51 protein-coding genes (2 of these 51 only partly in view) are annotated in these 57,671 nt (G+C 44.3%); 27 read left to right on the forward strand and 24 right to left on the reverse strand.

Translation table 11 applies throughout. The annotated features are described in order from the left end of the window. Positions 1-355, forward strand: partial view of an ATP-binding protein gene (locus N5E84_RS06210; RefSeq protein WP_017046153.1) — the end only. It extends 944 nt beyond the left edge of the window; the window shows 355 of its 1,299 coding nt (coding positions 945-1,299); the start codon falls outside the window, past its left edge; the stop codon is at positions 353-355. A gap of 144 nt (positions 356-499) precedes the next feature. Then, a complete protein-coding gene (locus N5E84_RS06215; RefSeq protein ID WP_019282825.1) occupies positions 500-868 on the forward strand; it encodes a diacylglycerol kinase in 369 nt (122 codons plus the stop codon). A gap of 104 nt (positions 869-972) precedes the next feature. Here N5E84_RS06215 and N5E84_RS06220 read toward each other — a convergent pair whose 3' ends face one another. Further along, a complete protein-coding gene (locus N5E84_RS06220) occupies positions 973-2,064 on the reverse strand; it encodes an alkene reductase (RefSeq protein WP_029388359.1) in 1,092 nt (363 codons plus the stop codon). Positions 2,065-2,187: 123 nt separating this feature from the next. Here N5E84_RS06220 and N5E84_RS06225 point away from each other — a divergent pair, with 123 nt between their 5' ends. Both N5E84_RS06225 and N5E84_RS06230 read left to right on the forward strand, forming a co-directional pair. After that, on the forward strand, positions 2,188-3,219 hold the full coding sequence (locus N5E84_RS06225; RefSeq protein WP_026027704.1) for an IS630-like element ISVa15 family transposase: 1,032 nt from the start codon (positions 2,188-2,190) through the stop codon (positions 3,217-3,219). 67 nt (positions 3,220-3,286) lie between these two features. Further along, a complete protein-coding gene (locus N5E84_RS06230) occupies positions 3,287-4,219 on the forward strand; it encodes a LysR family transcriptional regulator (RefSeq protein WP_019282870.1) in 933 nt (310 codons plus the stop codon). Positions 4,220-4,312: 93 nt separating this feature from the next. Here N5E84_RS06230 and mglC read toward each other — a convergent pair whose 3' ends face one another. The 3 genes from mglC to mglB form a co-directional block, all read right to left on the reverse strand. Next, positions 4,313-5,320 carry a galactose/methyl galactoside ABC transporter permease MglC gene (gene mglC, locus N5E84_RS06235; RefSeq protein ID WP_013856962.1) on the reverse strand — a complete coding sequence of 336 codons (1,008 nt, stop codon included), beginning with the start codon at positions 5,318-5,320 and terminating at the stop codon, positions 4,313-4,315. Between the two features lie 10 nt (positions 5,321-5,330). Beyond that, positions 5,331-6,839 carry a galactose/methyl galactoside ABC transporter ATP-binding protein MglA gene (gene mglA, locus N5E84_RS06240; protein ID WP_069212212.1) on the reverse strand — a complete coding sequence of 503 codons (1,509 nt, stop codon included), beginning with the start codon at positions 6,837-6,839 and terminating at the stop codon, positions 5,331-5,333. Positions 6,840-6,976: 137 nt separating this feature from the next. Continuing rightward, positions 6,977-7,951 (reverse strand): galactose/glucose ABC transporter substrate-binding protein MglB, encoded by a 975-nt coding sequence (gene mglB / locus N5E84_RS06245; RefSeq protein WP_026027227.1) that lies wholly within the window; start codon positions 7,949-7,951, stop codon positions 6,977-6,979. A gap of 552 nt (positions 7,952-8,503) precedes the next feature. Here mglB and N5E84_RS06250 point away from each other — a divergent pair. Beyond that, entirely contained in the window at positions 8,504-8,989 is a 486-nt protein-coding gene (locus tag N5E84_RS06250; protein ID WP_231494626.1) for a NifB/NifX family molybdenum-iron cluster-binding protein, read from the forward strand. After that, complete coding sequence (gene nqrM, locus N5E84_RS06255; RefSeq protein WP_013856966.1) at positions 8,989-9,192, forward strand: (Na+)-NQR maturation NqrM; 204 nt, start codon at positions 8,989-8,991, stop codon at positions 9,190-9,192. The genes N5E84_RS06250 and nqrM overlap by 1 nt, the downstream gene beginning before the upstream one ends. Here the strand turns inward: nqrM and N5E84_RS06260 are convergent. After that, the gene (locus N5E84_RS06260; RefSeq protein WP_026027228.1) at positions 9,189-9,467 is read right to left on the reverse strand and encodes a DUF134 domain-containing protein; all 279 of its coding nucleotides are present in this window, start codon (positions 9,465-9,467) and stop codon (positions 9,189-9,191) included. The two genes, nqrM and N5E84_RS06260, sit on opposite strands and share 4 nt — an antisense overlap. Positions 9,468-9,506: 39 nt before the next feature. Here N5E84_RS06260 and N5E84_RS06265 point away from each other — a divergent pair, with 39 nt between their 5' ends. The 3 genes from N5E84_RS06265 (at position 9,507) to N5E84_RS06275 (ending at position 11,116) form a co-directional block, all read left to right on the forward strand. Beyond that, on the forward strand, positions 9,507-9,914 hold the full coding sequence (locus N5E84_RS06265; RefSeq protein ID WP_019282873.1) for a PaaI family thioesterase: 408 nt from the start codon (positions 9,507-9,509) through the stop codon (positions 9,912-9,914). 104 nt (positions 9,915-10,018) lie between these two features. Beyond that, positions 10,019-10,315, forward strand: coding sequence for a PTS fructose transporter subunit IIB (locus N5E84_RS06270; RefSeq protein WP_017042461.1), 297 nt, complete (start codon positions 10,019-10,021; stop codon positions 10,313-10,315). Between the two features lie 6 nt (positions 10,316-10,321). Beyond that, positions 10,322-11,116, forward strand: coding sequence for a PTS sugar transporter subunit IIA (locus N5E84_RS06275; RefSeq protein WP_019282874.1), 795 nt, complete (start codon positions 10,322-10,324; stop codon positions 11,114-11,116). A gap of 2 nt (positions 11,117-11,118) precedes the next feature. Here N5E84_RS06275 and N5E84_RS06280 read toward each other — a convergent pair whose 3' ends face one another. Further along, positions 11,119-12,021, reverse strand: a complete 903-nt coding sequence (locus N5E84_RS06280) for a helix-turn-helix transcriptional regulator (RefSeq protein WP_017049831.1) — start codon at positions 12,019-12,021, stop codon at positions 11,119-11,121. Positions 12,022-12,348: 327 nt separating this feature from the next. On the opposite strand from N5E84_RS06280, the gene N5E84_RS06285 reads away from it, so the two are divergent. Continuing rightward, positions 12,349-14,247 carry a fructose-specific PTS transporter subunit EIIC gene (locus tag N5E84_RS06285; protein WP_019282875.1) on the forward strand — a complete coding sequence of 633 codons (1,899 nt, stop codon included), beginning with the start codon at positions 12,349-12,351 and terminating at the stop codon, positions 14,245-14,247. Between the two features lie 153 nt (positions 14,248-14,400). Next, positions 14,401-15,597, forward strand: a complete 1,197-nt coding sequence (gene manA, locus N5E84_RS06290; RefSeq protein ID WP_043004729.1) for a mannose-6-phosphate isomerase, class I — start codon at positions 14,401-14,403, stop codon at positions 15,595-15,597. A 94-nt stretch (positions 15,598-15,691) separates the two neighbouring features. Here the strand turns inward: manA and N5E84_RS06295 are convergent, their stop codons facing one another. From N5E84_RS06295 to gyrA, 3 genes are all read right to left on the reverse strand, one after another. Then, entirely contained in the window at positions 15,692-15,868 is a 177-nt protein-coding gene (locus N5E84_RS06295) for a hypothetical protein (protein WP_017042466.1), read from the reverse strand. A gap of 125 nt (positions 15,869-15,993) precedes the next feature. Further along, on the reverse strand, positions 15,994-17,640 hold the full coding sequence (locus tag N5E84_RS06300) for a methyl-accepting chemotaxis protein (RefSeq protein ID WP_017046166.1): 1,647 nt from the start codon (positions 17,638-17,640) through the stop codon (positions 15,994-15,996). Between the two features lie 349 nt (positions 17,641-17,989). Next, positions 17,990-20,713 carry a DNA topoisomerase (ATP-hydrolyzing) subunit A gene (gene gyrA, locus N5E84_RS06305; protein WP_019282877.1) on the reverse strand — a complete coding sequence of 908 codons (2,724 nt, stop codon included), beginning with the start codon at positions 20,711-20,713 and terminating at the stop codon, positions 17,990-17,992. Positions 20,714-21,007: 294 nt separating this feature from the next. Between gyrA and ubiG the strand changes: the two genes are divergently transcribed. The 4 genes from ubiG (at position 21,008) to yfaE (ending at position 25,958) form a co-directional block, all read left to right on the forward strand. Beyond that, on the forward strand, positions 21,008-21,715 hold the full coding sequence (gene ubiG / locus N5E84_RS06310) for a bifunctional 2-polyprenyl-6-hydroxyphenol methylase/3-demethylubiquinol 3-O-methyltransferase UbiG (protein ID WP_017044298.1): 708 nt from the start codon (positions 21,008-21,010) through the stop codon (positions 21,713-21,715). 480 nt (positions 21,716-22,195) lie between these two features. Further along, complete coding sequence (gene nrdA / locus N5E84_RS06315) at positions 22,196-24,478, forward strand: class 1a ribonucleoside-diphosphate reductase subunit alpha (RefSeq protein ID WP_017046168.1); 2,283 nt, start codon at positions 22,196-22,198, stop codon at positions 24,476-24,478. Positions 24,479-24,546: 68 nt separating this feature from the next. Beyond that, a complete protein-coding gene (gene nrdB / locus N5E84_RS06320) occupies positions 24,547-25,680 on the forward strand; it encodes a class Ia ribonucleoside-diphosphate reductase subunit beta (protein ID WP_010318364.1) in 1,134 nt (377 codons plus the stop codon). Further along, positions 25,680-25,958, forward strand: a complete 279-nt coding sequence (gene yfaE, locus N5E84_RS06325) for a class I ribonucleotide reductase maintenance protein YfaE (protein WP_013857000.1) — start codon at positions 25,680-25,682, stop codon at positions 25,956-25,958. The genes nrdB and yfaE overlap by 1 nt, the downstream gene beginning before the upstream one ends. Before the next feature lie 67 nt (positions 25,959-26,025). Here yfaE and N5E84_RS06330 read toward each other — a convergent pair whose 3' ends face one another. Beyond that, positions 26,026-26,280 carry a hypothetical protein gene (locus N5E84_RS06330; protein WP_019282878.1) on the reverse strand — a complete coding sequence of 85 codons (255 nt, stop codon included), beginning with the start codon at positions 26,278-26,280 and terminating at the stop codon, positions 26,026-26,028. Positions 26,281-26,543: 263 nt separating this feature from the next. Next, positions 26,544-27,782 (reverse strand): CinA family nicotinamide mononucleotide deamidase-related protein, encoded by a 1,239-nt coding sequence (locus N5E84_RS06335; RefSeq protein ID WP_017047686.1) that lies wholly within the window; start codon positions 27,780-27,782, stop codon positions 26,544-26,546. A gap of 156 nt (positions 27,783-27,938) precedes the next feature. Here N5E84_RS06335 and N5E84_RS06340 point away from each other — a divergent pair, with 156 nt between their 5' ends. From N5E84_RS06340 to N5E84_RS06350, 3 genes are all read left to right on the forward strand, one after another. Further along, a complete protein-coding gene (locus N5E84_RS06340) occupies positions 27,939-28,877 on the forward strand; it encodes a DUF3943 domain-containing protein (RefSeq protein ID WP_017044301.1) in 939 nt (312 codons plus the stop codon). Between the two features lie 202 nt (positions 28,878-29,079). After that, the gene (locus N5E84_RS06345; RefSeq protein WP_013857004.1) at positions 29,080-29,592 is read left to right on the forward strand and encodes a glycine cleavage system protein R; all 513 of its coding nucleotides are present in this window, start codon (positions 29,080-29,082) and stop codon (positions 29,590-29,592) included. Between the two features lie 359 nt (positions 29,593-29,951). Next, the gene (locus N5E84_RS06350; protein WP_026027718.1) at positions 29,952-31,562 is read left to right on the forward strand and encodes a methyl-accepting chemotaxis protein; all 1,611 of its coding nucleotides are present in this window, start codon (positions 29,952-29,954) and stop codon (positions 31,560-31,562) included. Between the two features lie 54 nt (positions 31,563-31,616). On the opposite strand, the gene nspC is transcribed toward N5E84_RS06350, so the two are convergent. The 8 genes from nspC to N5E84_RS06390 form a co-directional block, all read right to left on the reverse strand. Then, positions 31,617-32,750: a carboxynorspermidine decarboxylase gene (gene nspC / locus N5E84_RS06355; RefSeq protein ID WP_017046172.1), complete on the reverse strand. Its 1,134-nt coding sequence runs from the start codon at positions 32,748-32,750 to the stop codon at positions 31,617-31,619. Positions 32,751-32,814: 64 nt separating this feature from the next. Further along, complete coding sequence (locus tag N5E84_RS06360) at positions 32,815-34,059, reverse strand: carboxynorspermidine synthase (RefSeq protein WP_017044304.1); 1,245 nt, start codon at positions 34,057-34,059, stop codon at positions 32,815-32,817. Between the two features lie 16 nt (positions 34,060-34,075). Further along, a complete protein-coding gene (locus N5E84_RS06365; RefSeq protein ID WP_029388371.1) occupies positions 34,076-36,964 on the reverse strand; it encodes a pyridoxal phosphate-dependent class III aminotransferase in 2,889 nt (962 codons plus the stop codon). Positions 36,965-37,509: 545 nt separating this feature from the next. Next, a complete protein-coding gene (gene nhaA / locus N5E84_RS06370) occupies positions 37,510-38,655 on the reverse strand; it encodes a Na+/H+ antiporter NhaA (protein WP_026027720.1) in 1,146 nt (381 codons plus the stop codon). A gap of 280 nt (positions 38,656-38,935) precedes the next feature. Next, positions 38,936-40,069 carry a lipocalin-like domain-containing protein gene (locus N5E84_RS06375; protein ID WP_069211976.1) on the reverse strand — a complete coding sequence of 378 codons (1,134 nt, stop codon included), beginning with the start codon at positions 40,067-40,069 and terminating at the stop codon, positions 38,936-38,938. Beyond that, positions 40,070-42,523 carry an FtsX-like permease family protein gene (locus N5E84_RS06380; protein WP_013857012.1) on the reverse strand — a complete coding sequence of 818 codons (2,454 nt, stop codon included), beginning with the start codon at positions 42,521-42,523 and terminating at the stop codon, positions 40,070-40,072. Then, positions 42,504-43,175 (reverse strand): ABC transporter ATP-binding protein, encoded by a 672-nt coding sequence (locus N5E84_RS06385; protein WP_013857013.1) that lies wholly within the window; start codon positions 43,173-43,175, stop codon positions 42,504-42,506. The genes N5E84_RS06380 and N5E84_RS06385 overlap by 20 nt, the downstream gene beginning before the upstream one ends. A gap of 123 nt (positions 43,176-43,298) precedes the next feature. Then, entirely contained in the window at positions 43,299-44,675 is a 1,377-nt protein-coding gene (locus N5E84_RS06390; protein ID WP_047689207.1) for an MATE family efflux transporter, read from the reverse strand. A gap of 40 nt (positions 44,676-44,715) precedes the next feature. Here N5E84_RS06390 and N5E84_RS06395 point away from each other — a divergent pair, with 40 nt between their 5' ends. Further along, positions 44,716-46,209, forward strand: a complete 1,494-nt coding sequence (locus N5E84_RS06395; RefSeq protein ID WP_019282881.1) for a DUF2867 domain-containing protein — start codon at positions 44,716-44,718, stop codon at positions 46,207-46,209. Positions 46,210-46,251: 42 nt separating this feature from the next. On the opposite strand, the gene N5E84_RS06400 is transcribed toward N5E84_RS06395, so the two are convergent. Genes N5E84_RS06400 through rsuA form a run of 3 tightly spaced genes read right to left on the reverse strand, consistent with a single transcriptional unit; the run spans position 46,252 to position 48,862 of the window. Next, positions 46,252-46,911, reverse strand: a complete 660-nt coding sequence (locus N5E84_RS06400; RefSeq protein ID WP_017044311.1) for a DUF2913 family protein — start codon at positions 46,909-46,911, stop codon at positions 46,252-46,254. After that, entirely contained in the window at positions 46,911-48,119 is a 1,209-nt protein-coding gene (locus N5E84_RS06405) for a Bcr/CflA family multidrug efflux MFS transporter (protein ID WP_013857017.1), read from the reverse strand. Before N5E84_RS06405 ends, N5E84_RS06400 begins: the two co-directional genes overlap by 1 nt. Positions 48,120-48,166: 47 nt before the next feature. Further along, entirely contained in the window at positions 48,167-48,862 is a 696-nt protein-coding gene (gene rsuA / locus N5E84_RS06410) for a 16S rRNA pseudouridine(516) synthase RsuA (RefSeq protein ID WP_017044313.1), read from the reverse strand. Positions 48,863-48,966: 104 nt separating this feature from the next. On the opposite strand from rsuA, the gene N5E84_RS06415 reads away from it, so the two are divergent. The 6 genes from N5E84_RS06415 to N5E84_RS06440 all read left to right on the forward strand — a co-directional run bounded on the left by N5E84_RS06415 (position 48,967) and on the right by N5E84_RS06440 (position 54,233). Next, positions 48,967-50,709, forward strand: a complete 1,743-nt coding sequence (locus tag N5E84_RS06415; RefSeq protein ID WP_019282882.1) for a DEAD/DEAH box helicase — start codon at positions 48,967-48,969, stop codon at positions 50,707-50,709. 62 nt (positions 50,710-50,771) lie between these two features. Next, positions 50,772-51,161 (forward strand): PepSY domain-containing protein, encoded by a 390-nt coding sequence (locus tag N5E84_RS06420; protein ID WP_026028016.1) that lies wholly within the window; start codon positions 50,772-50,774, stop codon positions 51,159-51,161. Positions 51,162-51,170: 9 nt separating this feature from the next. Further along, a complete protein-coding gene (locus N5E84_RS06425; protein WP_069211977.1) occupies positions 51,171-51,830 on the forward strand; it encodes a response regulator transcription factor in 660 nt (219 codons plus the stop codon). Next, complete coding sequence (locus N5E84_RS06430) at positions 51,820-53,160, forward strand: ATP-binding protein (RefSeq protein ID WP_019282883.1); 1,341 nt, start codon at positions 51,820-51,822, stop codon at positions 53,158-53,160. Before N5E84_RS06425 ends, N5E84_RS06430 begins: the two co-directional genes overlap by 11 nt. A 227-nt stretch (positions 53,161-53,387) precedes the next feature. After that, entirely contained in the window at positions 53,388-53,666 is a 279-nt protein-coding gene (gene rplY / locus N5E84_RS06435; RefSeq protein ID WP_010318386.1) for a 50S ribosomal protein L25, read from the forward strand. A 174-nt stretch (positions 53,667-53,840) separates the two neighbouring features. Next, positions 53,841-54,233 carry a ribosome recycling factor family protein gene (locus N5E84_RS06440; RefSeq protein ID WP_017046183.1) on the forward strand — a complete coding sequence of 131 codons (393 nt, stop codon included), beginning with the start codon at positions 53,841-53,843 and terminating at the stop codon, positions 54,231-54,233. Between the two features lies 1 nt (position 54,234). On the opposite strand, the gene N5E84_RS06445 is transcribed toward N5E84_RS06440, so the two are convergent. Further along, positions 54,235-54,591, reverse strand: a complete 357-nt coding sequence (locus N5E84_RS06445; protein WP_017046184.1) for a PilZ domain-containing protein — start codon at positions 54,589-54,591, stop codon at positions 54,235-54,237. Between the two features lie 290 nt (positions 54,592-54,881). Here N5E84_RS06445 and N5E84_RS06450 point away from each other — a divergent pair, with 290 nt between their 5' ends. Both N5E84_RS06450 and N5E84_RS06455 read left to right on the forward strand, forming a co-directional pair. Beyond that, entirely contained in the window at positions 54,882-56,168 is a 1,287-nt protein-coding gene (locus tag N5E84_RS06450; protein WP_029388373.1) for a DEAD/DEAH box helicase, read from the forward strand. 200 nt (positions 56,169-56,368) lie between these two features. Beyond that, positions 56,369-56,989 (forward strand): LysE family translocator, encoded by a 621-nt coding sequence (locus N5E84_RS06455; RefSeq protein WP_013857026.1) that lies wholly within the window; start codon positions 56,369-56,371, stop codon positions 56,987-56,989. 61 nt (positions 56,990-57,050) lie between these two features. Here N5E84_RS06455 and N5E84_RS06460 read toward each other — a convergent pair whose 3' ends face one another. Next, on the reverse strand, positions 57,051-57,671 hold the final stretch of the coding sequence (locus tag N5E84_RS06460; protein WP_019282605.1) for a bifunctional metallophosphatase/5'-nucleotidase. The gene runs 1,296 nt beyond the window's last position; only the last 621 of its 1,917 coding nucleotides appear in the window; the start codon falls outside the window, past its right edge — the gene reads right to left on this strand; the stop codon is at positions 57,051-57,053.

Below are 57,671 nucleotides of genomic sequence, written 5' to 3' on the forward strand. Positions count from 1 at the left end.
CACTTTACAAGTCGATCCATACCTTCTCAAAAGAGCTCTGGATAATTTATTGGGTAATGCTCAGAAATACGCCAAAAGCAAAATAGCCGTTGAAACCTCCGTGATCAACGCAGGTCAAGCAGTGCAAATTGATATCCATGATGATGGCGAAGGGATTGACCCGCAGCACTGGCCATTCATTTTTGATGCTTTTTACAGCGCGGATCTCTCACGTGGAGAGCGACAATCAGGCTTCGGATTAGGCTTGGCCATCGTCAAACAGATCGTTTTACGTCACAACGGCCAAGTATCGGTGGCTAAAAGTGTGTTCGGAGGTGCTTGCTTTACTCTTGTACTACCCGTGGTGGGCGTTTAATATCGGGCCACTTAAGAGAATCCGTGAACCGACGTCATTGATTCTCTTTTTTAACATGAGGGGCGGGGCGAAGGCTATTTTACGTCTACACGTAATTCACTCATGCCCATTGTCATAGTTATTCATTATTAGGTTGTTCATTTTATGAAACCAGGTCGTACGGGTATAAAGCGTCTATTTTATGCCACAGGTTATTCAATACAAGGGCTGAAAGCCGCGTGGCTAAACGAAGCCGCTATTCGACAAGAAACTGTCACTTCAATTTTGTTGATTACCATTACTTTCGTTTTGCCTGTCACTAAAATTGAGCAAATCATGATGATTGGTTGCTTAGTCTTAGTTGTGATTGTGGAGTTGATGAATTCCGCCGTGGAAGCCGTGGTTGACCGCGTCGGTAGCGAATGGCACGAACTCAGTGGCCGCGCCAAAGACATCGCTTCAGCTGCCGTACTGATCGCGTTGATATTTTCAGCATTCACATGGATGTTTATTCTGTGGCCTTATTACTTTTAGCGTATCATTTTGGCGCGCGTTAATGGCTCATTGTTTTATAACGGCCAACCAGTTGTAAAAAAGCCAGCAGAATCATAAAACAAACGACTGCTGGCTATGTCGATTTAGGAATGGTTTGGATAATCTGTATATCCCTTAGTACCTCCACCAAATAAGCAACTTGGATCAAATGCCGATAATGTACGGTTCATTTTCAAACGCTCGACTAAGTCTGGATTCGCAATAAAGGGACGCCCAAATGCGACTAAGTCAGCGTAGCCGTTTTCCAAGATTTGGTTTGCTCGCTCAACGTCATATCGGCCTGCAACAATAATGGTATTGGTGAACAGCTCACGTAAATGTCGGCGAAAATCTTCAGGGATTTGTGGAGCATCATCCCAATCAGCTTCTGACAAATGCAGATACGCAATACCGAGTTTCTGTAATTGCTCCGCGGCTTGTAAAATCGTTGGGACGATATCTGGGCAGTTCATATCTTTAAATGTGATGTAAGGCGCCAAGCGAACTCCAACTTTGTCAGCGCCAACCTTATCAATGATTGCACTCACAACTTCCATAAGAAAACGTAAGCGGTTTTCTCTGCTACCACCATATTGATCAGTGCGATGATTCGAATTGGTTCGCAAAAACTGATCGATCAAATAGCCATTACCACCATGAATTTCGACGCCATCAAAGCCAGCCGCAATCGCATTGTGTGCAGCATTAGCAAAATCGCGTACCACTTGGTTAATCTCTTGCAATGTCATTGCTCTTGGTTCAACGCATTCCATCATCTCACCGGCACTCCCCGGCTGTGCAATCCAGACTTTGGTATCGACTGGAGCAATAGCTGAGGGAGCCATCGGCTTTTGACCTTGTTGAAAAACAGGATGCGATACTCGCCCTACATGCCATAGCTGATTCACTATTTTTCCTCCGCGGTCATGCACGGCTTGAGTGACCTGCTGCCAAGCCACAATTTGTTCTGGCGTGTATATGCCAGGAGTAAATGAGTATCCTTGGCTATCGTCTGATATTTGTGTTGCTTCAGTAATAATCAGACCAGCACTCGCTCGCTGAGCATAATATTGCGCCATGATGTCGTTGGGAACATTACCCGGTTGACTTGTCCGAGCCCGCGTCATCGGAGCCATTACCAGCCGGTTATTCAAAGAAAGTGGACCGATTTGTGTCGGGGAAAATAAGCTACTCATCATTCAATCGCTCTGTATTGGGTTGTTATCCATAGGCTATAACAAAAGAATCACTAAATAATCTATACCCGTGATCATTGAAGATGCTTGATTTTCAATAGAATCAGGATCATGCTACAAACCATGAAAATCACACTGACTCCTCAACAGAAACTGCAACTCGAACAGATGCACGACATTGAGCGTGATAGTCGAGTTTGCGACCGTATTAAGGCTGTTTTGCTGGCTTCTGAAGGCTGGAGTCAGACTATGATTTCACAAGCTCTTCGTATTCATGAATCGACCGTTGCACGTCACCTCAGTGACTACGTACTTTCTGAAAAACTTAAGCCTGAGAATGGAGGAAGCCAAAGCAAGCTTTCTGCTATTCAAACCATGCACCTAATCGAGCATTTGACTGAGAAAACCTATTCTCATACTCATCAAATTGTCGCCTATGTTAAAGAGACGTTTGGGCTTGATTATACTGTTTCTGGTATGAACAAATGGCTTCACCATAATGGTTTTAGCTACAAGCAACCGAAAGGCATACCACACAAGTTTGATGAAGCAAAACAGCAAGCATTCATAGAGGCGTATGAAGCGCTAAAGGCAAGCTGTGGCGAGGATGAATCGATAGTCTTTATCGATGCAGTTCACCCAACACTATCAACAAAGATATCGCATGGCTGGATACGTACTGGTCAGGATAAAGTGATTGAAACAACGGGTAATCGTAGCCGATTGAACATTATTGGCGCACTGAACCTGTCGGATATTGGTGCAACCATTGTTCACGACTATGAGAGCATTAACAGTGAATCGATTGTTCGTTTTTTCTGTAAGTTAAGAGAGAGTTATTCGTTAGCCCATAAGCTTCATATCATATTAGATGGTGCGGGATATCACCGCAGTGACTTAGTCAAAGATGCGGCGTTTGTCCTGAATATTAAACTGCATTATCTTCCACCTTACAGTCCAAACCTCAACCCAATAGAGCGGCTATGGAAAGTAATGAATGAGAAGTCGAGGAACAACGTTTACTTCAAAAGAAAACGGGACTTCAAGGCGGCAATAGACCAATTTTTTTCTGTGACTCTTCCAGAGATCGCAGGCTCTTTGACATCTCGAATTAATGATCATTTTCAGGTTCTCAAGCCTGCATCTTCAAGTTGATTCGGTATAGCTATAATTAAAAAGAGTATTTAGGATTACTTAACAATAACTGCGATATAGAATCTTAATGAACAAATTATTGAACATGGAGGTCTTTGTTGCCATTGTTGAGCAACAAGGGTTGGCGGAAGCCGCAAAAGCCATCAATATGTCCGCCGCTTCAGTCACACTAAAACTGCAAGAGCTTGAACGCCACTATGGCGTGAAATTGCTGCAAAGAACCACACGTAAAATTGCATTGACGGAAGCCGGCGAACGTTTCTATCCATTATGTTTACAAACCTTAGCCAACATCACTGAAGTCGAGTCTTCGCTATTTGCCGAGAAAACACACTTGGAAGGCAATATAAAAATTTCAGCACCCAAAGATCTCGGGCGACAACATTTGCTGCCACTGCTCGACTCCCTCTTAGCAAGACATCCTAAAATTGTGCCTCAGATTACCTTTAGTGACAGTGTGTTAGGGATATATGAAACAAAACTTGATTTGGTATTGCGTTACGGCACACTCAAAGATAGTCAATTGGTTTCCAGAAAATTAGCAACAAGTCGCCGCGTTCTTTGTGCCTCACCCGCATATTTAGCGTGTCATGGTCAACCGACGCACCCAGAGGATCTCAAACAGCATGCTTGCTTGGGTATGCTACGCAAAAGTGAATCATTAACGCGTTGGTCTTTTCTTAAAGGAGATGCCGTTCAAGATATTCTGATCAAACCATCACGTTTGTCTAATGATGGCGAAGTGATTCGCCAGTGGGCACTCGAAGGCGCAGGTATTGCACTCAAATCACAACTCGATATTCAACCCGACCTCAATGCTGGGAAACTCGTTCTTCTCTTGGAAGATTATCGGCAAAGTTTTAGTTCACACGATTTGGCCACAGGATCGGACTTGCATCTGCTCTATCCTAATCGTGATCACCAACCGTCACGTATCAAAATATTGATCGAGGAGATTGTGCGCTATTTTGAAAAACGTACGCTTCCTACTGGGCAATAGCAAAAGAGCGCCGATAAAGGCGCTCTTTGTTTATTTTATTTCGACAATTTTCGGCGATTAAATGTCGAAAATTGTATTTTTGCTCTTAGGCGGCTATTTCTTATTCGCGTACTTCATTGAGTCCAACGCGACAGCGAAAATAATAATGCCGCCTTTAATGATGTACTGCCAGTAAGGGCTCACGCCAATGTAGGTCATACCATAGTTGATCACAGTGAAGATAAGCACACCCGTGACCACACCCGCAATGCTTCCGACACCGCCAGCAAATGACACGCCACCCACAACACAGGCTGCAATCGCATCCAACTCGTACAAGAAGCCAAGATTATTGGTCGCACTGCCGATACGGCCAGCTTCCAACATACCGCCAAACGCATAGAACACACCCGATAAAGCATACACTTTCAGTAGCGTCAATGGCACATTAACACCAGAAACTTTTGCGGCTTCTGGGTTACCACCGACCGCGAAAATGTTCTTACCAAAAACGGTCTTATTCCACAAAATCCATGTAAAGATAATCGCGATAATGGCGTAGAAGGTTATGTACGAAAACCTAAAATCTCCAAATCGAATAAAACCTTGAGTGAATGAAGAGAAACGCTCATCAAAACCTGCAATTGGAGATGCACCCACCGAATCGTAGTAGAGAGAGTTAATCCCGTAGACGATGATCATGGTGCCTAATGTGGCGATAAACGGCGTTACTTTTAAATAAGCAACAATCACACCGTTCACTAAGCCGATGATCGCGCCGATCGCGCACACACAAAGAATCACAGCCACAATCGGCACGTCACCAATGCTGGGGAATACTTTGTTGACGTTATCAATTGATTGTAAAAGTGTTGCCGAAATTACAGCGGCTAAACCCACTTGACGTCCAGCAGAAAGGTCGGTTCCTTGCGTTACAATCAGCCCCGCCACACCCAATGCAATAATAACGCGCACTGAAGATTGCGTTAATATATTACTAAAGTTGCGTAAACTTAAAAATGATGGCTCCTGAATAATAATAATTGCCAGAAGAATAAATAGAACCGCATAGATCGCACCTTCCTTTAGGTGCTTCATTGCAAATGTTTTAACTGAATCCATAATAATTTCCCTAGAGGTAACGAGAGGCCAGCTCTAATATTTCATTCTGTGAAGTGTCTTTAGTATTAACGATTCCCGCAGCTCGGCCATTACTCATCACCAATATTCTATCGGTAATGCCTAACAACTCTGGCATTTCGGAAGAGATAATAATAATCCCTTTATTCTTTTTCGCTAATTCCAATATCAATTGATAAATTTCAAACTTTGCTCCGACATCAATACCCCGAGTCGGCTCATCAAGCATTAATATTTCTGGCTGAGTTAACAACCAACGGCCAATAATGACTTTCTGCTGATTACCACCAGACAAAGAACCGATTGATGTTTCATGAGAAGGTGTTTTTACACTCATGGAGTCAATTATCCACTGTGTATCACTCCTCATTTTTTTATTACTCAGTAAACCTAATTTGGTTTTGTATTCATCCACATTGGCAACCAAAGAGTTAAAGGTAATATCTAAATTACTGTAAATGCCAGTTGAACGACGTTCTTCTGTCACCAACGCAAAACCACTATTGATCGCTTCATGTGCATCACGGTTTTTCATCTCTCGGCCATGTAAGATAATGTGGCCGTTACTACGCTCACGAACCCCAAAAATGGTTTCCACAATATCAGTGCGTCTTGAACCGACGAGCCCAGCCACACCTAAGATTTCACCTTCTCTGAGATCAAACGAAATATCCTGAATAGAGGGTTGGTTCAGTGCTGTTAAATTTTTGATTTCGAGGATAATTTCTTTTGGCACATTGGTCTTTGTGGGAAAGCGCTGTGTTAATTCACGGCCAACCATCATCGAAATGATTTTGTCCATATCGAGCCCTTTCAACGGCCTCGTATCAACCCATTGCCCATCACGCAAGATGGTTATCTCATCACAAATAGTAAATATTTCTTCCATTTTGTGAGAGATGTACACCACGCCACAGCCTTTTTCTTTCAACTTGTTAATGATAGTAAAAAGATGCGATACCTCTTTTTCAGTCAAAGAGGACGTGGGTTCATCCATGATCACAATGCGCGCGTTATAAGAAAACGCTTTCGCTATTTCGACCATCTGCCTTTGTGATACCGATAATTTAGCCACTTTAATTTTCGGGTCTATATCAATATCGAGTTCATCAAAGATCTCTTTGGTATCGCGATACATTTTATCGTGATCGACAAAGAGTCCTTTCTTTGGGTAACGCCCTAGCCAAATATTATCCATTACAGAACATTGTAATACTTGGTTAAGCTCTTGGTGGACCATGGAAACACCCGCCTCCAAAGCTTGCTTAGACGATTGAAAATTCACATGTTCGCCTAAAAATATAATATCACCTTCGTTTTTATCATAAATTCCAAAAAGGCATTTTAATAGCGTCGACTTACCTGCACCATTCTCTCCCATTAATGCATGAATAGAGTGTGGTCGAACTTTCAAATTAACTTTATCTAATGCCTTAACCCCGGGAAACTCTTTACTCACTCCTGTCATTTCTAACAGAAATTCATGCTCTTGATTTACCATGGCATCACTTATTTATTCTTTGATTAATACCATTCAATATTAAATAAAATTTAATCAGCAATTATTTATTATTGATTGTATAAACACCCTATAAGTTAGGGAGTAAAGGGGGAATGACTTCCCCCTTGAACTTTAGGTTACTCGAGTGTCGATTTGTCCACACCAACATAAGGAACACGAACAATCTTATTGGCCATTTCCCATTGAGTGCCTTCGGTTGCAGCTTTGCCGTTGGCTAAATTACGTGCAAGTTCAAATGTCGCTTTGGCTTGTGAATCTGCATCATTAAGCACAGTGCCTGCCATGTCGCCAGATTTAACTAATGCTAATGCTTCTGCTAACGCATCAACACCGAATACTGGTACTTTCGCACCCGCACCACGTAACGCTTCAATCGCACCCATCGCCATACCATCATTATTGGCAATCACGACTTCGATTTTGCTGCCGTTGGGGCCAGATAACCAAGCATCCATTTTATCTTTTGCCATGGCGGTATCCCACATACCAGTATCCATGTGTAGCTCTTCTGTTTTGATGCCATTTTCGTTAATGGTTTTCACAGAATAAGAAGTACGAGCTTCCGCATCTGGGTGACCTGGTTCGCCTTTCAGCATTACATACTGCAGTACACCGTCACCGTTTTTATCCCAAGCAGGATTGGCTTTCCAGTGTTGCGCAATGAGATCGCCTTGGATGATGCCCGACTCTTTTGAATCTGTACCCACATAATAGGCTTTGTCATATGAAGCGAGCGCTTTAGCACTCGGTTCTTTATTGTAAAAAACGATAGGAACATCATCCATTTTCGCTTTTTGAATAATACTTGGTGCAGCTGCAGGGTCGACAAGGTTGATCGCCAGTGCTTTCACGCCACGAGCCAACATGACATCCACTTGGTCATTTTGCATTGATTGGCTGTTTTGTGAGTCATTCATCAAAACCTTGGTGTTGCCGTCATTATTTGCCTGTTTTTCAATCGCTTGGCGAACAACTGACATAAAGTTATCATCGTACTTATAAACGGTCACACCGATCGTTGTGTCAGCCATGACTTGAGTGCCGAAACTCATACCAGCCGCAAGCATGGCTAAAGTAGTTAACTTTCTCATTGAACAAGTCCTATTTGTTAGTGTTGTTATTACGTTGTGTAGGGGGAGAAACGTTAACTCTGAGAAACAGCAGTGAAAACGTTTACCTTTCAAAGGTATAGTAGTAAAACAAACAATTAATGTGAACCAGTTAAAATTTCAGTTTTGAAATCGCATTTTCATGCAGTTTCTTGTGAATAGTTTGATAACTATTGCAAAACTAAGTAATCATACGTAACGCAATGTAACATCGAGACCTATTTCTCTTTTTAAAAGTGCGATCCACCACGAAAGAGATCATACCTCTCAAAACACCAAATGTTAACGTTTACACTTGCGAGTTTCCAATATGCAATAGATTTAACTTTCATTTGACTGCTCACAAAGTGTAGATGAGGCTTGTTACATACGCCTGCAATTTATTCGCGTATTTTTACGCCATATCGGGTCTCAATTTACCAAACAGCACCACGACTTTTAATTAATGAACTCTTACATTGTCATTTTTATTATTGGCATATGCCAATAATAAGGTGTATTTTAAATACAAGAACCCGATAAACTTTAGGAGCCATGATGATTTATGCCATCCCTTGTGATCAAAACTCGCCTTTTAATCACTTTGCCAAAGCGCCTCAATTGATGATTGTGGACGATACCACCGCCACTAGCCAACGTATTGACGTTACTAAAACCGAGGGCAGTTGTGGCCACAAAAAACAGCTACTTGCACTGCTAAGAGAGAATAGAGTGGACGCTGTTATCGTCCGCAATATCGGACAAAATATGTTAGCCGCGATTTTAGAAAAGAAGATTGCGGTATATTACGCACCAAGAGGCAGCCAATTAACATCACTTCATCCAAACCATCTTCTGCCCGTCACCGACGTCTCTTTTGGCAAGCCTTCAGCCAATAAATCGAAGAAACGTTGTGCTAGTCAATGTGGATCGAAGAAAGTGGGTAAACATAACAAACTGGCACCCAGAATGCTGTCACCAACTACCATAGAAGCGTTGAAGAAAGTGCTGAAAGTAAAAGCGATTGTCGAGGGGAAATAATGACTTATGTTATAACCTTTGCGTTTTTTATTGGCATTATTGTCTTGATGGCGATCGGTGTTTTGTTTCGCCGCCGCTCGCTGCAAGGCAGTTGTGGTGGATTAGCAAATATCGATATTGAAAGAGAATGTAACTGCGTAGACGTTTGTGATGAGCATCAGAAGGTGTTGTATCAAATTCAAGAACCTGATCACGAGCGTTAGCGTTCAACCAACATCAACGCATGACCTTCCACCAAGCAAGTCGCGACTTTCGCTCTTGCTTGGTTAACAATATTACCAAAGGTTTGTCGCGATATGCCCATCTGCGTGGCCGCTTGCAATTGGCTAAGCCCCTCTTTATCAGCCAAACGCAGCGCTTCAAGTTCTTCTGGCAGTAAATCTACTGTGTTCAATTCAGATAATTTGACACCGTTGGGTTTGAAGCATGCATACGCCGCTTGACCACAAACACGACGAATTTTTTTGGGTCTTGCCATTTTCTTCTCCTAATCATTTAAAAACAGTTTGGTGAACTTATGAACATTCAACCTCCCATACAACATTGCCACTGCGCGGTGTGTTGTGCCCCGTTCTTTTCTGAAACGCACACACTGCAATTTAACCAAACAGAAACGGGGAGCGTATGCGCACAGATTGTAGCAACAGAAAAGATGCAAGGCTATCAAGGGGTCATGCAGGGTGGACTTATCAGCACTTTACATGACGCTGCCATGACGCATTGTCTGTTTGCACAGTGCATTTATGCGATGACGGCAGAGCTAAACGTACGTTATGTGCACCCTATTCCACTGAATGTACCGTTGCAAGTCGAAGCGCATCTTATCAAACAAAAACGTCACATTTACTATCTGTGCAGCACCATTTTTTATGATGGGCTTCCCTATTCTACGGCCAGTGCAAAGTTTATGTGCAAAGCCGAGTAGCCTGAGTGCTACAGTCATTAGGGTACTGGCTTAGCGTAAACTTCGGTTGAGTCACGCTTTCATCCTCCTTATACTCACTCATCATTTCTTTATTATCTTTCGTTATGAAAATTATCGCAGTAACCGCTTGTCCAACAGGCATCGCGCACACCTATATGGCCGCAGACGCACTCAAAAAAGAAGCGAATAAGCGTAATATCTCAATTAAAGTCGAAACCCAAGGAGCAATGGGTGTCGAGAACCCACTGACAGTGGCAGATATTGTCAACGCGGATCTGATCCTCATCGCTTCAGATATCGACATTGAACAGCGTGAACGTTTTGTTGGTTGCAAAACGGTTCAGGTGTCCATTGAAGAAGTGTTGACGAACGTGCAATCTGTTTTAGATCGTTATTTGTAACCGCCGATGATCACAACGCGCATCACCTTTGTTTTAAAAGCAGGCGGTCTGGTCAGCTGGCAATTAAATGAATTGAAAGATCTCAACCGCCATTTTCGCTCGGTGGTGGTGCTGTTTAACATCACGCGTGGCAACAAGGCAATGCTCAACCATACACTGCAAGTGTTAAGCCTTGGTTCAAACCCGGGAGATGTATGCCAAATTGCCATTGAAGGGCTCGACGCCGAGTTGGCCTGCATGGTGATGACAGAGTATTTACGCGAGCACACACTGCTTATTTCAACATCACACAAACAAAATGCCAAAGCGGAATTGGCGTTTGCCACCCACTCTGCTTTTCAACTGCCCTTTTCGCTACAGTGGCATTACGCCACATTAGGCCCTGAGCTTAGCAAATCAGAGGCACTCGACACGATTGCTAAGCAGATCATGCCCACGTATTGTCATGATATTTTGCATGCGCTGGAAAAAAGAGAAGCCATCTCCCCGACCATTATTGGCCGTGGAATAGCGCTCCCCCATGTCATTCACGCACGAGTTGCCCAGCCAACACTGGCGGTTCACTGGTTAGCAAACCCGCTATCATGGTCAGAAAAATCCGGCGATGTGTCGCTGATCATCACCTTATTACTGCCGACATCAGCGCCGCGAACCGTGATTAAACCGGTCACGCAGTTAACTCGTTGGTTGCTGGAAGAGGAACATCGTCAATGGCTACTTACGGCAAAAAGAGAAGAAACCCTTAAAGCCATTTTGCTGCACGTGATGGCTAAGCCGGACGACCCAATACAAAATGAATAGCTTTATTGCGACAGAGTTCGATATTCAGATGGAGTCATACCCGCTTTGCTTTTAAATACGCGGAAAAAATAATTCACATCTTGAAATCCACAGCGCGTGGCCACTTCGGCTAAACGAAAGGTGTATTTCTTCAACATAAATTTTGCCCGTTCAATTCTTACCCAAGTGATGTAATCAGCAAGAGTCATGTGTCCTTGTTGGCGAAACATGCGCGATAAATGGTTGGCAGAGATATTAAACCGCTGTGCGATGCTGTCACGGCAAATATTGCGATGAAAATTTTCTTGGATATAGATGCAGATGCCTTGATATAAATCTTCACTGCGCTTTTTAGGAGAAGCGGTCGGTTGATCAAGCATTGTGGCGCTGTAACTCAACAGAGCCAACAACAAATGTTCGTCCATTGGGCTTTTCTGAGGCTCACGTGCTAATGCATTTAGCCCTTCGAGCATGTGATCAATCGCGTGCCCAGTACGCGTTGGAATACTGTGTTTCTGAACATCATAAAAACCACTCTCGCCTTTGTGTTTACTGACCAAACTAAACCCCATTTGACGACGGCCAAATAGCAAACTCAAGACCGAACAGCTCTCTTGCCAATCAGGTTTATTCCAGCAGTTCGGAGGTATATAAAGCGCATCACCAGATAAGATGTTGACCTTACTGATACCGTGTTCAATCTCTTCGATTTCGTTGCTATACACGCCGCTTAAAACCAATTCTAGACGAGGGAAATTGACTTGGTAACTGAACGCTGGCGGCGTTATTTTGTCCCCAGCAAACCATATTCGATTAAAACTTTCTCGCTCCGAGAGCAGCACTTCAATCACATTTTTAAATACTGGGATCACAAAATTCACCCTATACCCATCAATAAACGAGGCAACTATAATCCAATACCTCATGAATCACCAATCATTATGCATTCGATAACTCCGATCGAAAAAGCAAAATAATCAATTTATCTAATTGAATTAAAATAAAAAATTAATCATGAATTCAAATTATCACCCTAAAACCAAAATAAGAGCCTGATCACGTTTGCAGCCACAGGTTACAATAATCCAGTAAATGCCAGTTTCGTACACTACCACTGTTCACCCGAGGCGCTCACAATATCTCCAACAAAAAGCGCGGTGCGCAATAACAATATCCCCAAACAGTTTGAAGTTGCAGCCAACATGGCTCAGTTCTACGTGCGAAGGGGATAAAAACCATATAGGGGACGAAACATGATCACTCAACTCATTAATGAGAACTTGATCCTGCTTGATTTGAAAGCAACATCAAAAGATGGCGTTTTCTCAGAGCTGGTCGATGTACTGTTAGAACAAGGACGCATCAGCGATAAATCGCAGTTTTTAGCCGATATCTATGCTCGTGAAGAGCTTGGTAACACTGGATTTGAAGATGGTGTCGCGCTGCCTCATGCCAAAAGTTCCGCCGTTATCTCGCCTGCAGTTGTGATAGGCATCAGCAAAAGCGGTATCGAATATGGCGCGGAAGATGGCTTGCCTTCTAAATTATTTTTCATGATAGCCTCGCCTGATGGTGGTTCAAATCATCATATTGAAGTGCTGGCAGAGCTCTCTTCCAAGCTTATTGAAGAAGGGTTCATTGAACGTTTCTTAGACGCAAAAACAGAGCAAGCAGCGCTAGATTTGTTGCTACAAAAAACCGAAAAAACAACCGATGTTGAAGCCAATAAAGGCTTTTTGATTGGCGTAACGGGCTGCCCAGCCGGTGTCGCACACACTTATCTTGCCGCTGAAGCGCTGGAAAAAGGGGCCGCCGCGATGGGTTATCAAATTAAAGTCGAAACCAACGGTTCGATTGGGGTGAAAAACAGCCCAACGGATGAAGAGATCGCTAAAGCTGATGCGATCATCGTGGCTTGTGACAAGCAAGTTGACATGGTGCGCTTTGCGGGTAAAAAACTGATTGAAACTGGCGTTAAAGCGCCGATTCGTGATGCAAAAGGGTTGATTGAAAAAGCCCTCAGCGCACCAAAATATCAAGCCGATGCCAGTACCAAGACTTTAGATGGGAAAGGTAAAGCGGCGCAAGCTCGCTCCAATTTATACCGCTATTTGATGAATGGTGTATCGCATATGATCCCATTCGTTGTTACTGGCGGTTTGTTGATTGCTTTAGCACTCGCTATTGGCGGCGAGCCAACCGAAGCTGGTATGGCCATTCCTGACGGCAGTATGTGGAACCAAGTGCTGAACGTCGGTGTGGTTGCTTTTACGTTGATGATCCCCATTCTTGCAGGTTACATCGCGTATGCGATCGCCGATCGCCCCGCTCTGACTCCTGGCTTAATTGGTGGTTGGATCGCTAACAACGGGTCATTCTACGGCGCAGATGCCGGTACAGGTTTTATCGGTGCCATTATTGCTGGCCTTTTAGTCGGTTATTTCATCAAATGGTTAACAAGCATCCATTTTCACAAGTTTATTCAACCACTTGTGCCAATCATGATTGCACCCATCGCAGGCTCACTCTTTATCTCTGGGCTCTTTATTTTTGTTATCGGCGCGCCGATTGCAAGCTTGATGGATGGCTTAACCGCACTACTTACGAGCATGAGCTCAGGTAACGTGATACTGCTCGGTATTGTGCTCGGTGGCATGGCTGGCTTTGATATGGGTGGCCCATTTAACAAAGTGGCATTCCTCTTCTCTGTTGGTATGATTGCCAGCGGTCAAACTCAATTTATGGGTGCAATGGCGTGTGCCATTCCAGTCGCGCCACTCGGTATGGCTTTAGCAACCGTTTTGGGCCGTAAACTGAACTTGTTTGAAGCCTCTGAAATTGAAGCAGGGAAAGCTTCCGGTGCAATGGGCTTGGTTGGTATCTCTGAAGGGGCAATTCCATTTGCCGCACAAGATCCGATGTCAGTCATTCCAGCAAACATCTTGGGGTCGATGGTTGCAGCGGTTATGGCGTTCACTTTTGGCATTACAAACAGTGTTGCCCACGGCGGTCCTGTAGTAGCATTGCTCGGTGCCATGAATAAGCCTTTGCTAGCTTTGCTTTGCATGGCAACCGGTGCTGTAGTGACAGGTGTTGTTTGTATCACTCTGAAAAAAATGCGCCAAGCGAAATTACAACAAGCAACGGCTTAATGATCAAGCACTCTCCCCCGAGAGTGCTTGATGTTCATCAACGCTGAGCTTCTGATTTTATGTTGTACTCCCGCTTTAACTCGGGAGTTTTTTATTTCGCTTACTCTATGTACTGCTACTTTGTTTTTATTTTGATTTTTTGTGAGATGTACTATGACCAATAACAAACAACCTTTCTTTTTGATGGACAATGTCATCCAAAACTATGCGTGGGGAAGCACGACTTCGATTCAGCACTTGTTTGATATTGCTAACCCAACCAAGGCTCCACAAGCAGAAATTTGGATGGGAGCACACCCAAATGGATGCTCACAAATTCATGTGAATGGAGAACCTGTTTCGTTGCTTGAGATGATCAACCAAGATAAAACAGCGTTTCTTTCTGCTGCTACTGCAACAACCTTTGGTGAGTTACCTTATCTTTTCAAAGTACTTGCCGCAGCGAACGCTCTTTCGATTCAAGTTCACCCAAGTAAGCAAGAAGCGGAAATTGGCTTTGAGAAAGAAAACCAAGCGGGGATCCCACTCAATGCCGGACATCGCAACTATAAAGATCCTAACCACAAGCCGGAATTGGTTTACGCCCTTACCCCTTATAAAGCGATGAATGGGTTTCGCCCAATCACAGAGATTGTTGAACAATTTCAAACGCTGAATATCAATGCGATTTCAACCCTAGTCGATGCTTTTGCACACAACCCAACATCACAAGGTTTAAAAACCTTTTTTAGTGCATTGCTATCATTAACTGGCGAGAAAAAAGAACATGCGGTGAATGCATTATTAGCGTATGCCCATCATCATTCAGATGATGATCTTTTTGAGCTCATTTTAGAGCTGGCACAACAGTACCCCGGTGATATCGGTCTATTTTCTCCATTAATGCTCAATGTACTCACTTTAGCTCCGGGTGAGGCCATGTTTTTAGACGCCAGAACGCCACACGCCTACTTGAAAGGTACCGGGCTTGAAATCATGGCCAATTCAGACAACGTGTTGCGCGCTGGCCTAACACCCAAACACATGGATATTGAAGAGCTCGCATCATGCACGCTATTTGAAGAAAAACCCGCTTCAAGCCTGTTATTGAAACCTATCGAAGAAAATGGAGCATTATTGTTCCCTGTCCCAGTCCGCGATTTTAAGTTTGCGATTTACCTCAATGCCGCGCAAGTTAACGTGAAAATCAACAGTGCCGAAATTATCTTTGCCATTGATGCTGATGCGACCTTAACCCATGACAATGGTGAGTCTCTAACCGTGAAAAAAGGTCACTCAATCTTCATCCCCGCATACGCTGAACATTATCAACTGTCATCACTTGGACGTGTCGCACGCGCGTATAATTAACAGCCGACGTGATAAACAAAAAAGCCAGCATCTGTTCTGCTGGCTTTTTATTTGGGATTATTACGAAAATTTGCGCTAATCAATTTGTGGGCAGTTAGATATTCTGCGACTGCTTCCAAACCGCCAGTTCAACCCACATTTGTTCGAGTTGTTGCAACTCTTCTTCTGTGAGCAGTGCTAAGGTCGTTTGAGATTCAGATGTCGGACCGTCTTTGAGAGAGCGAATCTGCGCATAAAAATCCTTCTTTAATTGCGATATCACAGGGTCCACAACCGATTCCTATAAAAATACTAAAATTCTCAAAAATAATACCATTTTTCATAGACATGTCTTATGTCGTGTTAAGTTATGGAATAGTTATCACATTTCTAATATCTAAGCCTAAAGTATCAAAATTACAATTTAAAATTGTTCACTAGGCTATCGAGTTGCTTAGAAACTTTTTTCAAATGTTCGCTACTGACAGTGAGCTCCTCAGCTACTGTTGTTGTTTCCATGGTGAGATGATTAATATCTTCAACGGTGCGGTTGATTTCACTGACCACACTTGATTGCTCTTCCGTTGCCGTCGCCACTTGAATGTTCTGATCACTAATATTCTCTATATAAACGCGGATCTGTTTTAGCGAACTATTGGCATTTTCAGCTTGTTCAACCACCAACAAACTCTGCTCTCGGCCTTGGGACATTGCCCCAACCGCTCGTTTCGATTCTTCTTGTAAGTTATTAATGACTCTTTGAATTTCTTCGGTTGATGCAGCAGAACGGCTTGCTAAATTTCGCACCTCATCGGCAACGACCGCAAAGCCTCGACCTTGCTCTCCCGCTCGCGCCGCCTCAATCGCTGCGTTCAATGCAAGTAAGTTCGTTTGCTCGGAAATGCTACGAATAGTCTCAAGTATCGAGCTGATGTTAACCACTTGACCAGCCAAAGAGCCTACGACTTGTGCAGCTTGCTCTAATTCAGTGATCAAATCTGCAATTTGCACTTGTGCTTTCTCTACTACAGTGGTGCCATTTTCCGCCTGATGAGTGGCCTGTTTCGCAACGTCGGCAGCTTGAGCTGCGTTGTTTGCAATTTCGCCTACTGTTGCGCCTAATTCATGAATGGCAGTGGCCACTTGAACTGTTCTATCACGTTGCGAAGTGCAGTTGTTTTTGGTTAATAGTGCCCGAGCTGAAACTTGGTTAGCCGTATTCGCTAATTCATAAGAACTCGAAGCCACTTGCTTGATCGCTACATGTACTTTCTCAATGAAGTCGTTAAAACTGTCACTAATTTTCGATAACTCATCTTGACCACCTAAATCAATGCGAGCATCTAGCGCCATGTTTTCAGCTGCCAAAGCAATGGATTTTTGTAGGCTGGCCACTCTCGTTTTTAGGCCGATAACAATAAAGAATGAAGTGACAAACGAAATTAGCACGCCAATACCAATAATGATAAACATGTGATTTTGCCCTTGGGCATAACTCTTTTGGCTATTGACGTTCTGCTGTTTGGCCTGCTCTAGTAGCGAATCGAGGATCACATTGGCTTTTTTACGCAGTTCACCATAGGTAACCGCATATTGATCTCGGTATATGTTGCGCGCCGTATCTAGATCGCCCTTTTCAAATGCCGCCAACATAGGATTAAGCTGAGTACTGACCATTTTTTCAAAGTCAGTCAACAGCTGCTGAACTTGTCTACGCTGTTCTGGATCCACTTGTGACTGAACTGCGTGCTCGACAGACTGCCTCATTTCAGGGATATCTTCGTCACGTGTCTCTTTCACGCGTGTGAGGACACCCTTTTTATCTCTTAACGACGTCTCTTGAAGTAACATCATATCGATACCAACCCGCATACGGGGAATTCGAGAGGCAACTTCAGCCATTGAACGCATTGGCGCGGCCGTATTGAGATAGAGCTGTTCTGCCTGTCGTTGAATCGTCGACATGCTATTGAAGCTCGCCATTCCAACAATAATCAACGCAACGCAAGGTAATAACACCGCAAAAATTAATCGCGATTGTAAGGTAAACCGATTAGCAAACATCTTTTATATCCTTTTTAGTTGTAGCGCCATTATGTTATGGGGACAGATCTTAACCAATGAATGGTTTCTTATTTATTAAAAAGTTATCTTTTCTAGAAATTAAATTAATGACTTTTATGACGTTAACTCAATAGCTAAGTATAGGCAATTTTAGGTTGAATGAGAGATGTGGAGTCAGCCGTATTTGTGGCACAGATGATCTTTTCAAAAAGACCACCACGATTTCAACGCTGAATGGAAATCCTTCACTTGTTAGATGGGCTGCTCGCTAGAAGTAAAAAGCCGAAGCAATCAATGCTCCGGCTTTTATTCTTTATCACCTTAGAATAAAGGTGGATATGTGAAACGATTACTCGTCTTCAGAATCGCTGCTCGGTTCAGAGTCAGCCTCTTCTGCGTCACGTTGTACTTCTAAAATTGCAACGCTCGCTTCACCTTCTGGCAATTCCTCACCTTCTGGTAACTCAACATCTTCAATTTCTTCAATACGTTGTAAACCTACGACGTTTTCATCTTCAGCGGTGCGAATCAAGGTCACACCTTGAGTATTGCGTCCCACTTGGCTCACTTCCGCGACGCGAGTACGAACGAGCGTACCGGCATCGGTGATCATCATGAACTCATCGCCTTCTTCAGTTTGCACTGCGCCGACAACTTGACCATTACGCTCAGACACCTTGATTGAAACAACGCCTTGAGTTGCACGACCTTTAGTTGGGTATTCCCCTAAGGTTGTACGTTTACCATAGCCGTTTTGTGTCACTGTTAAGATGTCGCCATCATTTGAAGGAACAATCAGCGATACCACTTGGTCGCCTTCTGCTAGCTTCATGCCACGAACACCGGACGCTGTGCGTCCCATGGCGCGAACACCTTTGAACTTAATTTCTGGCTGGCCATGTTCATCAAGAACAGGCTGACCATTTTCATCCAATACTGGCGTTTCTTCTGATTCTTTAAAGCGAACCACTTTACCAAATTTAGAAAACAGCATAATTTCACTGTTGCCATCGGTAATGTCCACACCAATCAAAGAGTCATCTTCACGCAAGTTAACCGCGATCAAACCGTTAGAACGCACGTTGGCAAAGCTTGAAAGTGATGTTTTCTTCACTGTACCGTCACCGGTCGCCATAAAGATAAACTTATCATCACTAAACTCAGTGACTGGCAAAATCGCAGTAATACGTTCCCCTTCTTCCAGAGGAAGAATGTTAACGATAGGTTTACCACGCGCTGTACGGCTCGCTAGCGGTAATTGATAGACTTTCAAACGGTATGTCTTACCACGAGTCGAGAAGCAAAGAATATGGTCATGAGTATTCGCCACAAGAAGACGCTCAATGTAGTCTTCTTCTTTCATCTTCGTCGCGCTCTTACCTTTACCACCACGGCGTTGTGCTTCGTAATCGCTGAGGATCTGGTATTTCACATAACCTGCATGAGAAAGTGTAACTACCACATCTTCACGAGCAATCAGCTCTTCCATGTCGATATCGTGAGTTGCCGCGGTAATTTCAGTGCGTCGTGCGTCACCAAAAGCATCACGAACAGTTTCAAGCTCTTCGCGGATCACTTCCATCAAACGTTCAGTGCTGGCAAGGATATGCATCAGTTCAGCGATTTCTTCCAGAAGAGCTTTGTACTCATCAAGAATTTTTTCGTGCTCTAAACCTGTCAATCTGTGCAGACGAAGTTCAAGAATTGCTTGGGCTTGTTGCTCAGTTAAGAAATATTTGCCATCACGGATACCGTATTCTGGTTCAAGCCATTCAGGACGAGCGGCATCGGTTCCAGCACGTTCAAGCATTGACGCTACGTTACCAAGATCCCAACCACGAGCAATCAAGCCTTCTTTTGCTTCTGCTGGCGTTGCCGCGCGGCGAATCAATTCGATGATTTCATCAATGTTGGCTAACGCGAGAGCCAGTGCTTCTAGAATGTGGGCACGATCACGAGCTTTACGCAGTTCAAAAATAGTACGACGCGTCACCACTTCACGGCGGTGATCAACAAAGCATTTCAACATTTCTTTCAAGTTGAATAGCTTAGGTTGACCATTATCCAGCGCAACCATGTTGATGCCGAATGTCGTTTGTAACTGTGTTTGAGCGTAAAGGTTGTTCAGAACTACTTCACCAACCGCATCACGTTTACATTCGATAACAATACGCATGCCGTCTTTATCAGACTCATCACGCAGTGCGCTAATGCCTTCAACTTTTTTCTCTTTAACCAACTCAGCAATTTTTTCAATCAAGCGTGCTTTGTTCACTTGATAAGGGATTTCTCTGACGATAATGGTTTCTTTACCATTCTTCTCGACTTCGATATCCGCTTTAGAGCGCATGTAGACTTTACCGCGCCCTGTTTTATAAGCGTCGATAATTCCTTTGCGGCCACTGATTAATGCTGCTGTTGGGAAATCTGGGCCCGGAATGTAGTCCATCAACTCATCAATGGTGATGTCTTCATTATTTATATAGGCCAAGCAACCCTCAACCACTTCCGTTAGGTTATGGGGTGGAATGTTGGTTGCCATACCTACTGCAATACCGGATGAGCCATTCACCAGTAGGTTAGGAATTTTCGTAGGAAGAACCGCAGGGATCTGTTCTGTACCGTCATAGTTCGGTACATAATCGACCGTTTCTTTGTCGAGATCGGCAAGCAGTTCGTGGGCAATTTTTGACATGCGTACTTCGGTGTAACGCATTGCTGCCGCAGAGTCACCATCGATCGAGCCAAAGTTACCTTGGCCATCGACCAACATGTAACGCAATGAGAACGGCTGCGCCATACGAACAATCGTATCGTATACAGCACTATCACCATGCGGGTGATATTTACCAATCACATCGCCCACAACACGGGCAGATTTTTTATATGGTTTATTCCAATCGTTACCAAGCACATTCATCGCGAATAGAACGCGACGGTGTACTGGTTTTAGGCCATCACGCACATCTGGAAGAGCACGACCCACGATAACGGACATCGCGTAGTCTAGGTATGAACCTCTTAGCTCATCTTCAATGTTTACGGGCGTGATCTCTCTAGCTAGATCGCTCATAGAGCCATTATCCCTCTATCTTTTGATCGTATATTCGATACGTACAAGGCCGAAAAATATAACACATAATTCACTACTTCGGCATCTCTTTCCCTTTCCTTTTATCAGGTTGTGACCTTTGTTGTGTATCAAGTGCCGAGAAATTGCACATTCATTCCATACCCGGCTGATTAATGGCCAAATTTTAGCCAAAAATTAATGAAATAAAGATAACCTGTAGCCTGTGGTAATCAACTGGTTATAATACCCCACACAACTAAAGATGCCTATTTTGACAGCAAGAGCGAATCTAACATGACTAAAGCACAAAACGTTGATCTTAATGAAATTAAAAAGTTTGAAGAGATGGCGTCACGCTGGTGGGATCTGGATGGTGAATTTAAGCCACTGCATCAAATTAACCCGTTAAGATTGAACTATGTGTTGGTCAATGCCAACGGCCTATTTGGCAAGAAGGTGCTCGATGTTGGATGTGGTGGCGGAATTTTAGCCGAAAGCATGGCGCGAGAAGGTGCGCAAGTGACTGGCTTAGACATGGGCAAAGAACCGCTTGAAGTCGCTCGTTTACATGCTTTAGAAACCGGAACAAAGCTCACTTATATTCAAAGTACGATTGAAGACCACGCCGCTGACAACCCACACACATATGATGTTGTCACTTGCATGGAAATGCTTGAGCATGTTCCAGACCCATTGTCCGTTGTTCAAGCCTGCTCTGCGTTGGTCAAACCCGGCGGTCATGTTTTCTTTTCTACGCTCAATCGTAATTTTAAGTCTTACCTGTTTGCCATCGTGGGCGCAGAGAAGTTGCTACGCATTGTTCCAGAAGGCACACATGATCATGAAAAATTCATCCGCCCATCGGAACTGATTAAGATGATTGATAAAACAAACCTGCAAGAGCAAGGAATAACAGGCCTACTTTATAACCCGTTAACCGATACTTACCGTTTAGGGCGCAATGTTGATGTCAATTACATCGTTCATACTCAGCTTTTTTAAAGTCAGTGGTCATCTAATATGCCATTATCGATAGCGTATTGCTCACGTTAAAAATTAAGCCGAATAGCACATTTTTTCTCGGTTTCTAGGCTGTTTTTTGTGCTCTAGATTCCATTTTAACCACATCGAAAATCGCTCCCTTTTTTCCTCAAAGATCAAGAAGTTTTTTTTTGATTGTGGTTACATCTAAACCAAACTCAAAACGGTAATTTTCTACAATCAAATCGGCTCTTTGATCATAAGTAAGTGGGTACTAACTGTTTTTTTTATTTTTGCTAGTTATCCACAAGCTGTCCCAGATCTGTAACTTGAAATGAGCTTCAGATAGCACTATCTTGTAACTCGCAAAGCAAAGAACCCCTATATGTTGTGTTTGCACTACAATATATAGATAAATTCAGATCACAAAGCCGCGATGAAATTTACAACAATTCTACAAAAATACGGCCTTAATCAGTTTTGTTAGGGAAATGAAGCAGAATGAACCAAAAACTTACTGTCACCAAGCGTGATGGACGCAAAGAAACAATTGATCTTGAGAAAATCCACCGTGTAATCGCGTGGGCTGCGGAAGACCTGCACAATGTCTCTGTATCACAAGTAGAACTGAAAGCTCACATTCAGTTTTACGATGGTATTACCACCTCTGACATCCATGAGACTATCATCAAATCCGCTGCCGATTTGATTTCAGAAGAGACGCCAGATTACCAATATCTCGCGGCTCGTCTTTCGGTGTTCCATTTGCGTAAAAAAGCCTACGGACAATACGAGCCACCCACTTTGTACAACCATGTCTCTCGTTTGGTTGAAATGGGCAAATACGATAAGCACCTTATCGAAGATTATACTCGCGCAGAATTTGAAGAACTCGACACTTATATCGATCACGCACGTGACCTTAATTTTTCTTACGCCGCGGTAAAACAGCTTGAAGGTAAGTACTTCGTGCAAAACCGTGTGACGAAACAAATTTATGAGAGTGCCCAATTCCTCTACATTTTGGTCGCCGCTTGCTTATTCGCGAAATATCCAAAAGAAAACCGTCTCGATTACATTAAGCGTTTTTACGACGCAACATCAATGTTCAAAATCTCGCTGCCAACGCCAATCATGTCGGGCGTGCGCACGCCTACCCGTCAATTTAGCTCATGTGTGTTGATTGAATGTGGTGACAGCTTAGATTCAATCAATGCCACAGCAAGCTCTATCGTACGTTATGTATCACAGCGTGCGGGTATTGGTATTAACGCGGGCCGCATTCGTGCATTAGGCTCGGAAATTCGCGGTGGTGAAGCATTCCACACGGGTTGTATTCCTTTTTATAAATATTTCCAAACCGCAGTGAAGTGCTGTTCTCAAGGTGGTGTACGTGGTGGCGCAGCCACTGTCTTCTACCCTTTGTGGCACGGTGAAGTGCAGTCGCTACTGGTATTGAAAAATAACCGCGGCGTTGAAGAGAACCGTGTTCGTCATATGGATTATGGTGTTCAGCTCAATAAGTTGATGTATTCTCGCTTAGTTCAAGGCGGTAATATCACCCTATTCTCCCCTTCTGATGTGCCTGGATTGTATGACGCATTCTTCGAAAACCAAGACGAATTCGAACGTTTGTATGTTCAATATGAGAATGACACTTCGATTAAAAAAGAGACGGTGAAAGCAGTAGAACTGTTCTCCCTATTGATGCAAGAACGTGCCTCCACTGGCCGTATCTACATCCAGAACGTTGACCACTGCAATACGCACAGCCCGTTTGATGCGTCTGTAGCGCCTGTTCGCCAATCCAATCTCTGTTTGGAGATCGCACTGCCGACGAAACCGCTGTCTAATGTTGAAGATAATGAAGGTGAGATTGCGCTATGTACGCTTTCGGCATTCAACTTAGGTTCAATTCAATCTCTGGATGATTTCGAAGAGTTGTCTGATCTTGTGGTTCGTGCGCTAGATGCACTGTTGGATTATCAAGATTACCCACTGCCTGCCGCTTATAAGTCAACCATGAATCGCCGTACATTGGGTGTGGGCGTGATTAACTACGCTTACTATCTGGCGAAAAATGGCGTGAAATATTCGGACGGTAGTGCAAATGGTTTGACACACCGCACTTTTGAAGCGATGCAATATTACCTGTTGAAGGCTTCAGTCGCGTTAGCCAAAGAACAAGGCCGATGCCCTCTATTCCATGAAACAAATTATGCCAAAGGCTTGCTGCCTATAGACACCTATAAAAAAGATGTCGACCAAATTTGCGCAGAACCTTTGCATTATGATTGGGATGCGCTGCGCGCAGAGATCATGGAATTTGGCTTACGTAACTCAACGTTAACAGCGTTAATGCCTTCAGAAACCTCTTCGCAAATTTCCAATGCCACCAACGGTATTGAGCCTCCTCGCGGTTATGTTTCAGTAAAAGCCTCAAAAGATGGCATCTTGAAACAAGTCGTGCCGGATTTCATTAATTTGAAAGAGAACTATGAGTTATTGTGGAATATTGGTTCTAACAACGGTTATCTGCACCTAGTCGGCATCATGCAGAAATTTGTTGACCAAGCGATTTCCGCTAATACCAACTACGACCCCAGCGCGTATGAAAGTGGCAAAGTGCCAATGAAACAGTTGCTGCAAGATCTGCTGACGGCATATAAATTTGGTGTGAAAACCTTGTACTATCACAACACTCGTGATGGCGCGAAGGATGATCAAAAAGACGCAGTACAGGCACAAGATGATGATTGTGCGGGCGGCGGTTGTAAGATCTAACTCTATTTCACTCAACGTATTCAATAATGCTCCCCACGCAGGGGAGCTTAAAAGGGATTGAGGCATTTATGGCTTACAGTACTTTTTCTCAAAAAAAGAATGATCAACTCAAAGAACCGATGTTTCTTGGCCAATCGGTTAACGTGGCTCGTTACGACCAGCAAAAGTTTGAAATTTTTGAAAAACTGATAGAAAAACAGCTCTCGTTCTTCTGGCGTCCAGAAGAAGTCGACGTATCGAGTGATCGCATTGATTACAACAAGCTTCCAGATCATGAAAAACACATTTTCATCTCGAACTTGAAATATCAAACGTTACTGGATTCAATCCAAGGTCGCAGCCCTAACGTGGCACTGCTACCGCTGGTTTCGCTTCCTGAAGTGGAAACATGGATTGAAACCTGGTCATTTTCAGAAACGATCCACTCACGTTCATACACTCATATTATTCGTAATATTGTGAATGATCCGGGTATTGTGTTTGATGACATCGTCGAAAATGAACACATATTGAAACGCGCAAAAGACATTGCGCACTATTACGATGATCTGATCCAACTGTCTAATGACTATCACCGTTTTGGTGAAGGAACACATCAGATTAATGGTGAGAGCGTCAAAATTAGCTTAGGTGACCTGAAACGTAAACTTTATCTTTGCTTGATGTCAGTCAATGCGTTGGAAGCGATTCGTTTCTATGTCAGCTTCGCCTGCTCATTTGCCTTTGCAGAGCGCGAATTGATGGAAGGTAACGCCAAAATCATCAAGTTGATTGCACGTGATGAAGCTTTGCACCTGACTGGTACACAGCATATGATCAACTTGCTGCGTAATGGACAAGACGATTTCGCTTTCTTACAAATCGCTGAAGAGTGCAAGCAAGAGTGTTTTGATTTGTTTAAAGCGGCTGCTGAACAAGAAAAAGAGTGGGCTGAATATCTGTTTAAAGATGGTTCGATGATTGGTTTAAACAAAGACATTCTGTGCCAATACGTTGAATACATCACCAACGTTCGTATGCAAGCGGTTGGTTTAGATATCGCCTACCCCGGCGCAACATCAAACCCAATTCCTTGGATTAATGCGTGGTTGTCTTCAGACAACGTACAAGTTGCACCTCAAGAAGCAGAAATCAGCTCCTACCTTGTAGGCCAAATTGACAATGAAGTTCGTGCCAATGACTTCGAGGACTTTGAGCTGTAATGGCGACCATTAAAATCAACAAAGTTACAACCATAGAATCAAACTCTTCCAATACTTTATTGGAAAGTATGGAGAGTGCGGGGCTAGAGCCAGAGTACAACTGTCGCGATGGTCACTGCGGTGCCTGTCGCTGCACGCTCGTTAAAGGCGAAGTGGAATATGTTGGTTTTGCGATGGCTTACACAGAGCGCAACGAAATATTGCCCTGTATTTGTAAAGCCAAAAGCCATGTGGAACTTGCTGGTGTTAATTATCGCCCCAAAGCAAGGCGAGCCTAATCTCGATCTGCCAATAGTGCACTGTTAACGCATCACACATTGGCGCGTTAAAAAGGTAAAGCCAGAGCTATGCTCTGGCTTTATACATTCCTAGAAGAATGCCATCAGCTGTACCCATTGATACGGATTTGTTAGCGATTTCTCTGCCATCCCCATCAAACAATGAAAGTCTATATCCTTGATAGCTAGACGTATCTAACTCTGATGGAGCGTTGAGCCATAAAGAAACAACATCACTCATTTCATTACTCAATGCCTCACCTAAGATCACTTTTTGACTTGCAACTTTATACCAAACTAAAATTTTCGATTGGTTAAACATGTCAGCCTCCTGCTGAATTTCATCGAGCGGACTGACAGTGTACAGAGAAAAGATGTGTAAAAAAGACCCAATTTTGAAACAATTTTATCTGATGCGTGAAATCATGAGCTTAGTCTTTAGACGAAATAATCATAAGCTAAGCACCTCACCGAACCTACGGAATAAGCCAAAAAATCATGCAGTTACCACCCGATGCAATTTAAATGCAAAGCACTTAATTATCAAAGGTTTAGGTTTAAAAATACGCTAACGCATTGAGTTAATTAACCAATGACGCTCGCAGGTAAAAACATCTCTTTGATGGAGATCAATGCCCCATACTGAGCAAAAATAGGCTTATTCGATAAATAGCGGCGTAACATATCAGCCGCGATGGTCCCCATTAACTCCCTCTGCTCATCGGCGCTGTAACGACGCTTGAATTTGAGGATCTGTCCCCACTCTCCCTGCGGAGCCGATAAAGCTAGGCTAAATTGATCATCATTTAATACACCAGTTACGAGCGATAACGAAGTAGAACACTTTTCCTTCGTCGCGCCAGCAAGCGCTAATGACGCCGCGAGTGGATCTTGATCGCCTAAGCCCGATTCAACGTTGCGGCTCAAAATCCAGCAGTGACCGCTCAACGCTTCCACTTGCTCGTTACTTAACAACCAACTGGCGAGCCAACCTTTGGTCGCTTGTTCTGCAATAGAGATCGATAATCCTTTGTCTTGCATTAAATGACCGATATGCGTGAGCATAGGTTCATCGACACTCACAACATGTTGTTCCAAATGCTGGTAGATGATCTGTAGTAGTTTTACTCGGCGTTCTAAATCACTTTTCGGACCAAACAATTTCACCTCAATAAAAGGCAGATAAGAACGATACCCCAGCATATACCCTTCCGGTAAGACTAATTTATCCAACTTATCTGAAATGGCCGATTCCGATGAGCCCAGAGTGAATAAACGGCTGCACTCTAATCCCGTTTGTTGTGGGTAAGTCGCTAGCAAGTCAGGTAAAATCTGTTCAGAGACCATCAACTTAAACTCTTTGGGTACTCCGGGGGTGAAATAACAAACACAATCATTAATCTGAACTTTAAAGCCGCAAGCCGTCCCTATTGGGTTATCAATGATGTCAGAGAACTCAGGTAACATCGCTTGTTTGAGGTTACTTTCTGGCATCACAACACCACGCTGCGCAAAAAATTCGTCCAGTTTTTGCTTCCACAGCACAGACAACACCAACTTTTGGTCCGCCGCTTGAGCCGCCGCCGCCGCACTTAAATCATCAGACGTTGGGCCGAGCCCGCCATTCACGATCAATACATCATTATTGAAACTGAGCATCAGTAACTCTTCAACCAAGGCTTGCTGGCTATCGCCTACCGTTGATCGTTTTACTAACGAAAAACCCTGCTGGAAGAACTCACTGGATAACCAAGCAGCATTGGTATCGACAATATCGCCATGGAGCACTTCCTCACCCGTGCTTAACATTGCTATTTTCAACATATCATGGTGTCCTTTTGTGTACGCTTACAGGTGTGCTATCAATCAATACGGCAGAGAATAAAGTGCAATATATAACGCTTTGAATGCTATTTTTCTCATAAGTTTCCTTATTTACATAATTTGCTGTTTTCATCACCGCCGCTTTAATAGATAATTGTGATTCTGATCATTAAAAACAAAACTTTGGAGCCCTCCGTGTCAAAGAAAAGCATCATACCATTGATGTTATCGTTTTCGGCTTGTGCTAGTGCCACTGCATACGATTTCAACCAACACATTGAGTTTTCCTATACGGTCGACTGCAATCAAATTTCTTGTTTTAATGACGATCCGAATATTTACCAATCGAACTCTCCATTTTTAGCAAGCTTAGCAGAGTCGCAACCGCTAAACCTTGAAGAGCCCGCGCTGCCTAAATATCTTACCGTGCAAGATACAAAAGACTGGGACTATCTCAAAGGCCAAACCTATACCATCTTAGGATTAAGCGTAGCAACCGTTGGTTTAATGACATTTTTGCCTGCATCCATTACCAAATGGGATGAAGAGGATCGCAGCATAAGCGGCATAGGCAGTAAATGGAAAGATAACGTATCATCCGGCCCCACTTGGGATAGAGATGAGCATTATCTCAACTACATTATGCACCCCTACTTTGGCGGCGTTTACTACACAGCCGCAAGACATGCTGGATTTAATGAGTTTGAATCTTTTCTTTACTCCGGTGTTATGTCGACTTTCTTTTGGGAATATGGCGTAGAATCGTTTGCCGAGATACCATCATGGCAAGACTTATTTATTACGCCCTTTTTTGGTGCGGTTGTCGGTGAGCTGATGTTTGAAGCGGAACAAGATATTGTTACCACAGGTGGTGAAGTGTTGGGTTCATCGACTCTGGGTGATGTCACACTTTTCTTCCTCAACCCTGTTGGACATATCCATGGCTGGGTATCAAATGCTTGGGGAGGCGATGCCGAAGTAGAATTTAATGGCACGCCTTGGTTTGGCAACCAAGATGCCGCAAAGTTTGCTTTGGACTCAGGCGCTAGCTATGATTCGCAATTTTATGGCCTTAACCTCAAAGTCAGTTTCTAAAAAACAGGGCTAAACACAAGGCCAATGCCTAAAGCCAAGGCTATTTTTGTGGCCCAAGTATGAATACTGACAAGCAAAAGACTGCGTAAATGTAAAAAATTGACTCTCATCAAGTCTTATCTAAGATAGGCCTCTACACTGAAGTGAAAGGAATTCAAGATCAACGATTTATCTTTCGTTAGCTTGCTATGGGAGGCCTATTATGAACAGTACTTTTATCGTCAATTTCGTCGGCAGTGCAACACCAGCCACAATTAAACATCTTGCCGCTATCACTCATGAAAATGGTGGAAAATGGTTAATAAGTAAAGTGAACTTTATTGAAAACCAAGTAGCTGCCGTCATTAAAATAGAGTTACCGACCTCAAATGCCGTTATCGTTCAACAAGCATTTAGAGAACAACCCGATCTTCTGGTGCAGATTGTTGATTCTGACGTACATCAACATGAAAAAGAAACGATTTACCAACTGCGGATTGATGCAAACGACCGTGCAGGCATCGTCAACGAAATCACCCACCTTCTTGATAATCAAGGTATCAATATTTTAGATATGGATTGCCAACGTGTTTTTATTGCGGGTGGCGGTGGTGTCAGCTCAAGTTTATTTACCGCCAACCTAGCCATCAAGCTCCCAGCTGCGATACAAATTGAAGACGTAGCCGATGAGCTTGAAGCGCTCAGTGAAGATACGCGCGTGATATTAGAAGTGTAATCTCGCTTACGCCCCCGAAAAAAGGAAGCTGATGCTTCCTTTTTTATCGACCTCACTATCTATTAAGTAAGATTAAAGTTGTGATTCAGTTAACAAAATCAACTAATTGCATTCGCGAAATGACGACCATATTCCAATATTAGAGAGCGGGTAACCATAATTAATCTAAGCCTGCAAATCCTAGATGCCGAATAACTTGAAGACGCCGTCAGATGGATAAACGGATGATTACTAATGAGTATTAACAAACCTTGTGACTCTGGCAATCAAACGTAACCAACATCACGGTAACCTCAAGTACAACAGGTAAACCAATATGCCCAGCAATAAGGTTGGGTTGTTTTAATGGTGGTAACGTCATGTTGAAGCTTGAAAATATTAAGGTCAGCTACAAGCTGACCGCTATTATCGCGGTTGCAATTGTTGGCTTATTGAGCTTACTGTTCATTGCAACTAGCGCGCTGAGAAGTAACTTAGTCGTAGAGCGTGAAGCGAGGTTGAACGCAGTTATCGATACTCTCCTCTCACAAATCTCACACCTTCAGAAAACACTCCCCGAAGACGAAGCTAAATCACAAGCGAAGATACTCATCAACAACACACGTTTTGACAGCAACAACTATCTTTTTGCTATCGATGAGTCTCGTTACACCATTGCCCATCCGATTCGCACTGATTTGGTTGGCAAACAGATGGGAAGCCCAGGAAAAGATACGCAAGGCGAGTTTTGGTTCACTATGGTTGAACTTGGCAAAAATGGTCAACAAGGCACGTTGACATATCCTTGGCAGACTAACAGTGGAACACCCGCAGAGAAATTATCGGCAGTCCACGGGTTTGCGCCGTGGCATTGGATTATCGGCTCAGGCATGCTCATCAATGACATTGAAGAGGCGATCAACAAACAGATCCTCAAGATGGGAGGAGCGACATTGGCAGTTGTGTTTGTGATGGCAACGCTTGGGGTGGTCATCAGCCGAGCCATCATTATGCCGTTAGAGTCAATTAAAGAAGTCATGAAAAAAGTGGCAAGCGGCGATTTAACCGCACAAGTCCCAGTAATGGGAGAAGATGAGATTGGCATTGTGGCATGTCGTATCAATGACAGTGTAAGCGCAGTGCGTTTAGCATTAACCGAGTCGGTCACCTCAGCAAACCTGCTTGCAGAGGCCGCCATTCGCATCGCTTCTTCTGCAGAAGAAACTAGCCAAGCGGTGACCAGCCAACGTGACCAATTAAGCCAGCTCGCAACCGCGATGAATGAAATGAGTGCGACAGTTGCCGATGTTGCAGGCCATGCAGAAGAGACCGCAAGAGACACATTGGATGCCAGCAAAGAAGCCGGCTTAGGCGATAAAGACGTACATTCCAGTGTGGACAGCATTAAAGCGCTCTCAAAAGAGCTGGAAGTGGCTACTGAGCAAGTGCACAAACTCAAAGAAGGCGTGATGCAAATCAGTGAAGTTACCACGGTGATCAGCGGCATTTCTGAACAAACCAATTTACTTGCACTAAATGCAGCGATTGAAGCCGCACGTGCTGGAGAACAAGGTAGAGGATTCGCAGTGGTCGCCGACGAGGTCAGAAATTTAGCTAGCCGTACCCATCATTCCACTGACCAAATCCAAACCACCATTAACCGCTTACAGCAACTGGCCGTTAGTACATCAAACGCGATGCAAAAAAGCCAAGATCTCGCTTATAACAGTGTGGAGCGGGCAGAAAATGCAGGCAGCGATCTTTCCTTGATCGTCAGTCATATTCAGCATGTGAGTGATAAAGCAATTCAAATCGCCACTGCGGCAGAAGAACAAAGTGCAGTGGCCGAAGAAATGAACCGTAACGTCAGTGGCATTAACGATTCAGCATTAGAGATGTCACAATCGGCAAACTATTTGGCAGAAGAGAGTGAAACCTTGGCCGCTCTTTCACGCCAATTAGACGAAAGAATGAAAAGCTTTAAACTCTAAGGTGTGATTTTACAAAAATAGGCCTCACCCACTGTATGGTGAGGCCTATTGTCATCAGTTTACCGACCATTGAGATAATGAACGTTTAAAGTCTTCATAGCCAAATTCATTCAGTTTCTGAAGCTCTCCTGTACTGCGTTGACAATACACGGAAGGCATTTTAAGGCCATTAAACCAATTCAATTTCACCATGGTATAGCCCGCGCTATCCATGATATGCAACCGCTGACCAATCGATAATGGCTGTTCAAATGAAGCCACACAAAATTGATCACCCGCTAAGCAAGAACACGAGCCAATGACATACTCATGTTCACCGTTCGCACTCGCTTCTAAGATAGCCGCTGGCTCTTTGTAAATCAGTGTGTCTAAACGATGCGCTTCAGTTGCCGAATCAACAATCGCTGTTTTCATGCCATTTTCAACGATATCGACGACAGTCACCACTAAATCAGCCGTTTTCGTGATGATCGCCTCACCCGGTTCAAGATAAAGCTGAACCTGATGCTTTTCTGAAAAGGCCTTAAGCGCTAATGCTAATTTTTCTAGCGGATAACCAGGCCAAGTGAAGAACACACCACCGCCTAGGCTGACCCAATCTAACTTATCCAGATATTGGCCAAAACGCTCAGAGATCGAATCTAATAACGCAATGAACGCATCAGCATCTTTGTTCTCACAGTTCATATGAAACATCACGCCATTGATAGTATCGAACACTGAGTTATCAATATGGTCTGTTTGAACACCTAAACGAGAAAACTGACGTGCGGGATTGGCAAGATCTTGCCCAGCGTAACTCACGCCGGGGTTTAAACGTAAACCCAATGACGCCTTGCCTTCAACTAAATGACGGTAAGCGGCCAACTGGGATTGCGAATTAAAAATCATTTTGTCGCAAATATCGGCCACTTCTTTAACATCAGCTTCACTGTAGCCAACGCTATAGGCGTGTGTTTCACCACCAAACGTTTCGTAACCTAATTTTACTTCAAATGGGCCACTGCTGGTTGTGCCATCTAAGTAAGGTTTGATGATGTCAAATACTCCCCAAGTAGAGAAGCATTTTAAAGCCAAGACGAGTTTGACGCCCGACATCTCTTTGAGCTGCTTCGCGATTTCTAGGTTAGCGATCAACTGTGATTCATCAATCATAAAATAGGGCGTTTGGAGTTCGCTTTTTTGCATCTATTTATCACTCTCAAATTGAAGAAAGCCGACACATCTGCATAGGCTTAACTATCGAAAACTCTTATTTTAGAATTTTAATCTCTGGTTGCCCGATATCGAGCTCTTGAACATGCCAATCCAAACCTAATTTCGGCATCGTTTCTAAAAACAGATCAGGGTCAAGCTGTTCTAAGTTAAACACGCCCGCTTGTGCCCAATGCCCTTGGAAATACTGCAATGCCGCAGTAATGGCAGGAACGCCCGTGGTGTAAGCGATGGCTTGGTGCTCTACATCATGGTATGCCACTTCATGGTCTGCATTATTGTAGATAAAGACACTGCGCTGTTTACCATCCTTCCAACCTTGCACCCAAGTACCAATACAAGTCAGGCCTTTGTAGCCAGGAGCCAAAGAGGTTGGGTCTGGCAGCATCGCTTTAAGCACTTGAAGTGGTTGAACCACAGTACCATCTTGCAGCGTCAATGGGTTTGGACTCAATAAACCAATATCACGCATACAATTGAAATAGTTGAGATAACGATCGCCAAAACCCATCCAAAATTCAATACGTTTGGCCGGAATAAACTCTTTCATCGAACGCACTTCATCGTGCGACATGGAGTACACCTTGTGCTGGCCGCACTGAGGAAAATCAAATTCTAGCATTCGTGAATGGCAAGGAACACGCTGCCACTGCCCTTCTTCCCAATAGAAAGAGTCGCCTTGAATCTCTAACATATTGGTTTCTGGATCAAAGTTAGTCGCAAATTTCTTGCCGTGATCGCCTGCATTAATGTCCATCACATCAATACTGTCGATTTCGTCAAAGAGGTGCTTCACCGCATACGCGGCAAACACGCTAACCACGCCCGGATCAAAACCAGCACCGAGAATAGCGGTAATACCTGCTTGCTTAAATTTTTCACGAAATGCCCATTGAGGATCATACGCTTCAGGCACTTGTTGACCTTCAGAGCAAAGGTCAACAGCAACCGATGTATCTAGATAGGAAACCTTGGCTTGATAACAGGCTTCCATGATTGGCACGTTTACCCAAGGAGGGCCAGCGTTGATCACAAGATCAGGCTGGACTTCTTTAATTAATGCAACTAACGAGGCTACGTCATCCGCCTTGACGGTGCGTGCCTCAAGTTTTTTAGTTGGATCTTTAAGGTTATTTTTTCCTTTGATCGATTCAATGATCTTCTCGCACTTTTCAAGAGTACGAGAAGCAAGAACAATATCACCGAGTATGTCGTTGTTTTGGGCCGCCTTATGTGCGACAACCCAGCCAACGCCTCCCGCGCCAATTTGTAAAATAGACATGGTTGTTTGTATTCCTTTATGCCTTGGCTAGCTCAGAGGCTAGTACTTCAATCTTATTAAGTAATGCTTTGAAATCTGACAGTTGTAAGCATGGGTTTAAAATGGTGAATTTAAGCGCTGTTTTGCCATCCACAATCGTCTCGCCCAACACCGCGACACCACGTGTCAATGCTTCTAAACGCAACGCTTTGTTCAACTCGTCAAAATCTACCGCTTGTTTATCCACGGAACGGAATAACACGGTGGAGAGAGCAGGCTCAGCCAAGAGTTCAAAAGCATCGTGATGCTGAACTAAATCTGCCACTTGCAGTGTTTGTTCTAGCAGATGATCGTACATTTCACCCAAAGCCTTAGGGCCTACGTTTTGCATTGTCATAAACACTTTCAATGCATCAAAACGCTTGGTCGTAGAAATAGATTTATCCACCAAGTTTGGCAGTTCATCATGTTCACGGTTAAGGTAATCCGCATGATGCAGTAGATACTTGAAGTGACTTTTATCTTTGAGCAACACCGCGCCACAACTGATCGTTTGGAAGAACAATTTATGGAAGTCGACGCTGACCGAGTGCGCACGCTCAACGCCCTGCAAACGTGCTTTATGGCTACTTAGAACCAATGCGCCGCCGTATGCTCCATCCACATGCATCCATAGATCATGTTGCTGTGCTACATCCGCGATCGTCGACAGATCATCAATCGCACCGTGATCCGTTGTGCCTGCCGTTCCAACAATAGCAAAAGGAATAAGACCTTCCGCTTTCGCTTGTGCAACAACCGCTTCCAGTTTGGTGACATCCATTGTGCCGTTTGGATTCGCATCAACCGCCAAAATGGCTTTCTCGCCCAACCCCATCCAAGAGGCCGATTTTTGCACGGTGAAATGCGATTTTTTCGAGCACACAATACGCAGCTTATCGGCATATTCAGGTAAGCCCAGCTTTTGAATAGAGTGACCACTTAATTTATCGGCAATCCAGTCACGAGCTAACATTAAACCCATTTGGTTACTTTGCGTGCCACCACTGGTGAAAATACCATCCGCCTGAGCGCCGAGTTCGTATTTCTCACACATCCAATCAATCACTTTCTGTTCAACATAGGTAGCAGAAGACGATTGATCCCATGAGTCCATGGACTGGTTTAATGCACCAATCATCGCTTCAGCCACTACTGATGGCATCAAGGGTGGCGTGTGCAGGTGAGCAATACAATCTGGGTGTTGAACGATAATGGAATTTTTGGCTACCAGATCTGCCATTTCAGAGATCACATCCTTCAATGGCGCATTTTTGTTATCCAAATCTACCGCGTAAATCGCTTCTTCAAGCTGCTTTGGATCCAAACCTGAATAAGGCGCTTTGGCTTGTTCAAAGACAGCTTTCATCGCAGAAGTGGCATGGTTCATCACAGCGGCAAATTCATTGCTACCCATTTCACCGGTTTGGATAAAATGCTTCTTCCACGCTTGGTTTTCTGGTTCTGGATCTTTCTCGCCGCCACCTGCAGCTAAAATCGCCGTTTCAAGAGTGCGCAGGGCAAAATCGATCTGCTCGAATGAGATGATAATCGGTGGTAAGAAACGAATAACGGATCCTTCACGGCCACCTTTTTCAACCATCAACCCACGCTCAAGTGCTGCGCGTTGGATAGCGAGTGTTAATTGGCCATCGGCCATTGGCTCGCCAAATTTGTTCATTTCACCGTTTGGTTTACGAATTTCAAGGCCAAGCATCAAACCTTTGCCACGAACTTCAGCAATACAATTCACTCTGCGTTGAATGGCTTCAAGACCTTGGCGTAGGTACTGACCCGCGACATTAGCGTGTTCAACGAGGTTATCACGTAAAATAATTTCTAACGCTTTCGCACCAGAAACCATGGCCAATTGGTTACCACGGAACGTGCCTGTGTGCTCACCCGGTTTCCAAGTATCGATCTCTTTCTTGAACACAAGAATAGACATTGGTAGACCACCACCAATGGCTTTAGATAAGCAAAGAATATCAGGACAAATGCCAGACTCTTCAAATGCAAAGCGGTAACCCGATTTACCTACACCACATTGAATTTCATCGAAAACTAATAAAATACCGTGTTCATCGCAAATACGGCGTAGCTCACGCAGCCAGAATGCTGGAGCGGGAATGACGCCACCTTCACCTTGAACAGGTTCAACAATAATGGCTGCCGGTTTCATGATACCAGCTTCGTCATCGTTCAGCAGACGTTCGATGTAGCGAATGCTCGCTTTGGCACCTTCATCGCCCCCTAAACCAAACGGACAGCGCAAGTTGTATGGGAATGGCATAAAATGCACATCCGACATTAATCCTGTGCGACGAGCTTTGGTATTCAGGTTGCCCATCATGCCCATCGTACCGTTGGTCATACCGTGGTAAGCACCGCGAAACGCAAACATAGTGTTACGACCCGTTGTCTGCTTCACTAGCTTGATAGCCGCTTCAACGGCATCCGCACCAGAAGGTCCACAAAATTGAATCGCGGAATTTTTTGCAAACTCTTCAGGCAAAAATGCTTTTACTTGCTTGATGAATTTGTCTTTAGCGTGCGTTGTCATATCCAATGTCTGATATGGCAGACCTGAATCTAACTGCTCTTTCAGTGCTTGGTTGATCTCTGGATGGTTATACCCAAGCGCCAACGTTCCCGCGCCCGCTAAGCAGTCGAGGAAAATTTGTCCGCGCGTATCTTCTACTAACGCACCATAAGCTTGCTTGATGGCAATCGGTAGACGGCGTGGGTATGAACGAACTTCAGATTCATGCTCAATTTGATCGAGTAGAATTTGGTCCGGTGTGAGATCATAAATACCTTCAACAACAGGTACCTGAGATGAAAAAATGTTTGCGATAGTGTTATCGACTTCAAAGGCTGTGCTCATTTCCCTTCCCCTTGAATGTGAAAATTTCCGCCTATTTCCTTGGTTTGGTTTGAATATAAGGAAATATGACATAGCAATAAGCTCCGTATTAGCCAAAAGGCAAAAACGGAAATTGGTTCATCGTCTTCGATGAAAGATTACTAAATCAGAGAATCAAGGTTCGGTGATAGAACTGTCTTCAAGCACAGGGCATAGAGGAAGTACAAAGCTGATTAACGTCAGTGTGTTAAGTGATGATGAGTTCAATGTTGGGTTTCCCATTCACATGCAGCTCCCGCTGCAAGAGTATCCCGTCTATCAACAAAAGGACTTGCTGATACCTACCCTACGTAATGTCACAATCAGCCTGAATGGTCATTACGCGTGTCCCCCAGAAGCTACTGCCCGAGATTGGTGCGAAAAATATCAAAAAATAATTACGCTGGCAATAATTTTCAATAAATCGATAAAAACTTAAATTTTCTATTGATTAAGAATATTGATAAATCAAATGGTTAGTTTATAAAATGAATCAGCCCTCGTATTACGGAGGGCTGATTATATTCTTATGCGTTTTTTGGCAAAGATAAACGAAGCAATATATAGCCTACAATCGCGGCAGTGGTCGAGCCCATTAATATACCGAGCCGTGCAAACGTATCAAATTCAGCATTGGTCGGTCCAAAAGCCAATGACGAGATAAAAATCGACATTGTAAAGCCAATACCACATAGCACTGACACGGCAAAAATATGCTTGAAATTGATCCCTTCAGGCAATTTAGCGACACCGAGTTTCACCGCAGCCCAACTGAAGGTAAAAATACCCAATGGCTTACCAATAAATAGGCCAAGAGCCACGCCCAAAGGCAACATTGACGTGAGGCTAGATACGGAGATCCCTTCCAGTGAAATCCCGGCATTGGCAAATGCGAACAATGGCAGAATACCAAAAGCGACATACGGGTGTAGCGCATGCTCAAGATGCTTTAGCGGAGAATATTCGCCTTTATCACCTTTCAGCGGAATAGCAAAACCAATCACTACACCAGCCAAGGTTGCATGAACACCAGATTTAAGTACGGCAAACCATAAAATCGCGCCGACAATTAAATACAGGCTGATTTTGGTAACATGCTTGTTGTTTAGTATAAAAAGCACACCAGTCATTAAGAAACCGACGGTTAACGCAATGGTAGAAAGATCACCGCTATAAAATAGCGCAATAATGACCACAACCCCTAAGTCATCAATAATCGCAAGCGCCAGCAAGAACACTTTTAAGCTGATCGGAACACGTTTACCCAATAACGCCATAATACCTAGCGCAAACGCAATATCAGTGGCCGCTGGGATCGCCCAACCTTGAATCGCTTGTGCATCACCAGCCGTAAACAGCACGTAAATTAATGCTGGAGCAAGCATGCCGCCGACGGCAGCAATGGCTGGAAAAATAGCCGTTTCTTTGGATTTAAGAGCACCTTCCAACAATTCACGTTTGACTTCTAAACCAATCAACAAAAAGAATACGGCCATTAAGCCATCATTGATCCAATGCGACACTGACATTCCAAACACGTAGGAATGTAAAAAAGATTGGTAAACATCATTTAGCGGTGAGTTAGCAATCATCATTGCAATTGCAGCAGCAATAACCAGCAAAATACCACCTGCTGATTCCATCTTGAAAAAGTCGCGAATCACATCACTCATGATATCGTCCTTATAGTTATGCATGTTAATAAACCATTAACAAATGAATATGACAGAGTTTATACAGTAGCTGATAGAAGTAAAAATCGCTTGTTCAGATATTAAGAATCGGAATTTCCGAGTCAAGCATAACAATACAACGTATATTCCTTGGTTTTCACTATTTTCCCATTGTTGATTAGTTTTCATGCATAACAATTTTACAACAAAATAAAAAAGGTTCACAAAAACACAAAAGGCCAAGAACAACTTGACCTTTAGATTCCACAAATATTTGAACTTAGTTGCTCGTTAGTTGCATGAAACCCGTCACCTTATGACTACCATCGGTGATAATGGGGCCTTCCCAATAAGGGAGCAGAAAGGGTGACCACAAATCGCGATTCACCGCTTTCGTCACCAGATGAATATTATATTTAGGGATGTTTACCACCCATTGTAACGGGATGTCACGCTCATTCTCCGACGCGGCAGAAACGACAGGAACTAAATCAATTTCATCAGCAGATAGTGCGATCGTGGTGCCCGAATCTTTCACAATTGCCCCAAACAAATAGGGCTCTTGCTGAAAATAACGATAGCGATTAACCAATAAGGTTGTTTTGCTATCGAGTTTAACGAACAACTTATCCCATCCCTGTTTAGCGTTAGGCAGTAGATTATTACCCCACTCCTTGCTCAGCCATGCATTACCTGTGACTTGAATGGGTTGAGAGTTAACACCTAAGTTGAGCACACCTTTGACCTGCAAAAACGGTGCTTGGAGACTATATGAGGCTAAAGAGAGTGAATCATGCTTTTTTTGGTATCCCTGCTGACCAGGTAATACAAATGGCCCGGAAAGGTTATTTTTTAATGAGAGTGAAAACGTGTCCGTCGCTACATCTAATACTCCAGGAAATGGAGTCGTCCCCGGTGCGCGCCAGTTCCAATTATCAATCCACATTTTAAACGGTTTTAATTCTAAGCCGGCTTGACCAATTCCGCCCCGCGCAATCCGCTGTTCACGCCAGACTTCATTCTTTGAAGAGATCACCACATAAGCAAGATAAAGCTGAGGACTAAGCCATCCATTAGCATCTCGAGCTTCGTTAGCGAGACGAAAATAACTCCACTGGATCCCATATTGCTGCCCATGTTCATCACTGACATTCGCAAAGTAATGCCACCACTCATGTTCAAAACCTTGATGAAAATTGAAATCTTGAGGAAGTCGTACCGGGCGATTAGGAAGCACGAACTCGAACGGGTGCTCCTTCGATATTGATGATGTATCCATTTGCTTAGAAGCTGTTTCAGAAACGGCATATTCTGAAATCGTTTGCTGTGCCTGCCAATACTGGTGCCACGAATAGAGGCTGAACAATACAGCAAGCAACAAAGAGCACAAAAGTACGAGGTATCGTTTCATCATTTATAACGCGTCTCTAAATGAGCTAATCGGTGGCCTTCTGACCAAACGAATAACCGGGATTGCGCCTGCGCACATCAAGGTCACCATCGCCCATGCTGCCGTTTTCAAATACTCCCCGGGGATCAACTGCAGTTGGATTGTCCAACCAAAGGATTGTTTAATCACGATGTCCACCACAAGACGAGCGAGTGCAAGCCCTAACGGCATTGCAATCACGAGCGCTATCGCCCCAAAAACACACAACTGCAAGCTGCCAATCACCACCAGCTCTTTACCAGAAACACCCAAACAACGCAGTAGCGAAACATGTCGCTGGCGGGAAACCTCTCCGGCTAACGTAGCAAAGAAAATACCACACACGGCAATCAACAAAGTAATACGCCCGAGCGTATCGGCGATGGCAAAGGTTCGGTCAAACACCCGCATCGCTTGAGTGTGGATGTGATTGTTATCAAAAATCCGCTCAGGGCCCAACCTAAATACCGATTCTAGTCGCTTCTTTAATCCTTGGTCATTCACACCTTCGTGCAAAACCACTCCTAGCGCCACATTTCCCGTACTGGCAAACGCAAATAACCAATTTTGGTGTGACAATAAGACTTGGTGGTAAGGGTTACCATAATCGTAATACACCCCCACGACTTGCCACTTTTGGCCCAAAGGCTCAGAAAGGTCAATAAAATCACCAGGCTTAATGCCTAATTTAAGCGCCATGGATTCACTGATCATCAAACTCTTTGAATGGTGTAAATCATACCAATAGTTAGGAACAGCGAGTTTAACCGTCAACGAGTCTAACTCACCATCGGAGATACCCGTGCTGACCACTTGCAATGCACCTTTGTCAGTGGCGAAATCTTTTTCCCAACGCCACCAAACATCATTGACCTCAGGCTGCGCTTTCAACCAACTGCTCATTCTTGATGCCGAACTGTTGGTAGGATAGACATAAATATCGGCCGCTAAACGTTGGTTTAACCATTTTTCAGTAGTGTCTCTAAAGCTACCAACCATGGTTTCAATGCCAATATTCGCCGCCATAGCAATCATAAATGCCATAGTTGCGACACCGCGATAGCTCATACTGGCCGCTGCATCGGCAAAGAACCAACGCGCTTTTACCCAAGCGAGTGAATAGGAAAAACTGTTGAAGAGCGTCCAAATAAGATAAGGCGTAAACAGCGCAACACTGAGTAACATCAACGCAATAATTGCAAAACCAGAAAGTTGCGTTTGTGGAACTTGATACACGGCAATCGCCGCGACAGTCAATGCGCAAGCAACAAGGGCTTGCAGGCGAAATTCTGTGCCAGCAAATCGAAGCAAAGAGAGACGAGCCGAAAGACGAATAGGCTGCGATTTTAGCAACCGGACGAGGGGCCAAGCGCACGCCGCAAATGCACCAATCAACGCCATGGCTAAACTGTAACTACTCCACTGCCAATTCCAGCTAATCGATAAACCGACATTAGCATCATACAAGTCACCCAAACTGGCTGAAACCGCTGGGATAAGTTGATTGGCCAATAATAACCCCAATCCGTTACCGCATATCCAGCTAAGCAGGACCATGCCAAACAACTCAATCACCAATGCTTGGGTAAGCTGCCAGCCAGAAACGCCCGCTTGCCGTAATAACCCGACTAAAGGTTGGCGCTGGATTAAAGATAAAGACATGGCTTGGTAGAATATGAATAGCCCGACCAAAAATGCCAACATACCCATTGCATTGAGATTGAGATGAAAAGCACGCGTGAGTGATTCCAGCTCAGTGCGAGAACTACGGACTAGCGTCAAACCATTAGGTAAATTATCTTTTAGTCTTTTCAGTTTCTCTGGCGGCATATCACCACAAGCAATAACAGATAAGCCCGAACTTTTCTTGAGCATTCGCACCAAGGATAGATCCGCAATAACGCGTGTGCCGTTGATGAGATCTTGTTGATCGATCTGAATAGGACCTAACTTTGATTCATCATCAAGCACGATAAAATCACCCGTTTGCCAACCTTGGAGACGAGCGAGATCAACACTCACCAAAATAGGATACGGCGGATTCATCAATGATAATGTCGAAAATTCCGATAAAGGAAGGCCGCTATTAGTTGGCAACATCGCGACGGGATCAAGCCCAATCAGCGAAATATCCGTGCCATTTTTTGTCGTCAAACGATGGTTTTCAAAAGGAGCGCACTGAGAAAATCCATCACGGCGCAACTGAATATAGAAACCTTGGGGGATTTTATTGGCAATATGCTTGGAACGAATACGATAAGGTAATGGATTAGAAAACAGCTTTTCGCCATGTTCATAACTTTGACGAGCATGCTGGTTGATGGCCGTCACTCCCACCAACAATGAAACGCCAAGCGTTAAACCCAGCCATACTAGGATGATTTGTAAAGGATAACGCCGATAATGACCAAGTAGCGCCTTAACTACGGGCCATAACATGCAACAACCCTCCTTGTAAACGTACGCGACCATCCATATGCTGCGCGACTTTTTCACTGTGCGTCACCAATAATAACGTGCAATCCAACTGGCGAGTTAAGGTCGTCAATAAACGCATCACCGCCTCGGCATTACGTTCATCAAGACTACCGGTTGGTTCATCTGCTAATAAAATCTTAGGCTCCATGTACAAGGAGCGCGCGATCGCAGCACGCTGCTGCTGCCCACCAGAAACCTCTTCAGGGTATCGGCCTAGCAACGGCATTAAATCAAGCGAAGAAAGAATTTGACGCAGTAAACCTTGGTCTTCCGGCATTCCTTTCAACTGACGACAAAAGCGAATATTATCCGCGAGATTGAGGGTGGGAAGAAGATTAAACTGCTGAAATATATGACCAATGTTATTTCGGCGATAAGCGGTACGCTTATTTTCTGACGTGTCATGCATGGCAAAACTTGGAAACCAAATTTCGCCAGAATCGACAATATCTAATCCGGCAATAAGGTTGAGTAATGTACTCTTACCCGAACCACTTTCACCCATCAATGCGATTTGGTCGCCTCGGTTTAATGTTAACTCTGCCCCCTGTAGCACGGGATGAAATTCATCGCCATCTAGATAGCCTTTACACAGGTTGGTCAGCTGTAACATCAAATCGCTCGCAATCGACTAAAATTGGATTGTGAATCTACACTAATTCTCCTGCAGTAGAAAGCATTTTGGATACCGGATCACATTATGTGCATCAAATTGCACCAGCTAACTGCGTTGTGTCTAATTTTCAATCAAATTTCGCATCCACTTCTTGCTTTTCATTCGATAAAGAGAACCGCCCCATTTAATCAACTCTTCAACGAGAAACAATAAATAGATGGCTTCAGGCTTAGCCCCAAGCACAATCGCACAAAATGCGGCTAACGGAATACCGATCAGCCACTGCGCGACTAAATCTTGATAAAGACAAAACTTTACGTCACCGCCAGCTCGCAACACGCCAACAATCACCGTCATTGGAATGGAACGTAAAATGATGCCAAGGCTCAGTATCACGATAAACTCTTCAGATAAAGCACGGGTTTCATCCGTCAAGGCGGTGAAAGAGTTCAGGATAGGGATCTGCACCACATACAAAGCGGCAGCGACAACCACGCCCACAAGAAGGCTGATGATAGTTAAGCCCAAGGCTTGATAATAAACGGCATCGTACTGCTTAGCGCCAAGTTGGTTACCGACTAAAACCGCAGCCGCATTCGACATCCCAATCAGTAAACTCAATGAAATTGATTCTACTGGCGTCATCACCGATAACGCAGCTAAGCCTTGCACACCACTCTGCCCCATGATGGCATGATAGACAAATAAACCGCCTGCCCATGCTAGGAAATTAAAGGTAGTTGGCAACGAAAGCTTCAAAAAACGAGAAATGGTAGGCCATTCAATGATGGCTCGGATATCGTCAATTCCAAACGCTAACAGATGTTTCTTGGCATAGAGGTAACCGTATAAACACGCGACTTCAATAAAACCACTGAGCACGGTAGCAATCGCCGCACCTTCGATTCCCATTGCGGGAAAACCCAATTTGCCGAAAATCAGCACCCAGTTTAAAAACACGTTTGAAACAATACCAATACCGCTAAAAAACGTGCTGAGCCCCGGTTTATGCATCGCTCGCAGCCCTACCGCCATACTACTGACGCAAGCTACAGCAAACATACTGAGTGAGGTAATAATCAAATATTGGCTACCTAGCGCATTAACGGTCTCGGAATCCGTGGTTAGTGCCATGATTTGACTTGGAAACAGTAAAAATAGTGCCACCGTCATTACAGCAAATAGGTTAGCGACTAACCACGTAAGTGCCGTACTTTCTCGCACGCCCTGTTTGTTTCCTGCGCCCCAATACTGAGCTGTTAACAGTGCGCCTCCGGTTGTCACGCCCACTAGCATGATGGTGGTGACAAAAGTTGCTCTAGCGGCAACGCCTACCGCAGCAATTTCAGCCTCACCTAATTGCCCTAGCATCAAAACATCCACTAGACCACGGCTAGAAAACATAATACTTTGCAAGGTGATCGGCAGAGCGATAGCCATTAAGCGACGGAAAAAATCGCCTCTTGTATGTAACACGATTTGCGAAAAAACAGACAACCGATCACCTCAAATTCAACACATTGATAGCACAGGAAAAATGAAGTCGCTATTATACGTCTGTGAGCATAATCTAACCATCTTATTTGAAGGGACCGTCATGAAAAAAGTGTTAGTACTCGGCGCATCAGGCTATGTCGGCTCACAACTGCTACCTTTGCTATTAGCGCAAGGTTTTCAAGTAACGGCCGCAGCTAGGCACATTGACTACTTAACCTCACGTGCCATATCTCATCCCAACCTTACCTTGCGTTATTTAGACCTTACCGATAAAGAGGCGACACTTGCGCTTATCCCACAATTTGAACTGGTTTATTTTTTAGTGCACGGTATGGCGCAAGGACATGATTTCGTCGACTATGAATTGTCGTTAGCGGAAAACGTTAAACAAGCCCTTGAGGTTAGCCAGGTCAAACACCTGATCTACTTAAGTGCGATTCAGCCACAAACCGGAAACTCAGAGCACCTCAAAGCACGGAAAATGACCGGCGATCTACTTAGGAAAAGTCCTGTACCAGTGACCGAATTAAGAGCCGGTGTCATTCTTGGACCGGGATCAGCCGCATTTGAAATCATGCGTGATTTTGTTTACAACTTACCGATGCTCATCACTCCCAAATGGGTTGATTCCAAAGCAAATCCGATAGCGCTGGAAAACCTCAATCATTATCTACTTGAATTAGCCAATGAGCAGCCCGTTGCACACCAATTATTTGAAGTCGGTGGGCCTGACACCCTCTCCTACCGCGAACAATTTGCCATTATTTGTCAGGCAACGCAGAAACCTTTTCGGTTATGGTCTACCCCACTATTAACCCCCAAAATGGCTTCTTACTGGCTAGGTCTTGTCACCTCCGTCCCTTCTAATATTGGCAGAGCACTACTTGCCGGTTTAGATCATGATTACATTGCCGACTCACAAGCCATTGAAGCACGCTATCCTCAAAGACTGATCTCATATCGTGACGTTGTCACCAAAATAATCGAGCATGAAGGTGAATTTACACGCTCGCAGGTGTGGGGATTTGATCCAAGTGCCCTACAGCGTTGGCAACCCGGTTTTGGCTACTATCCTAAACAGGCAGGAGCAACGATTCAGACCAGCGCTTCTGCTGAGGCTTTATGGGATGTTATCCGAACCATAGGCAGCCGCCAAGAAGGCTATTTTTTTGCCAATGCACTATGGCGTACACGCGAATGGCTCGATCTTTTATTCGGTGGTGGCAAACCTGTGCGCCGCTCCCCTTGTGGCCCGGAACTGCAAGTTGGCGATTTTATTGATTCGTGGAAAGTGATCCGCTGCCAACCTCAACAGTTTTTGTCTCTTCTTTTTGGGATGAAAGGCCCAGGATTAGGGCGATTGGAATTTACCATTAAAGATCTAGGCGAAACGCGAGAACTCAATGTGACCGCATGGTGGCACCCCAAAGGATTCTTAGGGTTACTTTACTGGTTCGCGATGATGCCTGCCCACCTTTTTATTTTTAATGGCATGGTCAAAGCCATCGTCAAAAAGGCACAAAAAAAGAGCTAGCGAAATCGCTAGCTCTGCAACTTATTGGGTTTCAATTCCATACTAATCAATAGGAAAGCCTAATGGAATTTCAGCCAATTGCACGCCATGGTTGCTTGGGTATATCAAATACTCACCATGATATTTCACATTCGACTTATAATCGGTACGTTTATGCACCATAAAGCCAGCACTGCTGGCCTTTTCGACGAAATCAGCATGATGGCCCCGTACAAACCAGTTCATCGGCTTCACGAGCAGTTCACCATCAAAGCATGATTCACACTGATTTGCGCACAAAGCCAATGAGTTTTGCCCATCGGTAAAAAGCTGTAATTTGCCTTCATTCACCAATGGATCACATGTTGTCACTTCCCAGTGAGCCGCTTCCATGAATTCCAAAAACGCGTCAATTTTCTTATCGGTAATGATGTTATCCGCCTCTTGCGCAAAAAACTGACCGTAAAATGCTGAGATGCGTTTGAAGATAAACAGTAATTCAGATTGGTTGCCTTTCGAACGTCCAGCTTTCTGCCAACGATTTAAATCATCCACCACACAGCGATGGAATCGTTGTGCTTTCAATGCCTTACTTACCCAATGCACCAAAAAGTGATTATTAGCTAAAGGCGCATTCACCAGCTTATTCGCTTGGTGTTCTGCTGTTAACTCTTGCAGCGCTGTATTCACTACACGTTGAATTTCGAGGTAATACTCTGACATTACGCCTTTCTTCCTAATGTCCAATAAAAAAGAGATGAAAGTACCGAGCACGCCGTCATGACCACAATCATCGGCCACTCAACATCACTAGGCATCATCGCGACAATCGCTGCAACCACTGAGCCTGTGCCAAAACGCAACGTTCCAGCCAGTGAAGAAGCGGTACCCGCCATTTTCGGATAACCACTTAACAATAATCCCATTGAATTACTGCCTATCGTTGACAATGTACCAATAAAAAGCACCACAAAAGGCACAATACCCCATAAACCAAGGTTGAGTAACCACGCGATAAATAGCCCGATACCTGCGCACAACTGAATCAATAAACCAAAGCGTAGCATGGCGTGGGAACCGACTCGTTTCACCATTCGACCATTTAAACTGGTCATGATAATCATCGCGACAATATTGAGGCCAAACAGGTAACCAAATTGATCAGGATCGACTCCATAAATATCAATATAGACAAAAGAGCCTGCGGTCAAAAAGGCAAACATACCAGCGAACGAGAAAGCACCAGAAAAAACAAGCCCCATCGCGACTGGGTTACGGCTTAACTGCACATAGTTGCGAATGGTATTTCGAAAGCGCAGTGGTTGACGATTTTCTGCACTGAGTGTTTCTGGAATTTTCCAAACCACGAGAGCAATCACCACCGCGGCAAAAATAGCCAACACCCAAAATATCGAACGCCAACCAAACCAAATGGCCAAGTGTCCGCCAATCATCGGCGCAGCTAACGGGGCAACGGTCATCACTAAGGTGACAAAAGACATGGCGCGAGCAAAATCTTCGCGATCAAACATATCACGCACCACCGCTTGAATAACCACAGCCGCCGCTGCTCCAGCAAAACCTTGCGCAGCGCGAACATACGTTAACGCTTCAATACCTTGCGTAGTCGCACTCACAGTGGCAGCAATACCAAACAGTAATACGCCGATCAGCAGCACTGGGCGACGGCCATAACTGTCGGCCAGCGGGCCATGCAATAGTTGGCCTATCGCAAAACCAGCGGTATAAGCGGTCAGCGTCATTTGTACCGCTCCAGCACTCACACCGAGATCTTTAGCAATCGCTGGCATGGCTGGCAGATACATATCAATCGCCAGCGGCGTTAATGCGCCAATCGCGCCTAATACTAAGAAGAGTAAAAAACTAATGTGCGGCGTATTATTCGCTGTAACAGGTTGAGATGAAGTCATAGTTCTCCAGATAAATAAGGAATGAAGTTGCAGTAAAGCTAGGCCTTTCAAGCCCCAATAGAAGCCACTTCTTGGTCAGTCAAATAACGGTATTCACCGGGCTCTAGTGCCTCATCTAGCACAATATGACCAATGCGCTCACGGTGAAGGCCAACCACTTTATTGCCTAAAGCAGCAAACATGCGTTTAACTTGATGGTATTTGCCTTCATGAATGGTCAGTAAACATTCATTCTCACCGACGACTTCCAATTGCGCAGGCAAGGTTGGCTCACGCTCATTACGCAGTTCAATACCCGTTAAGAATTGTTCGACATAATTCGCTTCAATAGGGTCTGCAAGCCAGACACGGTAGGTTTTGTCGCATTTGTGTTTTGGCGAGGTAATGCGATGAGACCATTGACCGTCATCGGTGATCAGAACCAAACCTGTGGTATCGACATCCAAACGTCCTGCAAAATGCAAGTCTTGAACATTCACTTCATCGAGCAAAATAAATGCCGTATGATTGAAGCCGTCTTCATGTGAGCAAACGTAACCAGCGGGTTTGTGTAACATGATATAGCGCGGACCATGCAAGATTAACTCACGGCCTTGCCACTCCACCTCACACTCCTGCGTCACCTGCAATGAACCACTTTTCTGCGTCTTACCATTTACTGTGACATCACCACTTTTGATGATCTTGGTGGCTTCTTTACGTGTCGCACCTAACGCATCACACAAAAATTTATCTAACCGCATGATTACCTCATCTAAATCAAGTCAGGTATTATACGCAGCTAAAATGAAATAGTTGATCTATTTCACTGTTTTTATCCAGCGTTCAACAAGAGAAAACGCGAGTTATGTACACACTTCGTCCTTATCAATCGGACTCGGTCAAAGCCGTGATCCACTATTTTCGTCATCACACTACGCCCGCCGTAATTGTACTACCGACGGGGGCAGGAAAAAGTTTGGTTATTGCTGAGCTGGCAAGGCTTGCCAAAGGACGAGTCTTAGTACTAGCGCACGTGAAAGAACTGGTAGAGCAAAACCATGCCAAATATGAGGGCTACGGTTTGCAAGGCGCGGTATTTGCGGCAGGTTTAGGACGAAAAGAGACAGATCAACAGGTCGTCTTTGCTTCGGTACAATCCGTGGTGCGCAATTTAGATGCCTTTAAAAATCAATTTTCATTACTGGTGATTGATGAATGCCACCGCGTACCGGATGAGAAAAGTAGTAGCTATCAAAAGGTGATCACCCATTTAAGCGAGCTCAACCCAGGGATTAAAGTGTTGGGGTTAACCGCTACGCCTTATCGTTTAGGCATGGGCTGGATTTATCAATACCATACTCGTGGCCAAGTGCGCAGTGAGGAGCCTCGCTTCTTCCGTGACTGTATTTTTGAGCTACCGATCCGTTATCTGCTTGATGAAGCTTTTTTAACGCCAGCGCGAATGGTTGATGCCCCCGTGCTCAGTTACGATTTTTCGCAGCTAAAACCCGCCAATACTGGGCGCTACAAAGAAGCCGAACTCGACATGGTGATTGAGCAATCGAAACGTGCCACACCACAGATTGTTCAACAAATCATCCAACTAGCACAGCAAAAACAGGGAGTAATGATCTTTGCGGCCACCGTTCGCCACGCCCAAGAAATTGTGCAATTACTGCCCAATAACGAAACTGCCATCGTCATTGGTGACACGCCGCCCCCTGAGCGCGACACCATCATCAAGCAGTTTAAACAGCGCCAAATCAAATTCTTAGTTAACGTGTCGGTATTAACCACAGGTTTTGATGCTCCGCATGTTGATCTGATTGCGATTTTACGCCCCACCGAGTCCATCAGTTTATATCAGCAAATTGTCGGACGTGGGCTACGCTTATCCGCAGGAAAAACCGAATGTTTGGTATTGGATTATGCGGGCAATAACTATGATCTTTATCAACCAGAAGTCGGTGAGCCAAAGCCCGATCCCAACAGTGAAATTATTACCATTCCCTGTCCGGCCTGCGGTTTTAATAACAACTTTTGGGGTAAACTCGATGCCGCTGGTTTTTTGCTTGAACACTATGGTCGACGTTGCCAAGGCTATTTTACAGACGAAGAAAGTGGCGAACGAGAACACTGTGGTTACCGTTTTAGAGCAAAATATTGCGGTGAGTGTGGGGCTGACAACGATATCGCCGCACGTATCTGCCATGAATGTGACGCAACACTGGTTGACCCTGATAAAAAGCTCAAAGAAGCACTCAACCTCAAAGATGCATTGGTTTTTGAATGTATCGAAATGGATTTGAATGTACATAAAGATGCAAGTGGAAAAGCGCAACTGCGCGTTACCTATCGTGGTGAGAACGATGCACAAGTCCACGAATTTTGGCCACTAACCACCAAGAAACAGAAACAGGTGTTCCACGACCAATTTGTGCGACCACACCTAGCCGATAAGCATCGCCCTTTTGATCAATCTTCACCAAGCAAAGTGGTGGCTCATCAACACCGTTTTCGTCCACCACAATTTGTCATTGCGCGAAAAGTGGGACGATTTTGGAAAATGCGCGATAAGATCTTTGAAGATGAGCTACAAAACCGATGATTCACTTTCTATTCATGTAAGGTCATTTATACTCTGTTCATCTTATTTACAGGGGGCGCAACATGTTGTTCAAAAAGGGTAAAGCTTTCGCACACTTACTGCTGCTCTCATCATTATCCTTACCCACTTTAGCTGCGAGCAGTGATGTACACGATTGGGTTCAAGACACTTATAAGCCAGGAACCAAGGTAGAGATTGATGAGGATCAAGACGAGGTCTACGCGGCAGTTCAAAAAGGTTTAATTCATCCATTGTCTGAGCTTTATGCCACGATAGATAAAGAACTCAATGGCCGAGTTATCAAGGTAGAGTTAGATGAAGATGATGGTGAATGGGTCTACGAATTAAAACTGATGCATGACAACCGAGTTATCCGCGTAGAATATAATGCAAGCACATTAGAACTAATGGCTATTCGTGGCAGGAACCTACGCGACATCATCAAAAAATAGAGAATAACCATGAAAATATTGGTAGTCGAAGACGATCCTCGTCTTGGGGAACAAATTGTAGAAGCGCTTGAACAGACCGGCTGGGTGCCTGAATTATCACAAGATGGCATTGATGCACTCTATCGCGCTACATCAGAAGAGTGGGATGTGATTGTGCTCGACCTCGGTTTACCCAAGCTCGATGGGCTCACCGTATTGAAAGGCATTCGAGATGAAAACATTAATACGCCTATTGTGATCCTCAGTGCAAGAGACGGTTTGACTCAACGAGTCGAGGGCTTAAATGCAGGAGCGGATGATTACCTCACCAAACCATTTGAGATGGTGGAATTAACCGCTCGTATCCGCGCACAACTGCGCCGAGCATCAGGTAACGCTTCCCCTGTGATGCAAATCGGTGACTTAAGCCTTGATACTCGAACCTCTAAAGTGATGTGGCAAGGTCAAGCGGTGAGCTTGACGGCACTGGAATACAAAGTGGTTGCCTACTTCATGCACAATGCCGACAAAGTCATTTCACGGACTGAACTGGTGGTACACATCTACAAACAAGATTTCGATAGAGACTCCAACACCATCGAAGTGTTTATTGGCCGCATCCGTAAAAAAATCAATAACAACATTATCAAAACCGTGAGAGGACTGGGATACCAGCTTAATGCAAAATAAAACCTCGGCCTTAAAGCGCCTCAGTTTAAAAAGTCGTTTACTGCTCGCGGCAACGTTTTGGTTAGGTACCATGATTTTAGCGGCGGGAATTGGCATTCCCACACTGATCAAAGACTACCTAGTCAATGATGTGCAAAGTCAGCTACGCTTAGCGATGGATGAAATCACGGCGAACTTGGAAGCGACACCGCAAGGAAATCTAGTACTGTCGTCGCGCCTTTCAGACCCTCGTTTTAGCCAACCCTACAGCGGCCTTTATTGGACGGCCTCAAGCCATGATCAATCGCTTCGTTCTCGCTCATTGTGGGATAAGCGCCTTATCAGCGAAAAACATGGCTTGAAAAGCATCGTCAAAGGCGCAAGAGATGAAAAACTGATCGTCATTGAACAAATCATCTACTTACCAGATTTCCCTTCTCCTATCACCATTACCATCGGTCTTGATGAAGCGCCATTACAAGACACTTTAAACAGCGTAATTAGCCAATTGTGGATGATACTAGGTCTGCTCTTCAGTGGTGTATTGGTGCTGATTGGCTTGCAAGTCAGTTGGTCATTACGGCCGTTAGGGAAAATGCAAAAAGAGCTGGCCGCATTGCGCAAAGGTCAACAAGCCAGTCTCAGTGACGAGTACCCAAAAGAAGTCTTTCCGTTAGTCAATGATTTGAATGCACTGTTATTCCACTATCAAGAATTGCTTGAACGTGCACGTAATCATGCAGGCAATCTCTCTCACGCTTTAAAAACGCCGATTTCTGTACTGCGCAATGAGATCGATCATCTTGATTTCGCACAACAGCAGAAACTCAGAACACCGATTGAACAGTTACAAAAGCAGATTGACTACCATCTAGGCCGCGCGCGCATGGCTGGCTCAATGAATATTCTTGCGGTAAAAGCCAATCCAAGCGAACGGGTAGATGCTATTTCTATGGCATTTGACAAAATTTACGCACAGCGTGAAATCACGTTAGTTAATGAGTTGGATTCTGATCTAGAGGTTGCCGTTGACCCAACCGATCTCGACGAGATGCTCGGCAACCTACTGGAAAATAGCTACAAATGGGCAGCTTCTTTGGTTCGAGTTCACGCAAAAAATCGAGAAGAAGGCTGGGTAGAAATCCACATTGAAGACGATGGCCCAGGTATTGCTGAGCAAGATCTGGCTAAAGCGGTACAACGTGGCGTGCGCTTAGACGAAACAACCTCTGGATCTGGGCTTGGGTTGAATATTGTCAGTGAAATGGCGCACAGTTATCGCGGTACGCTAACCCTATCGACTAGCACCATGGGGGGGTTAAAAGCGGTGCTGACTTTTCGTCCGGTTTAATGGACGAAATCGAACTCGACATTAAGCAATAAAGACTGTCACGGTCCTTCGTAACACTGCAATAAATCGATGCTGCAAGGGATTTTCTATTGCCCCATCTTAGATAGAGTGCTAGTATCCGCGCTCGTTTTGTTAGTAATCATTGATTCACTATCAAAGCTATACCACATCAGCAAGGTCGCATTGCAGATGTGAAGTTTATTTTTACTAATTTGAGTGTAAAAACTATGAAATTCGAAGCAGTAGTACGTACTGAACTAGGTAAAGGTGCGAGCCGCCGCCTACGTCACGCGGGCCAATTCCCAGCAGTTGTTTACGGTGGTGAAGCAGCACCAGTTGCTATCGCACTGGATCATTCTGACGTGATCAACCAAATGGACAAACCAGAATTCTACGAAGCAATTACTCTAGTAATTGATGGCGCAGAAGTAAAAGTTAAGCCACAAGACGTTCAACGTCACGTGTTCAAGCCAAAAGTTGAGCACATGGACTTCATCCGCATCTAATTTCCTACCAAGGAATTAGTTGGATAAAATCCAACCTTTTGCATAAAGATGATCGGCCTTACCATCCGAGAAATCTAAAAATTCGAAACCCCGATAGCTACCAACTATCGGGGTTTCACCGTTTTATAAGACCGTGAAGACCGTGTTATAACGGAAAGTCATTCAAACAAGAACATGGCTATTATGATCATCACGATTTCCCTCCCCTCATTGATTCATCGGCTTGGTGGAGAAAATGCGAAAAAAGCAAAAATGCTGGCGAGAGAATATCAGTGCGACCTGAAACGAATACGACGTTCCAGAAATTGGCAAATCAGTGGTGAGATAACGCAACTTGAATTATTGGCAAATCGGCTCAGAGAACTTGATTCACTGGCCATGCAATTTTTAATAACGAGACTCAAAGACAAACTGGCAGAATATCAGGAACAGCTTGAACCCAAATCAGCCAAGTTGGTAAGGCTTGTTAAACAAAACCCATCAATCACTCTCGCCGAACTTATGCACATCACGCACTGCACAATCGCAGAAGCACGCACCGCTCGTTTCAACGCAGACAGTTTTTGATTTAAGCAGAACGTAAAGACGAGAAGTAAGACGGGTATCTTTGGCGAATATAACGCTGTTCTTCAACCATGTGCTTAAAAGCAGGACCATTGGATAGTTGAACCACGACTTCATCTTGTTGAAAGCGCAGTACTTGACCTGCAATTTTGACTGTATTGTTGCTGCGTAGCTGCACCGTACCAGACATCGATAGACCACAATATAAGGTAGTCACTCTCGGCATTGAAATACGAATGCCTTGCTCTGATATTTCACAGACATGGAATAGCTGATCATCAATTTTTACGGTAGGTCTTGCCCGCTTTGGATACTTTAAGCGGTAATATTGCCGTTTCTGTACAAAATCTGCATTGTCCATGGCGTCTATGCATCCTTTATCAAGGTTAATTACTTCTGCGTCATCATGATGCTACGCAAGTGTTGAGAGTCTACCATTTATTATCGGCTTCTGAAGTAAAAACATAATAGAAAGATAGGCAACCGCTATGAATCACCAATTCATCTCATTTGTGAACTCAAATACAATTGGTCAATAATGTAGGAAATTTATCACTGATCACGATAAACGTGAGATAAATCACTCTAAATCCTATATAGTGCACGGCTAAAATTAAGAACTGTAGGCTGTCTGCTTAAGGAACCCGTTAAATGTCATTTTCATCTCAAGGTTTTGCTCCTGAACTTGTTAAAGCGCTTACTGAATGCGGCTATGAAAAACTTACCCCCATTCAGCGACAAGCCATTCCCGAGGCTCGTAAAGGGCATGATATTTTTGCAACGGCGCAAACTGGCACAGGCAAAACCGCAGCATTCGCACTGCCCGTTATTCAACATCTGTTAGATAGCGGCAAGCAACCTTCGCCTAAAACAGCGCGAGGCTTAATTTTGGCACCCACGCGTGAATTAGTGGCGCAAATTGCCCAGAACATTAAAGACTACGTCAAGTACACCAAACTCAGTGTCGCTGCTGTTTACGGTGGAAATAAAATGTCTTCTCAAGTTCGTCAGCTTGAAATGGGTGTGGACATTTTGGTCGCGACCCCTGGCCGACTAGAAGAGCATTTAAGTGAAGGTAATGTTTCACTCGCCAACCTTGAGTTTTTGGTTTTCGACGAAGCAGATCGAATTTTAGATATGGGATTCATCAATCCCGTGCGTAAAATCATGCTGGAAGTAGAAACCTCACCGCAAATCATGATGTTCTCAGCCACTACATCCACTCAGCTTAACCAACTGGCGGGCGATATTTTACGCAAACCCAAACGCATTAATGCTGATCGTGCCAATACCACGGCCGCAACAGTGGCGCATGTGGTTTACCCTGTCGATCAAGAGCGTAAAACGGAACTGCTGTCTGAACTGATTGGCCGCAAAAATTGGCAACAAGTCTTAGTGTTTGTGAACTATAAAGAGACGGCTAATGAAGTGGTTAAAGAGCTGAAACTGGATGGCATCAAGGCCGTGCTGTGTCATGGCGATAAAGCACAAAGTTCACGTCGACGCGCTCTTGAAGAATTTAAAGAAGGCAAAGTGCGTGTCATGGTTGCGACCGATGTGGCTGCACGTGGTTTAGATATCGTCGACCTGCCACACGTGGTTAACTATGACATGCCATTTCTCGCCGAAGATTATGTACACCGCATAGGTCGTACTGGTCGTGCTGGCAAACAGGGACATGCTGTCTCATTTGTCAGCCGCGAAGAAGAGTTGACTGTTGTTCAGGTTGAAAACCTTATCCAGCAACGCATCCGCCGTGTTGAGCAGCCAGGTTATGAACCTAAACAGCGTGATGCCTACATTGAAAAACTTCACACAAAAGCGGCGTACAAAGATCGCCAAGGCCGTCGTAACAACCCAAATGACGAAAAGCCGGATCAAGCCTCCGCAGAACGTCGTTTGAACATGATGAATCGACTAAAAAATCGTAAGAAGTAAGTCATAACAACGAAAGAGCTGCAGCAATGCGGCTTTTTCCATCTCTGTGCATCCTATCTATGCTTCATCATCCCAAACGGTCATCTTTATTGGTTTCAATCCGTAAGTAACACTGTCGTCAATTGCACAGCAAAGTGAAATAGTGAAGATTGTAATTAATGTGTATGCTAGAGCTCTTGTCTCTCAACACGGATTGATTAATGAGCAGTACTTTACTTCTGGCATTTATACCAACATTCTTTTTTGTTTCGATTACTCCAGGTATGTGCATGACATTGGCACTGAGTCTTGGGATGAGTATTGGTTATCGCCGAACTTTATGGATGATGATGGGAGAGATCGTCGGTGTGGCGTTCGTTTCCATCGCAGCCGTTTTGGGGATGGCTTCGATTATGCTCAATTACCCTTGGCTCTTTACCGGATTCAAAACCATCGGTGCCATCTATCTTGGCTATATAGGCATTCAGATGTGGCGTTCAAAAGGCAAGCTCGCCCTCAGTAGCGACTCACAGGTCACTCCCCATAACAAAGACTGGGATCTTGTCATGCAAGGTTTTGTGACCGCGATTGCTAACCCTAAAGGCTGGGCGTTTATGATCTCCCTACTTCCGCCTTTTATTAATAGTGAAGCACCACTTGCACCTCAACTATTACTGCTGGTGTCCATTATTATGGTCTCAGAATTTGTCTGTATGACACTTTACGCAACAGGTGGCAAGGGGTTAAAACGAGCTCTAGGGCATTCAAAAAATGTGCGTCTAATGAACCGTATTTCAGGCTCATTGATGATAGGTGTTGGATTCTGGTTATTGATGAGTTAGTCGTTAAAGTAGTAGGCTCTGACTTTTGGCCAGAGCCTTAACCGTTAATTTAAAACTTTAGCTAATCTAAAACATTAACATTCAATGCCTTGAGCAATACAATATCTCGATTGATACGCTGTTTTTCAGCATCAGAAGCTTGGCTACTTTGCAAAATACGCGCATTGATCGCCTCTTCAGCCGCGGCCTTATTGGTAAAAAGTAGTGCTTTAACATTGATCGAGGCGATATTGCTATAACGCCCATCATCACTACTTGGTACATCAATTTGGCCACTATTAATTAGAGCTTTCACGATGGCACGTTCCGATTCATACCCTTGCAAACCTTCCAGCTTCCAACGTTGCATTGGTTTCCCTTCGTAGCGGCCTTGCTTTTCTTGGGTGAGATAGCGGATCGTTAGGTTTCTAATAGTTCCTTCCTCTTCGCCATATTCCGCTTCCGAGTCAAAAATAATCGGGAATGACCGCCCTTCAAGGCTACCCCCTTTCTGCGTCAAATGCCCCATTCGGTAACTATTCATACCCAACCGAATATCACTAGTATCATCAATCGGTTGTCCACCAGCAAAACGCAGATCTTTAATTCGCTTACCCGCAGGTTGAGTAAGATCAATGGTGTAAGTGACACCCGCAAAAAAATCATTGGTTGAGTATTTCGATGCGCGCCGCTTTGGATCAAA

Origin of the sequence: Vibrio sp. J502 (assembly GCF_025397955.1) — a bacterium.
Lineage (GTDB): Bacteria > Pseudomonadota > Gammaproteobacteria > Enterobacterales > Vibrionaceae > Vibrio > Vibrio anguillarum.

What these genes read in the sequence shown, in the direction of transcription:
- N5E84_RS06345 (WP_013857004.1), top strand. Translation starts at nt 29,080, where the DNA reads ATGAACAGTACTTTTATCGTCAATTTCGTCGGCAGTGCAACACCAGCC.
- N5E84_RS06450 (WP_029388373.1), top strand. Translation starts at nt 54,882, where the DNA reads ATGTCATTTTCATCTCAAGGTTTTGCTCCTGAACTTGTTAAAGCGCTT.
- N5E84_RS06430 (WP_019282883.1), top strand. Translation starts at nt 51,820, where the DNA reads ATGCAAAATAAAACCTCGGCCTTAAAGCGCCTCAGTTTAAAAAGTCGT.
- nhaA (WP_026027720.1), bottom strand. Translation starts at nt 38,655, where the DNA reads ATGAGTGATGTGATTCGCGACTTTTTCAAGATGGAATCAGCAGGTGGT.
- N5E84_RS06405 (WP_013857017.1), bottom strand. Translation starts at nt 48,119, where the DNA reads ATGACTTCATCTCAACCTGTTACAGCGAATAATACGCCGCACATTAGT.
- N5E84_RS06445 (WP_017046184.1), bottom strand. Translation starts at nt 54,591, where the DNA reads ATGGACAATGCAGATTTTGTACAGAAACGGCAATATTACCGCTTAAAG.
- rplY (WP_010318386.1), top strand. Translation starts at nt 53,388, where the DNA reads ATGAAATTCGAAGCAGTAGTACGTACTGAACTAGGTAAAGGTGCGAGC.
- ubiG (WP_017044298.1), top strand. Translation starts at nt 21,008, where the DNA reads ATGACTAAAGCACAAAACGTTGATCTTAATGAAATTAAAAAGTTTGAA.
- mglC (WP_013856962.1), bottom strand. Translation starts at nt 5,320, where the DNA reads ATGGATTCAGTTAAAACATTTGCAATGAAGCACCTAAAGGAAGGTGCG.
- N5E84_RS06215 (WP_019282825.1), top strand. Translation starts at nt 500, where the DNA reads ATGAAACCAGGTCGTACGGGTATAAAGCGTCTATTTTATGCCACAGGT.
- mglB (WP_026027227.1), bottom strand. Translation starts at nt 7,951, where the DNA reads ATGAGAAAGTTAACTACTTTAGCCATGCTTGCGGCTGGTATGAGTTTC.
- N5E84_RS06275 (WP_019282874.1), top strand. Translation starts at nt 10,322, where the DNA reads ATGATCACAACGCGCATCACCTTTGTTTTAAAAGCAGGCGGTCTGGTC.
- mglA (WP_069212212.1), bottom strand. Translation starts at nt 6,839, where the DNA reads ATGGTAAATCAAGAGCATGAATTTCTGTTAGAAATGACAGGAGTGAGT.
- N5E84_RS06350 (WP_026027718.1), top strand. Translation starts at nt 29,952, where the DNA reads ATGTTGAAGCTTGAAAATATTAAGGTCAGCTACAAGCTGACCGCTATT.
- nrdA (WP_017046168.1), top strand. Translation starts at nt 22,196, where the DNA reads ATGAACCAAAAACTTACTGTCACCAAGCGTGATGGACGCAAAGAAACA.
- rsuA (WP_017044313.1), bottom strand. Translation starts at nt 48,862, where the DNA reads ATGCGGTTAGATAAATTTTTGTGTGATGCGTTAGGTGCGACACGTAAA.
- gyrA (WP_019282877.1), bottom strand. Translation starts at nt 20,713, where the DNA reads ATGAGCGATCTAGCTAGAGAGATCACGCCCGTAAACATTGAAGATGAG.
- N5E84_RS06265 (WP_019282873.1), top strand. Translation starts at nt 9,507, where the DNA reads ATGAACATTCAACCTCCCATACAACATTGCCACTGCGCGGTGTGTTGT.
- N5E84_RS06335 (WP_017047686.1), bottom strand. Translation starts at nt 27,782, where the DNA reads ATGTTGAAAATAGCAATGTTAAGCACGGGTGAGGAAGTGCTCCATGGC.
- N5E84_RS06330 (WP_019282878.1), bottom strand. Translation starts at nt 26,280, where the DNA reads ATGTTTAACCAATCGAAAATTTTAGTTTGGTATAAAGTTGCAAGTCAA.
- N5E84_RS06425 (WP_069211977.1), top strand. Translation starts at nt 51,171, where the DNA reads ATGAAAATATTGGTAGTCGAAGACGATCCTCGTCTTGGGGAACAAATT.
- N5E84_RS06380 (WP_013857012.1), bottom strand. Translation starts at nt 42,523, where the DNA reads ATGTTATGGCCCGTAGTTAAGGCGCTACTTGGTCATTATCGGCGTTAT.
- nrdB (WP_010318364.1), top strand. Translation starts at nt 24,547, where the DNA reads ATGGCTTACAGTACTTTTTCTCAAAAAAAGAATGATCAACTCAAAGAA.
- N5E84_RS06360 (WP_017044304.1), bottom strand. Translation starts at nt 34,059, where the DNA reads ATGTCTATTTTACAAATTGGCGCGGGAGGCGTTGGCTGGGTTGTCGCA.
- N5E84_RS06395 (WP_019282881.1), top strand. Translation starts at nt 44,716, where the DNA reads ATGAAGTCGCTATTATACGTCTGTGAGCATAATCTAACCATCTTATTT.
- N5E84_RS06440 (WP_017046183.1), top strand. Translation starts at nt 53,841, where the DNA reads ATGGCTATTATGATCATCACGATTTCCCTCCCCTCATTGATTCATCGG.
- N5E84_RS06420 (WP_026028016.1), top strand. Translation starts at nt 50,772, where the DNA reads ATGTTGTTCAAAAAGGGTAAAGCTTTCGCACACTTACTGCTGCTCTCA.
- N5E84_RS06220 (WP_029388359.1), bottom strand. Translation starts at nt 2,064, where the DNA reads ATGAGTAGCTTATTTTCCCCGACACAAATCGGTCCACTTTCTTTGAAT.
- nspC (WP_017046172.1), bottom strand. Translation starts at nt 32,750, where the DNA reads ATGCAAAAAAGCGAACTCCAAACGCCCTATTTTATGATTGATGAATCA.
- N5E84_RS06285 (WP_019282875.1), top strand. Translation starts at nt 12,349, where the DNA reads ATGATCACTCAACTCATTAATGAGAACTTGATCCTGCTTGATTTGAAA.
- N5E84_RS06455 (WP_013857026.1), top strand. Translation starts at nt 56,369, where the DNA reads ATGAGCAGTACTTTACTTCTGGCATTTATACCAACATTCTTTTTTGTT.
- N5E84_RS06365 (WP_029388371.1), bottom strand. Translation starts at nt 36,964, where the DNA reads ATGAGCACAGCCTTTGAAGTCGATAACACTATCGCAAACATTTTTTCA.
- nqrM (WP_013856966.1), top strand. Translation starts at nt 8,989, where the DNA reads ATGACTTATGTTATAACCTTTGCGTTTTTTATTGGCATTATTGTCTTG.
- N5E84_RS06385 (WP_013857013.1), bottom strand. Translation starts at nt 43,175, where the DNA reads ATGTTACAGCTGACCAACCTGTGTAAAGGCTATCTAGATGGCGATGAA.
- manA (WP_043004729.1), top strand. Translation starts at nt 14,401, where the DNA reads ATGACCAATAACAAACAACCTTTCTTTTTGATGGACAATGTCATCCAA.
- yfaE (WP_013857000.1), top strand. Translation starts at nt 25,680, where the DNA reads ATGGCGACCATTAAAATCAACAAAGTTACAACCATAGAATCAAACTCT.
- N5E84_RS06415 (WP_019282882.1), top strand. Translation starts at nt 48,967, where the DNA reads ATGTACACACTTCGTCCTTATCAATCGGACTCGGTCAAAGCCGTGATC.
- N5E84_RS06375 (WP_069211976.1), bottom strand. Translation starts at nt 40,069, where the DNA reads ATGATGAAACGATACCTCGTACTTTTGTGCTCTTTGTTGCTTGCTGTA.
- N5E84_RS06280 (WP_017049831.1), bottom strand. Translation starts at nt 12,021, where the DNA reads ATGAGGTATTGGATTATAGTTGCCTCGTTTATTGATGGGTATAGGGTG.
- N5E84_RS06300 (WP_017046166.1), bottom strand. Translation starts at nt 17,640, where the DNA reads ATGTTTGCTAATCGGTTTACCTTACAATCGCGATTAATTTTTGCGGTG.
- N5E84_RS06270 (WP_017042461.1), top strand. Translation starts at nt 10,019, where the DNA reads ATGAAAATTATCGCAGTAACCGCTTGTCCAACAGGCATCGCGCACACC.
- N5E84_RS06260 (WP_026027228.1), bottom strand. Translation starts at nt 9,467, where the DNA reads ATGGCAAGACCCAAAAAAATTCGTCGTGTTTGTGGTCAAGCGGCGTAT.
- N5E84_RS06225 (WP_026027704.1), top strand. Translation starts at nt 2,188, where the DNA reads ATGAAAATCACACTGACTCCTCAACAGAAACTGCAACTCGAACAGATG.
- N5E84_RS06250 (WP_231494626.1), top strand. Translation starts at nt 8,504, where the DNA reads ATGATGATTTATGCCATCCCTTGTGATCAAAACTCGCCTTTTAATCAC.
- N5E84_RS06230 (WP_019282870.1), top strand. Translation starts at nt 3,287, where the DNA reads ATGAACAAATTATTGAACATGGAGGTCTTTGTTGCCATTGTTGAGCAA.
- N5E84_RS06400 (WP_017044311.1), bottom strand. Translation starts at nt 46,911, where the DNA reads ATGTCAGAGTATTACCTCGAAATTCAACGTGTAGTGAATACAGCGCTG.